This is a genomic window from Micromonospora sp. NPDC049101 (genome assembly GCF_040648675.1).
Taxonomy (GTDB): domain Bacteria; phylum Actinomycetota; class Actinomycetes; order Mycobacteriales; family Micromonosporaceae; genus Micromonospora.
In genome coordinates this window covers 1-52282 of record NZ_JBEZED010000044.1, presented here as the reverse complement: position 1 = coordinate 52282, position 52282 = coordinate 1, and the positions used below count along the sequence as shown (strand labels likewise).

Sequence of the window (52282 nt, the reverse complement as noted above, 5' to 3'; positions counted from 1 at the left end):
AGACCGTGCAGGTCTCCGCCTACCCCGACGCCTACGCCCAGTGGGAGCAGCAGGCCACCGACCTGGTCGGCCAGCACTGGAACAGCTGACCCACCGCACTACCGCAGGACATCGACCGCTGGCCGGCACCCCACAACTCGGGTGCCGGCCAGCGGCGTTTCCGGCTTGTCGGCGGCTGCGCATGGAGCGTTGGGTCCGCGACGCGGACTGCCGGCGTACCGGGGAGGTGACTACCCGGCCTGGTGGACGGACGGTCGCTCGGAGATCTTGGACAGTTTCCGTTCACGCAAGACGGAAAGTGTCCAAGATCTACGCGTGGCGACCAGGAAGAGTGCCGAGTGACTCGGGTGGCCGGCGGGCGCGTACCTGCCGGCCCGGTGACCGCCGTGAAGGGCGGCATGGCGGCGGGTGGCGGCAGCACGGGCACGAACGCGGTCCGGCTCTCGGTGATGCCCTGACCAGGAAGCGCTGCGGCGACGGGTGGGCGTGCGCGTACAGTCGGGCGGTGGAGCGTACTGAATCAATGCTGGCGCAGACCCGGCCACCTGGCGTGGCCGACGTGGATCCCGGCAGTGTGCTGTTGCCCGGCCACGACGTGCCGTTGGGTCGGTACACCACCGTGCGGAGGTTGCTGCCGCAGCGGGCCCGCCGGATGGTCGGCGCCTGGTGTTTCGTGGACCATTTTGGCCCGGACGATGTGGCGCAGCGCCCGGGCATGGAGGTGCCGCCGCACCCACACACCGGCCTGCAGACGGTGACCTGGCTGCTTGACGGTGAGATCCTGCACCGTGACAGCCTCGGCAACGTCCAGCCGATCCGGCCCGGTCAACTGAACGTGATGACCTCGGGGAACGGCATCGCCCACTCCGAGCGGTCACCGGCCGTCCATCCGCCGGTGATGCACGGCGTGCAGCTCTGGGTGGCACTGCCGGACCCGGCGCGGGCCGGGGCCGCCGACTTCGCGCACCACGCCGACCTGCCGCGTTGGCGCCACGGCGATCTGGATCTCACCCTGTTGGTCGGCGAGTTCGCCGGGCAGCGGTCACCGGCGGTGGTGCACACCCCGCTGGTCGGCGTGCAGGTCGAGCTGCGCGGCGAGGCGCCGACGACGCTGGCGCTGCGGCCCGATTTCGAGTACGCCGTGCTGGCGATGTCCGGTTCCGCCGAGGCCGCCGGAGTCGGGTTCGAGCCGGGGGCGCTGCTCTATCTGGGTTCGGGCCGCCGCGAGCTGACCGTGCGGGGCGGGGTCGGTGCGCGGTTGCTGCTGCTGGGCGGTACGCCGTTCGAGGAGCCGCTGGTGATGTGGTGGAACTTCGTCGGCCGCTCGCACGAGGAGGTCGCCGCCGCCCGGGAGGACTGGATGGCGGGCGACGGACGCTTCGGTGTGGTCGCCGACGATTCGGCGCCACCGCTGCCAGCCCCCGCCCTGCCCACCACCCGCCTCAAGGCCCGCGACCGCACCGGCACCCTGCACGGCTAAAACCACCCAAGCCCGGCGTGGGGCGACGGGCGCGGGGGCGGGGTGGGAGGGGCCGTGTGTGGGGGTTGGTGGTGTGGGTAGGCGTCGGGATGGCGACCACTCTGATGACGTCCGTGGCGGACCGGAAGCGCCTGGCGCGCCGGCTTGCCGGCAGCGGGCGGGGCTTCGCTGAGCAGTACGGCTTCCGGGTGACCAACAACCCGGCGAGCCTGTTCCAGGTGCTCTACCTGGCGGTGTTGCTGGGCCGTCGGGGCGACTTCCGCCGGGCGTTGGACGGTGCGCGGGCGGTACGCGACGAGGGATGGGACAGTGCCGCCCGGTTGGCGCGTTCGCTGCACGAGGACCGGGTACGGGTGCTGCGTGCCAGCGGTCAGCGTGGCGACGTGGACGCGCTGGCCGACGTGTTGGGCGACCTGGCGCGCACGGTGGTCGAGCGGTACCGGGGCGACCTGCGCCGCCTGCGGGCGGTGGCGCGGCACGACCCGGTCCGGGAGCGGGCGCTGCTCGCCGAGCTTCCGGGTGTGGACGGGCAGGTGGTGGAGCTGTTTCTCCGCGAGGCGCAGGCGTTGTGGCGGGAGGTGGCCCCGGTGGCCGACCGCCGGGCGTTGGCCGCCGCCCGCCGGCTCGGGCTGGGTCGGTCGGCGGACGACCTGGCGGGCCTGGCCAGTGGCGAGTCGGAGCAGCTGGCCTGGCTGGTGGGGGCGCTGGCCCGGGTCGACCTGGAGCACCGGTACGCGGAGGTGACCGGTCGGCCATGACGTGCCCTGGCCCACACTTCGCAAAATTCTGACCAAACGGAGGATGTTCTGTCGTATGGTTGGACCCGGCAGTGCTGGCCGCTCGGTTCGAGCGGACATCCACCGCCTGGTGACCGCGACCGGTTCGGACGTGGCTCACCGCCTGGGCAGGCTTGCGTGGCGCCCTGGGTCGCGGTTCGTGACCAGGGGCGCCCGCCTGTCCCGGCCCTTCCTCCCCGTGCCGTTCCCGGGGCCGCACCAACGCCCCGTGCCGTCCCCGGGGCCAGCGCAACCCTCGGCCTGACGCGCCCACTCCGCACCCCGCCCGCCCGGACCAGCCCGGGCGCACCCGGCCGGACGGGCAAAGCCCTCAGCGCGCCAGACCGGCCAGCAGGTTCACGGTCACGGCGATGATGAAGGCGCCGAACAGGTACGACACCATCGAGTGCCGCAGCACCGTGCGACGCATCTCGTTGCTTGTCAGGTTGGTGTCGGAGATCTGGAACGTCGTCCCGATGGTGAACGCGACGTACGCGAAGTCGGAGTAGCACGGCGGGTCGGGTTGGTTGAAGTTCACCCCGCCGTCCGGGCCCGTGTAGTAGATCCGGGCGTACCGGGCGGCGAACACGGTGTGCACCACGAACCAGGAGAGCACCACGCTGAGCACGCCCAGCCCGCCGTGTGCTTCCCGGCCGAGGCCGGGTGGCGCGCTCTGGGCGCTGGCCACCACCAGTCCCACGGCGAGCAGGCTGGCCAGGCAGGCGACGAGCAGCACCGCGTCCCGGATCGCCCGGTTCGGGTCCTCGTGTACGGCCAGCCGGGCGGTCCGCTCGGCGTCCATCGGCCAGAGCTTGCGCCAGACCAGCGTGAGCCAGCTCAGCGCGCCGACGTCCCAGCCGGCGAGCGCGGCGAGCGGCAGCGGCAGCAGCAGCGCGAAGAGGCAACCGGCGATGACGCCGACCACCGCCACCACGGCGAGCTGCACGGCGGCCGGGAAGCGCACGTCGGGCGGGCGCGACGGCGGCCGGGTCATCGGTGTACGCCGTGTGTCGCAGCCGTGGCCGCCACCGTCGGGTCAGATGCCGCGTAGGTGCTGCGAGACCCGGTTGTGCGTCTTGTCCCGGGCCTGCTCGGCCCGCTGGGCGGGGCCCACCTCGGGCGCGGCCTCGATGCCGGCCGACCGGGCCACCTCGGTGCCGTTGGCGTAGTCCACCGGTGGCAGGGCCCGCAACGCCTTCAGCACGTCCGGCGGGGCACCCTCTCGTTCGGCCTCGCGGACCACGTCGCTCTTCTCGGCCGGGTAGTCCAGGCTCGACAGGTACTGCAGGACGTCGGCGTAGCTCGCCATGGCGTGGGCTCCCTCGGGGCATCGATGTGGTCACGACCGGCGGCGGTTACCCGTCCGCCGGCCGGTCACGCCCACCCCAGGGAGAAATGCCGGCGCCGTTTCCCCGCGGCCGCCGCGGGTACCCGCAGGCGCCGACGTGAGCCTCAAGGGAGTACGCGATGAACTACGACACCTTCATCGACCAGGTTTCCCAGCGCACCGCGACGTCGTCCGAGCGGGCGGTCGAGCTGACCCGGGCCGTGTTGGAGACGTTCGCCGAGCGGCTGACCGGCGGTGAGGTCCTGGACCTCGCGGCCCAGTTGCCCCAACCGTTGCAACTCGTGCTCAAGCCGAGCCCGAGCACCGAGCAGGCGGACCGGTTCGGGGCGGCCGAGTTCGTCGCCCGGGTGGCGTTGCGCGCACGCGTGCCGGAGCCGGCCGCCGGGGACGCCACGCGGGCGGTTTTCACCACGTTGCGTGAGGCGATCACCGGTGGTGAGTTCGATGACGTGGTCACGCAACTGCCGCGTGACTATCGGGGCCTGGTGGAGCAGGCGATGGCTCCGGGGGCGACGCTGCGCCGCGCCTGACCGGGGCACACAGCGGTTTACCAGGGCAACCATCGATGTCCCGCTTGGCATGCCGATTCGGCAGGGCCTAACCTTGTCATGCGAGGGGAGTACTTCCCACGAACCATTCCGGTCAGTACGGCGCGCCCGGCGCGCCTCGGGTGGTTGCCCATCAGGTGATGGGTGAAGGAGACCTCGAACATGACGGTGTTCGAGGAGACCCCAATGAGTGACGTGTCATATCTGTCCGCCGCCAGCGACCTGGCGTCGGTGGGCACGCCCACGCTGTGGGCGGTGACCATCGTCGGCGTACTCCTGCTGTTGGTGCTTGATTTCCTGGTCACCCGCCGCCCGCACGAGGTGTCCATGCGGGAGGCCATCGGTTGGTCGGCGTTCTACATCGCCCTGCCGCTGGCGTTCGGTGGCTGGCTCTGGGCCCGCTTCGGCTCTCAGCAGGGTGTGGAGTACCTGACCGGTTACCTGGTGGAGAAGTCGCTCTCGGTCGACAACCTCTTCGTCTTCATGCTGCTGCTGGCCGCGTTCGCGGTGCCGGCGGTGCTCGCCCAGCGGGTGCTGCTCTACGGCATCGCCGGCGCGCTGGTGCTGCGGGCCGTGTTCATCGCCCTCGGCGCGGCCGCCCTGCAGACCCTCGACTTCGCCTTCCTGCTCTTCGCGATCATCCTCATCGCCACGGCGGTGAAGCTGCTGCGCGACGCCATGTCCGGGCACCAGCAGGAAGTCGACATCAACAAGATGCGCTCGGTGCGGCTGCTGCGCAAGGTCATGCCGGTGGTCGACGAGTACCACGGCACCAGGATGACCGTCCGGCAGGGCGCGAAGCGGGCTCTCACCCCGTTCGCCCTGGTGGTGGTGGCGGTGCTGGCCACCGACATCGTCTTCGCGGTCGACTCGGTGCCGGCGGTCTACGGCATCACCGAGGACCCGTACCTGGTCTTCGCCACCAACGCGTTCGCCCTGCTCGGCCTGCGGGCGCTCTACTTCGTCCTGCACGCGGCCCTGAGCCGGCTGGTGCACCTCAGCTACGGCCTGGCCGTCATCCTGGCGTTCATCGGCCTCAAGCTGGGTCTGCACTGGGCGCACGGCATCTGGGACAGCGTGCCGCAGATCCCCACCCTGGCCTCACTCGGCGTGATCATCGGTGTGCTGGTGGTGGTCACGCTGACCAGCCTGCGCGCCACCCGGGGCGGCGACGTGCCCGAGGACCGCGAGGTCGTCACCGAGCGGCGCTGACCGCGCCGCGCCGCGCCGACCGGGAGGTACGCCGGAAAGCTCCCGTCCGGGCCGGCGCGGGTGGTACGACTGTGCCATGGGAATCGTGTCACCGGGCTTTCAGGGTCGGCCCCGAACGCAGGAGCCGGCCCTGCCACCCGGTCAGTACCTGACCGAGGACTTCCCGGTGCTCTCGGCCGGCCCGACACCCCGGGTCTCCCTGGACACCTGGGAGTTCGTCATCAGCGCCGAGAACGGCAGCGAGCACCGGTGGTCGTGGCAGGAGCTGATGGCCCTGCCGCAGGAGACGCCGATGGTGGACATCCACTGCGTCACCCGCTGGTCCAAACTCGGCACCACCTGGCAGGGCGTCTCGCTGGACACGCTGCTCGACGGTGTCGACACCGGCGCGCACTTCGCGCTGGCGCACTCCTACGGCGGGTACACCACCAACCTGCCGCTGGACGACCTGCGCGGCGGTCGGGCCTGGGTGGCGCACACCTTCGACGGTGCGCCGCTGCCCGCCGAGCACGGTGGGCCGGCACGGCTGCTGGTGCCGCACCTGTACTTCTGGAAGTCCGCCAAGTGGGTCCGCGGCCTCCGGCTCAAGACGATGGACGAGCCCGGTTTCTGGGAGACCGCCGGCTACCACGACTACGGCGACCCGTGGCGCGAACAGCGGTACCAGGGTGACTGAGCGCGCCGTGGCGACGAGCACGCCGGCCCGGGCGCCCAACAAGTGGCACGTCAGCCGGCTGGTGCAGCGGCGGGTGGAGACACCGACCGCGCAGACCCTGGTGCTGGAGGTGCCGGACTGGCCGGGGCACCTGCCGGGGCAGCACGTCGACGTGCGGCTCACCGCGCCGGACGGCTACCAGGCGGCCCGGTCGTACTCGATCGCCGGGCCGGTGGTGGACGGCCCGGGCGGGCCGCGCATCGAGGTGACCGTGCAGCGGGTGCCCGACGGCGAGGTGTCCCCGTACCTCATCGATGTCTTCGCCGACGGCGACCCGGTGGAGGTCCGCGGACCGCTCGGTGGCTGGTTCATCTGGCGGCCCGAGGAGACCGCGCCGGTGCAGCTGGTCGCCGGTGGTTCCGGCATCGTGCCGCTGATGGCGATGATCCGGGCCCGGCGGGCGACCGGCAGCAGGGCGCCGTTTCGGCTGATCTACTCGGTGCGGACGCCGGGCGACGTGATCTACGCCGACGAGCTGCGCCGCCGGGTCCGCGACGACTTCGGCCTGGACATCGCGTACGTCTACACCCGCGAGGCGCCCGAGGGCTGGCGCGGTGAGCCACACCGGATCGGGCTGGCCGACGTCAACACGCACGGCTGGCCGCCGGACCTGGAACCGCTCACCTACGTCTGCGGCCCGACCGCGTTCGTGGAGACCGTGGCCGACCTGCTGGTGGGGCTGGGTCACCCGTCGCGGCGGGTCAAGACCGAACGCTTCGGCCCCACCGGCTGACCGCCCGCCCGCTCCCGTACCGCCGAGGAGATCCGATGACCGAGATGTCGTACCTGGACGGCAACATGCTCGACGGCCCGATGCGTGAGCTGTTCACCGTCGACCTGAGCACCGCGATGGGCCGCTGCGAAAACTGCGGGACGACCGGCTCGATGGCCAGCCTGCACGTCTACTCGCACGCCCCGGGCCTGGTCGCCCGCTGCCCGTCCTGCGAGGCGGTGATGCTGCGACTGGTCCGCGGCCCGGACCGGGCCTGGCTGGACCTGCGCGGCACCACCTTCCTCCAGGTGCCGATGCCGATGGAACAGCCGTTCCCCAGCCCGCTCTGACGGATCGACCCGGCTCACCCGCGTCCGCGCCCGATCCGCGTCCCGCGCGTCCGTGACCGACCCGCGCCCGGCGCGTGCCGCCGGGCGGTCGTTTCGAGGCCATCCGGCGCTTGCGCGCCCAGACGATACTGCGGTCGTGTGGGCAACCGTATTGGTGCTGCTGGCCGCCTTTGTCGCCCTGAGTCGGGTCGGTATCGCCGAGGAGCGTGCGGCGGATTGGGCGGCCGCGGCGGCGGCGTTGGTCGGCGTGTTGATGCTCTGGCGTGCCGTCCGGGAGAATGTCGTGTCGACAATGGAGCCCGTGCCGCGTTCGAGGCTGGCCCGTCGCGTGCTGGCGCTGGTCGTCCTGACCTGGTTCGGCAACGCCATGGTGAGCGGGCTCGTCGCTGGGTTCGTGCCGTCGATCCCGCCCGGTGGTTCTCCCGACCACGCGGTGGCCCTCGCCGCGCGCCTGCACACGACAGTGGCGCTGCCGATCATCTTGATCATCATCTACCAGATCGGGCGTCTGTCCGCGACGTGGCTGGCCGTCCGGAGGCCGCTCCGCTGGCTGGCGCTCATCTCGGTGGGCCCGGCCCTGGTCGCCATCGCGCTGCACCCCACGGCCGTCGCCTACTCCCAGGACCACGGCACCCTCCCAGTGCGAAGCATCGCGGAGAGGTTTCCCATGATCGTCGCGTTGACAGTCCTGTTCTACTGTGCCCTGGCGCTGGGCAACCTGAGCAGGCGAGAATCGCTGAGCCGCAAACCTTTCCCCGACCCGCTCTGACGAATCGGCCTGGCCGGCTCAGGATCTGGCGACGGTCCTGATCGCGCGGATCGCCTCGGCGACACCACCGGACCACGGCGTGCCGTGACCCGGTAACACCCACGATGCCTGGACGTCCTCCAGGTGGCGCAGCGACGCCAGCGCCTGGTGGGGGTCGTCGGTGAAGGGCGCGGGTTGCGGGCCTCGCTGGCCGGTCAGCACGTGCCGGGTGGTCATGGCGTCGCCGACGAAGACGGCGTCGGCGATCGGCACGTGGATGGCGATGCTGCCGGGGGAGTGCCCGGGGACTCCGATGACGCGCGGCGCGCCCGGCAGGTCGAGCACCTGGCCGTCGTGCACGGCGACGACCTCGGTGAGGTGGGTGGTGCGAAGCCCGCCCCTGCGCATCGCGTACCAGAAGAAGCCGGCCGTCGCGCCGAGCTTCATCGTGCCCCACGAGGTGTCGGCCTTGACCTCGCCGCGCGCGCGGGCGGCGTCCGCCTCGTGCACGTAGATCGGCACACCGTGGTCGCGCCGGAGCCGTTCGGCGAATCCGAGGTGGTCGGTGTCGCCGTGGGTGAGGACGACGCCGCGGATGTCGTCCACCGAGCGGCCCAGGTCCGACAGCTCGGCCAGCAGCTCGCGCCAGTGCCCGGCCAGGCCGGCGTCGATGACTGTCACACCCTCGTCGGTGTCGACGAGGTAGACGGCCACGATGTCGTTGCCGATGCGGCGCAGGTGCGGGCCGAGCCTCATCGCCACACCGGTGCCGGGATTGCTATCGTCTGCATGATGGCTATGCTACGTAGCCATCATGGCTATGGTCAATAGCCATCGCATCGACCTCACGATCCGGAGGGAAGTGGCATGCCGACGCCCGATCGGACCTCCCTCGACGCCATCGTCCACGCGGGACGCGACATCCTGGAGGCGGCGGGCGTCGCCGGCCTGACCATGCAGGCCGTCGCCGACCGGGTCGGCGTGCGCGCACCCTCGCTCTACAAGCGGGTGCGAAACCGCGACGACCTGGTCCGCCTCATCACCGAAGCCACAGTCCGCGACCTCGGCGAACGGCTCGCGGCGATCGGTGCCGGCACTGACCCCCGCCGTGAACTGGCCGAGCTGGCCCGCGCCTTTCGGGCGTTCGCGCACGACCGGCCGAGGGGCTACCAGTTGATCTTCGCCCCACGATCGGACCTCGCCGGGCCCAGCATCGAAACCCTCACCGCCGCCGTCGAACCCGTGCTGCGGGTGACCACGAACCTCGCCGGCGAACACCACGCCCTGGACGCCGCACGCACGCTCACCGCCTGGGCGAACGGATTCGTCAGCATGGAACTGGCCGGAGCCTTCACGTTGGGCGGCGACGTCGACCAGGCGTACGAGTTCGGCATCGCCCGCCTCGCCGACGCCCTCGCCCGATGAGAGTCGGTCGCTGGCGGGGCACGCCGCCCTGACGGATCAACGTGGCCCGCGCAGCGCTTCGGTCAGATCTGGTTCGCGCCGCCGTCGACGAAGATCTCGCCGCCGGTCATGAAGCTGCTCTGGTCGGTGGCCAGGAACAGCGCGGCGTTCGCGATCTCCTCCGGCTGGCCCATCCGGCCCATCGGCACACTGGAGGCGAGCGTCTGCACCAGCGCGGTGGCCTCCTGCGGGCTGGCGGCCAGCCCGGTGATGCCCGGAGTCTCGGTCGGGCCCGGGATGAGGGTGTTGACCCGGATCCGGCGGTCGGTCAGCTCGGCGGCCCAGGTGCGACCGAACGAGCGGATGGCGGCCTTGGAGGCGGCGTAGACCCCGAAGGCGGGGGTGCCCTTCGTCGCCGCGGTCGAGCCGGTCAGGATGATCGACGCGCCGTCGTTGAGCACCGGTAGGGCCTTCTGGACGGTGAACATGGTGCCGCGCACGTTGCGGTCGAAGGCGTCCGCGTAGTGCTCGACGGTGATGGCGCCCAGCGCGGCGAACTCCCCTCCACCGGCGTTGGCGAACAGCACGTCCAGGCCGGCGCCGTGGGCCGTGATCGCCGCGAAGACGCGGTCGAGGTCGTCGAGGTCGCTCACGTCGCTGCGAATTCCCGTGGCGTTCGGGCCGATGGCCCGCACGGCCTCGTCCAGCTGCTGCTGGCGGCGGCCGGTGACGAAGACGTGCGCTCCCTCGGCCGCGAAGCGGCGGGCCGTGGCCAGGCCGATGCCGGTGGTGCCACCGGTGACCAGGGCGGTCTTGCCGTTGAGCTGAGCCATGATTCGTACTCCTCGGGGTTGGTGTCCTAGTCGCTGTTCTGTACCGCTCGGTACGAAATGAAAGCTAGCAGGGTCCGCCGCCATTCCCCAAACTTCTGTACCGATCGGTTTCGCCCGACGGTAGAGTGGGGCGCGACGAGAGGGCGGAGGGCATGACCCAAACCGGACGACCGCGTGGTTTCGACACCGACGACGCCCTGGACCGGGCGATGGAGGTGTTCTGGCGGCACGGCTACGAGGGCGCCTCGCTGACCGAGCTCACCGGGGCCATGGGCATCAACAAGCCCAGCCTCTACGCGGCATTCGGCAACAAGGAGGGCCTGTTCCGCAAGGTGGTGACCCGCTACGCGGACGTCGAGATGGCGTACGCGCGCGACGCGTTGGACCAGCCCACCGCCCGGGACGTGGCGGCCGTGTTGCTCCGGGAGAACGCGGTGGCGCTGACCCGACCCGAGCGTCCCGCCGGTTGTCTCTCCATCCAGGGCGCCACCGCCTGCAGCACCGACAACGCGGCCATCGCCGAATTCCTGGCGGCCAGCCGGCTGACCGGCGAGCATGCGCTGGCCGCCCGTTTCGCCCGCGCCGTCGACGAGGGTGACCTCCCCCCCGAGGCCGACCCCGCCGCCCTGGCCCGCTTCCTCAGCGTCGTCACCGAGGGGCAGGCCGTGCACGCGGCAGCCGGTGCACCACGCGGCCATCTGGAACAGTCGGCCGAGATCGCGCTGCACGCCTTCACCGTCGCGGCGTATCCCGTCCGCTGACCGGAGCGCGACCTCCCGACGCGCGCCCGCCGCCGCGCCGGAAACTCGGGTGCGGGTGACCCGGCTCATCCCTAGGCTTCCGCTCCAACGGCCGGCACGGCGTCCGGTCCGAAGGGGAGACGACGTAGCGATGACGGCACACCTGTTCGCGATCACCTTCGACGCGCGCCAGCCCCTGCGACTCGCGGGGTTCTGGTCCGGGCTCCTCGGTCGGCAGATGGTCGACGACCCACACGACGGCGTCCTGGTCCTGCCCACCACCGACACCGAGTTCCGGATCCGCTTCGCCCCGAACGAGCGGCCCAAGGTCGTCCAGAACCGGATGCACTTCGACCTGACGAGCAGCTCGCTGGAGGACCAGCGACGGTCGGTGGCCCGGGCACTGGAGCTCGGCGGGCAACACATCGACATCGGCCAGGACCCGGCGGACGACCACGTGGTGCTCGCCGACCCCGAGGGCAACGAGTTCGACGTGATCGGGCCGGGCAACAATTTCCTCGCCGGCTGCGGGCCGATCGGCGCACTCGCCTGCGACGGCTCGCCGAAGGTCGGCTACTTCTGGAGTGCGGCGTTGGGGTGGCCGCTGGTCTGGGACCAGGACGAGGAGACCGCGATCCAGTCACCCCAGGGCGGTACGAAGATCTCGTGGGGCGGTCCGCCGTACATGCCGAACGGGGGCCGGGACCGGGTGCGGTTGGACATCGCCCCGGCCGCCGACGTCGACCGGCGGGCGGAGATCGACCGTCTGGTCTCGCTCGGAGCGACGGTCGTCGACGCCGACCAGAGCGCTGCCGGCGGCCGGGTGCTGATGGCCGACCCGGACGGCGGGGAGTTCTGGCTCCGGACGCCCCGCTGACGGGCCGGGAGCGCCCGCCGGGCTGCCACCCGGCGTGGGCCGCGACGGCGTACGTCAGTCGAAGACCGAGACGCGGGTGCGATGGTGCCGGGGGGCTTCGATCTCGTCGATCACCGCAACCGCGAGGTCGGCGTACGACAGGGTCGTGGATCCCGACGGGGGGACCGAGTCCCCGCCGACCTGGTACCGGCCCAGCCGGGGGCCCGCCGCGTCCAACATCGCCGGTGGGGTGAGCATGAGCCAGTCGACGGCGGTGTCCGCCGCGCGGAGGCGGTCCAGGCCGGCGGTGTGCGACAGGGCGAACGGGCGCAGGTGGCTCGGGAACGCCGCGGGGTCGTCCAGGATCAGGCGGCCGTGCTCGTCGCGGAGGTTGGCGAAGAGTCCGATGAGGACGAGGCGCCGCACTCCGGCCTCGGTCAGTCCGTGCAGGAGCGCGTCGACGGCGTCGACGTAGAACTGGTCGTCGAGGCGGCCGAGGGCGGCCAGGGCCTCGGGTCCGGACGCGGGGCTGACCGTGCTGACCACGGCGTCGTGGCCACGGGAGATGGTGAACGTGGAGCGCGGGTCGGTGACGTCGCCCCGCACCACCGTGACGCCGTCCGTACCGATGTCGCTTGTCGTTTCCGGGTTCCGGACGACGGCGGTGACCCGATGTCCACGGGCGCGCGCCTCGGCGGTGATGGCCCGTCCCGCTCTGCCGCCGGCCCCGAAGATGGCAATGCTGCTCATGGATCCGTCCCTCGTGTGGCTGCCGGTGTGGACCACAGGGACGGTATCTACGAGATACTGGTTACTGCAAAGGAACTGGGATAGGTTGGGGCATATGGTGACAGATCTGGATCCCGAGATGTTCGATCCGATGTGCCCGTCCGGTGCCCTGCCATTCCAGATCGGTGACAAGTGGACCGGAATGGTGGTGCTCTGTCTGCAGAACGGGCCGCGTCGCTTCACCGAGATCCGGGTGCCCCTTCGCGCCGTCACGCCGAAGGTGCTGACGCAGACCCTGCGGGCGATGGAACGCGACGGGCTGGTGGTGCGCACCGCGTACCCGGAAAATCCGCCCCGCGTCGAGTACGAGCTCACCGAGCTGGGGCGCACCCTGTTGACGCTGATCGAGGCGGCGCGAGCCTGGAGCAAAGATCATCTCCCCGCCCTGCTCCGGGCGCGGGAGGAGTGGGCAGCAGCGACACCGACCGGTCAGCGTGGTCGGCCGTGAGATACCTGCGTGCCGGTGGTCCGGCCGCGATCCGGCGGCCCCGGCCCACCGACTCCGACGAGTTCGTCGCCGCAGCGCGGCGCAGTCGGGACCTGCACCACCCGTGGCTGGTCGCGCCTTCCAGCCCGGAGGAGTACGACCGTTACCTACGGCGGATCCGTCGTCGGGACAGTGCCGGTTACCTGATCTGTGACCGGGCCAGCGGTGCGATCGCCGGCTACGTGAACATCAGCGGGATCGTGCTGGGCGCGCTGCGCGGCGGTTACCTGGGCTACGCGGCGTTCCAGCCGTACAGCGGGACCGGGCACGCCTCGGCGGGTGTCGCGCTGGTGCTCGACCACGCGTTCCACACGGTCGGGCTGCACCGGCTGGAGGCCAACATCCAACCGGGCAACGAAGCATCCCGCCGGCTCGCGCGCAAGCTCGGTTTCCGGTTGGAGGGCTTCTCGCCGGACTATCTGTTCGTTGACGGCGCCTGGCGCGACCACGAGCGCTGGGCGATCACCGCGCCGAACGTGTCCTGACGGCTGCCGACCGGCCGGCTCGGTGGAGCGAATAACCGCCCGTAATGCCACCAAATCGGGACGGCCGTAATGACGGGGGTCAACGGATATGACCCGACTCCATTACCCTCAGCGAGGTGGTGAACAGTCGTGGCAATGAGCCATGGCTGGTTCGTGTCCGAAGTACGGATGGCGAGGTCCTGGGTGCCGGGCTGGCGTTGGGTGATCGCCGCATCCTGACCTGTGCCCACGTCGTCAGCGCGGGCGGCGACACCGAGTCATCCGGCACCGAGCCGTCCTGGGAGGTCCTTGTCGACCTGCTCGGCCAACCGGGCAGCAAGACGGTGTCGGCCCGGGTCGTGCCCGGCTGCTGGTGGCCACCCACCACCGACCAACGGGACGACATCGCGTTGCTCGAGCTTGCCGAGCCGATGTCGCAGGGCCCATTCGCACCGCTGCGCCGCACGGTGACGGTGGACCGCACCGTCATGATGTATGGCTTCCCGGCGGGAGTCGAACACGGTCTGTACGTCCAGGCCCAGCTCATGGGCCGGTCCGGGGCAGGTTGGGAACGGTTTCAGATGAACTCGGGCCCGACCCAGCCCCGGGTCCGGCCCGGCTTCAGCGGCGCGGCGGTTGTCGATGTGGAGTCCGGGGACGTCGTCGGGATGGTGGTCAGCACATACCTGGACGGCGACCGCAGCCAGCACGCGATCGGCGGGGCCGACCAGGGCGGGGTGTCCTGGATGATCCCGGTCGAGACGATCCTCAACCGCCTCCCGTCCATCAGCGGCCAGGTGCCCGGGAAGCCCGCGGTCGACCCGAGTTTCCGGTCGGCCGGTGACACGTCGGCGAACCGGGAGGCCACCGAGCGGATCACGGACTTCTTCGGTCGCGGCTCGCCCGGCCATGTCCTCGTCCTCGTCATCGGCCATCGTGACTCCGACATCGCCGCGGCGGTGCGTCGGGCGGCCGTGCTCTCCAGCCGGGAGCTTCGGCCTCGGACCGACCCGGATCAGGACCCCACCGCTCCACCCATCGGCAGCATCGACCTCGCGGTGGACGCGACCGGCAGAAGTGCGCGAGAGGTGTCCCAGCGGCTCGCCGACTGGGCCGGCGCCACGAGCACGGCGCCGGACGGCTACCGGTCCGCCGAGACGACACCGCACTCGATGATCATCAACAACATCGACGGGGCCGCCGACCCTGAGGCGCTGCTGTCCGAGGTGATTCTTCCGCTGGTCGACCAGGCACCCAGCCAGGATCTGCGGATAATGCTGACCTTCAGTGGCGAGTCGATCGCGCTGCGCACCACCCTGCTGGCTCGTCGCGTCGCCAGCCTCCAGGCCGCCGAGGAGGCCGTCCGCCGGGCATATCGCGCGGCAGCCGCCCTGGTCGCCGACGTGCCCCGGCTTCAGCCCCTCGCCACCGACCTGCGCATCCAGCTGACAAAGCTGCGTGCCGCTGGCGGCGACACAGTGGCCGCTCGTCTCGCCTCGACCGAGCGGGCCGCCGACCGGGCGCTGGCCAGGGTGGAGTCGGTCCGGCGAAAGATCGCGGCGCGCGAGGGCCTCTGGTCCGAGTTGGACGGCCGGGTGGGTGCCTACCGCGCGAGGGCCGTGCAGCACGGGTTCGCCGAGGATCCCGCGCTCGGCACCTCGTACCGGCGGGCGCACGACCTGCTCCTGGCCGTGCCGTGCGAGCTGGTGGCCGCCGAGGCGGCGGTACGCGAATACGCCGAAATGGTTTCACGCCGAGTTGGCGGCCAACGCGGAGGGGACGCGTCGTGACACCACAGTGCGACCGGCCGGGCTGCACCGGCACCGTCGACGAGACCGGGTTCTGTGACGTCTGCGGCCTGGCGCCCCTTCCCACCGACACCGACACCGACACCGACACGCCGGCTGCCGCCCCGAGCCGGTCGACCGCTCAGGACACCTGGACGGTGGCCGGCCTCGTCTCGCTGCCGGTGCTGACCTTCCCGCCCGACGCGGTGACCACGCACCTGCGCCGGGTGCCCGAGGAGTCCCGCTTCTGCCCCAACGGGCACCAGGTCGGTCGGAGCCGGGGCGCCCGACCCGGCCGAGACAAGGGGTTCTGCCCCTACTGCCCGACCCGGACACCGTTCAACTTCGTGGTCAGCCTGCGACCCGGCGATCTCGTCGCCGGCCGCTACCGGGTGATCCGCTGTGTGACCTATGGCGGTCAGGGTCTGCTCTACCTCGCCCAGGACACCCACAAGGATCAGGTCAACGTCGCGTTGAAGGGTGTGTTGCACGCCGCCGACGAGGCATCCCTCGATGTCGCCGTCGAGGAACGCAAGTTCCTCAACGCGTTGGACCACCCGAACATCGTGCGGAGCACCGACTTCGCCACCGTCGACGACCCGGACGCCGGCCCCACGAGCTACATCGTGATGGAATACCTCGACGGCATGTCGCTGCGCAGGTTGCAGGGTGCCGCGAAGGACCCGCGACAGCCGGATGTCTCGCTGCCGATCGACCACATCCTCGCCTACGGTCACGAGATCCTCGCCGCACTCCACTACCTGCACCGGCGCGGGTTGCTCTACACCGACATGAAGCCCGACAACGTGATGCGCACCGCCGACCGGATCAAGGTGATCGACCTCGGCGGGGTCCGTAAGGCCGACAGCGGGCCCAAGAGGGTCGTGCACTCCGACGACTTCTCGGTCGGCCACACCGAATTCCAGACCCTGGGCCCGACCGAGCGCTCCGACCTGTTCGCCGTCGGTCGTACCCTGGAGGAGCTGTACCGGTACCGCACGCCAGGCCCGGACACCCCCGGCGCGAGCCCGGACGCCCTCGGCATCGAGTCGTTTCGCCGGCTCGTCGCCCGCGCGGTCCGCTCGGACTGGGACCGGCGGTTCGCCTCCGCCACCGAGATGTCGGAGCAGCTCCTCGGAGTGTTGCGGGAGATCCTGGCGGGCCAACCAGATCGGCGTCAACCCGAGCCCATCTCGCTCTTCCAGCCCTCCGCCCGACTGCTCGACGCGGGGCTCGGGCTCGCCCTGCCCCTACGCACCTGGATCGACGCGCGCGACAGCACCGCGCTGGACGACGGCCTACCGCCCTCCGTCGACGTGGCCCTCGGCCTGGCGGTGCCCCGACCCGACCCGGACGACCCGGCTGTCGACGTGATCCGCACTGTCGACCCGGCGGACCCGCAGGCGCTCCTGCGGGAGTTGGCCATGGTCGAGCAGAGGTCGGTGGAGATCGAGCTGAGCAGGTGCCGGGCACACCTCGCGCTGGCCGATCCCGGCTCGGCCGCAGCGGCGTTGACCGCCGCCGAGACGGTGCCCGACACCCAGCCCGACGTCGACTGGCGGATCGCCTGGCACCGCGGGCTGCTCGCGCTCGCCGCCGACCGCGTCGACGAGGCCGAGCAGCGGTTCGACGCGGTCTACAGCGACATCCCGGGAGAGGTCGCCCCGAAACTCGCGCTCGGCTACTGCGCCGAGCGAGCCGGCGACCACGTGCGGGCGGCCCGCTACTACGCGGCCGTCTGGCAGCGCGATCCCTTCCAGGCCAGCGCCGCTTTCGGGCTGGCCCGGCTCCGCCTGGCGGCGACCGACCGGACCGGGGCTGTGGCCGTACTCGACGAGGTGCCGGCGCTGTCCCGGCACCACGACGCCGCCCGGGTCGCCGCGGTACGGGTGCTGTCCTCCCGGTTGCCCGGCGGTCCACCCACCGCGATCGAGCTCAACCAGGCCGTGCACCGGCTGGCCGCGCTGACTCTTGACGGCGAGGCGCGCGACCGGCTGACCACGGCGATCCGGGAGATGGCACTCGACCTGGCCCGTTCCGGCGACGCCGCCACGCTGACCGGCGGCCCGGTGTTGGGTGCGCCGCCGACCCAACGCGCCATCCGTGAGTTGCTGGAGCTGTCCTACCGGACCCTGGGCCAGCAGGCGCAGCACGCCGATCTCCCGGCCCCGGTGATCGCGCGCCTGGGCCGGACCCGGCGGGCTCGTCCCACCCTCGACGCTGCCCGGCGGGCGGCTCACGACCTGCTCGTCGACCGGGCGAACGCCGTCCGACCCCGAACCCGATGGTGACGAAGCCGACCCGGAACGGAGCGTGAACCGGTGGATGCCGTGATCCAGTTCGACCTGGAGGTCAACCAGAACAAGTTCCTGCGTGTGGGTGGTCGGGAGATGCACGCGATCCTCTCGGTGACCGGACGCGGACCGGCGGCCGAGGACGACACGCCAGTCCGTGCGGATCCGTCCCAGCTGGTCGAGGTGCTGGTGATCGACTGCTCCGGGTCGATGGCGGACCCACCGACCAAGATGGCCGCGGCGCAGCAGGCCGCCGCGGCGGCCATCAACGTGTTGCCGGACGGTGTCCGGTTCGCCGTGATCCAGGGGACCCACGAGGCCAAGGTGGTGTACCCGCTGACCCGGACGCTCGCGACCGCCTCGTCGGCCACCCGGAAACAGGCCAGAGCCGCCGTGGCCCGCCTCGACGCCGGCGACGGGACGGCGATGGGCAGCTGGCTCGCGGCGGCACGTGACCTGCTTCCGCCGTCGTCGACGATCAACCACGTGCTGCTGCTCACCGACGGCATCAACGAGCACGAGGAGAAGGAGGATCTGGAGCGCGTCCTGCGCAGCTGCGCCGGTCTGTTCGTCTGCGATCCCCGAGGCATCGGCGAGGGCTGGCACCCCGCGGAGCTGCTGCGGATCGCCGCCGCGCTGCACGGCACCGCCGAGGCGGTACGGCGGCCTGCGGACCTCGCTGCCAGCTTCCGGGAGTCCGTTCTCGCCGCGCTGTCCAAGCTCCTGCCGGACGTTCGGATCCGGGTGCGGACCATGCCATACGCGCAGCTGGTCTTCTTCAAACAGACAAGTCCCACCATCCAGGACCTCACCGAGTACGCGGAGCGGGTCGACGAGCGGACGTGGGAGTTCGCCACGGGCTCGTGGGGTGCGGAGCGCAGGGAATACCACCTGTGCCTGCGGGTCGAGGCACCCGACGACATCCTGGAGCAGGACCGGTCGGCCGCCCGGGTGGACCTGGTGGTCGACGGGGAGGTGCGGGCCAAGCCCGCGGCCGTCCTGGTGAACTGGACTGTCGACATGGCCAAGTCGGCCCGAGTCGATCTCAGCGTCTCCCAGGTGACCGGGCAGGTGGACGTCCGGCAGGCCATCAACGCCGGCTGCGACGCGTACGACAGCCGCGACTGGGACCAGGCACGCGAGCAGTGGGCCCGAGCGGTGGCGCTGGCAACCGCGACGCGCGACGAGACCGCCCTGGAGCAGCTGCGGCACCTGGTGGACATCGAGCCCGACGGCCGCGTCCGGCTCAAGGACAATCTCAGCCAGACCGACCTCAAGGTCAGCATCGTCGACTCGGTGCAGAACCCGCTGCACCCGCCGGTGCCACGCGGGCCCGCCGTCGCGGACATCATCTGCGGTGTCTGTCTGGAGAGTTCGCCGCCCGACTCGGACCGGTGCGAGAAGTGTGGCAACTCGTTCAACGAGGATCCGAAGCCGAGAGTGCGGCGATGACGGCGGACGCACGCACACCACCCGGGGTCAGCACCACCCGGCAGACCCTCGTGCTCCTGCGGCGGTGGCTGCTCGCGCTCACGGTGGTGGCGCTGGCGACCAGCCTGGCGGTCTTCCTCGGTGTCGCCGGCAACGCCGACGTGGCCAAGGAGCGGTCCGTGCCGGCGATCCTCGCCAGCTACGACGCGCAGGACGCGCTGCGCAACGCGCACCTCGCGGCGGTGAACAATCTCGTCGAGGGTGGTGCCGTCCTCGGTGGCCCCGGGGTGGATTACCAGCGCCAGATCGCGGCCGCCGGCCAATACCTCACTCTGGTGGCGGAGAACAACGCGGCCGGCGACGAGGGCACCCAGGACATCCAGACGATCGAGGCGCTGCTGGTCACGTACACCGGGCTTGTCGGCCAGGCCGACGCGCGCTTCCGGGACGCCAGCCTGACGGCGCTCGGGGTGGCCGCTCTCCGGGACGCGGCGAGCCTGTTGAACGACATCCTGGTCCGGCTCGAGGATCTGCGGGGCAAGCAACTGATCGCCCTGGACGGCCAGGTGGACAACGGCTGGACGAACAGGCTGACCGCGGCCGTCTGGTTGCTGCCGCTGCTCGCGCTCGGCGTGTTGTTGGTGCGGACACAGCTGCACCTGACCCGCCGCTTCCGCCGGATGGTGAACGTCCCCCTGTTGCTGGCCACGGTCGCGGTGGTGGGGATGGTGGCCCTCACCGCGCTGAGCCTCTGGTCGGCGGACAGGTTGGACCGGACCCGTGCGGGAGTCCACGCTGTCGACGACAGCAGGAAGCGGCAGCTCTTGGAGGTCGGTGCCCGTGCCGCTTACGGCCTCGCGGACCAGGTGGAGAAACAGTGTGTCGAGGCCTGCGTCGACACCACCGAGGAGCTGCGCAGCCCGTTCCCGCCCCCGCCCCCGCCCCCGACGCCCGGGGCCGACGCGGCCGAAGCTGCCAGCACGGACAACGCCGAAGTCAGGGCCGATCGCGACATCACGAACGATGCCGACGAGGCGGCCAACAGCCGTTTCGGTGAGATCGTGCTGTGCGTACTCGCGCTCGTCATCGCGGGGCTGGTCCTCCTGGGCCTCTACCCCCGCCTGGCGGAATATGAGAAGCGGTGACCATGAAGCGCAGCGGACGGGTGGCTCGGACGGCATTGGCGGTGGTCACGGTGCTGCTCGCCGGTGTCGCGCTGAACGGGCACTCTGCCGAGCCCACCGAGGAGCTGACGGTCCTCGGCCCGTGGACCGATGACGAGGAGGTCGCGTTCCGGGCGGTGCTGGAGAAATTCAGGAAGAGTTCCGGCATTCACGCCCGTTACCAGGGGCACCGGGACGTCAGCCAGGTGCTCCAGGTGGCGATCGAGCGCGATCGCCCGCCCGACGTCGCGGTCCTGCCCCGCGTCAACGACCTGCAACGGTACGTCAACGCCGGCCGGCTGGTGCCGCTGGAGGGCCCGATCACGACCGACCCGGGTGCCGATCCGCAGCTGGTCAAGCTCGCGCCCAAGGTGGGGGAGGTCCGCGACAAGCTCCCCTACGCGGTCTCGGTCACCACCCATCTGAAGAGCGTGGTCTGGTACGCCCCGACCGAGTTGAAGAGGTTCGGCCAGTCTGCACCGAGCACCTGGGACGAGCTGGTCGGCCTGACCCAGCGCAGGATCGGTGCCGAGCAGGTGCGTTGGTGCCTCGGCATGAGTGCCCAGTCGGTCTCCGGTTGGCCGGGCACCGACTGGATCGAGGACATCCTGTTGCACCGGTCCGGTGAGGACTCCTACGAGAAATGGACGCGCGGTGACCTCCACTGGAATTCTCCGGAGGTCAAGGGTGCCTGGGAGACCTGGGGCGCCCTGCTGGGGGTCTCGTCGGAGCAGACGGCCCGAGCCAGCCTCTACACCACTTTCCAGACGGCTGCCAAGGGGCTGTTTCCCCGTGAGGTGGAAAATGGTGATGGGGAGAAGGTGGTGATTCCCCCACGCTGTCACCTGGACCACCAGGGTTCCTTCGTGGTCCGGAAGTACCCGCGCAAGCCGTCCACCCCGACGAATGCCGATCCGCCGTTCACCTTCTTCTCGACACCGCCGATCGGGCTGAAGGCCACCCAGTCGCTGCACGAGGTCTCCGACGACGTCGCGGTCATGTTCCGGCACACCAGGGACAGCAAGGACGTCAAGGACAGCGACAACACCGAGCGGGCCAGGGAGCTGATGAGCTATCTCGCCTCCGCGCAGGCCCAGACGGCCTGGCGTGAGCCCACCGAGGGCGTGGCATTCAGTCGGCGTGGCGACGCACCCGAACCCCAGGACAGGGTCCTCGCGGCGGTCGCCGAGCAACTGCGCACCGGCACCCTGTGCTGGGACGCGTCGGACCTGATGCCAGCGGCGATGGCCACGGCGTTCGAGCGGGCGATCCTGGTCTACCTGGAAGCACCGGAGCGCCTCGACAGCCTGCTTGCCGAACTCGAGAAACTCAGGGACAAGGGGCCGAAGGCCGAGTGGCTGGATCTGACGTGCGTGTCGCCGCGGGAGAGAGGACCTGAACGATGACTGAACTGCGCAGATTCGACCTCGACGGTGGCGGCTCGGTGGTGGTCGAGGTCGACGGTCGGGCCGGCGTGACGCCGGCCGGTAACGCCGGCAAGGTGGTTCGTGAGGCGCGGGCGACGTTCGACCGGGCGCTGTCGGAGGTCCGCGACGCCGCCTCCGCCGCGCTCGGCCAGTTCCAGTCGATGGCCCACAGTCCGGACGAGATCGAGATCAGCTTCGGGGTCCAGTTGACCGCGGAGGCCGGCGCGGTGATCGCCCGGACCGGTGTCCAGGGCCAGCTCACGGTGACGGTGCGCTGGCAGCGGCCCCCGACCCCGTAGGCCGGTCGGGACCTTTCACCCGGACCGGGTGATGACGCCCAGTTCCGCGCTCCCTACGGTGGGTGTCATGGCTGCCGTTCGCGCGACCCCTGCCAATCCCTTCCCCGGCCTGGCTGTCGCGGATGCGGACAGCGCCGATCAGCGGGCCATGCCGCCCGATTTGGGCCCCGGCTCCCTCGCGGTGCTCAGCGGGCCGACGTTCCTGTACTCCAACGCGTGTGGGGATGTGCCGACGGGCAGCATCGGTGGGCTCGTGCACCTGGACACCCGCCTGATCAGCGGATGGAGCCTGACCGTCAACGGCGGCGAGTTGTTGGTGTTGCGCTCCGAGACGATCGACCACTACTCCGCGCAGTACGTGCTCACCAACCCGGAGTTGCCCGGGCTGCCGCCGAACACCCTGGGCCTGCGGCGCCTGCGCTACGTCGGCGACGGGTTTCACGAACGCGTGGAACTGGTCTCCTACCGACTGGAGCCGGTCCGGGTGGAGCTGCGGCTGGCCGTCGCCGCCGACTTCGCCGACCTGTTCGAGGTCAAGTCGAGGGTCCGGGACCGCTCCGCCGAGATCAGCCGGGACCACGCCGCCGACGGGTCCGAGCTGTGCTTCTCCTACCAGCGCGGTGACTTCTCCGCGCAGACCCGGGTGTGCTGCACGAAGCCGGCCGACCGCATCGAGGGTGACGATCTGGTCTGGGAGCTGGAGCTAGGGCCCCGCGAGGAGTGGCACGTCGACCTGAACGTGCCACTGCCGCCCGGGATGGGGGTGGTCGAGCCGGTCCGGGGCGACATCGCCGACGTCATCCACGGCCGGGCCGACGACCCGCTGCGCCGGTGGGTCGAGGACCGGGCGTTGCTGCGCAGTGACAGCGCGGCGTTGGAGCGCACCGCGCGGCAGTCCCGCAACGACCTGGCGGCACTGCGGCTCGACCTGGAGGTCAAGGGCCAGCGGATTATGCTGCCCGGTGCCGGACTGCCCTGGTTCCTCGCCGTCTTCGGCCGGGACACCCTGATCACCGCGTACCAGACCCTCGTCGCCGGGCCCGCGCTGGCGAAGGGCACCCTGCTCGCCCTGGCCCGGCTCCAGGGCGACACGTGTGACGACTTCACCGACGAGGAGCCCGGCAAGATCCTGCACGAGGTGCGCAGCGGCGAGTTGACCCGCAGCGGCGAGAAACCGTTCGGGCCGTACTACGGCAGCGCCGACGCCACCCAACTCTGGCTGATCCTGCTCTCCGAGTACTGGCGCTGGACCGGCGACGACGAGACCGTCCGGCACCTGCGGGGCAACGCGCTGGCCGCGTTGCGCTGGATCGACGATTACGGCGACCGGGACGGCGACGGCTACGTCGAGTACGCGACCCGCTCGCCGGAAGGGCTGGGCAACCAGTGCTGGCGGGACTCCCCGGACGGCGTCTGCTTCGCCGATGGCCGAATCCCGGTGCTGCCGCTGGCCACCTGCGACCTACAGAGCTACACCTACGACGCCAAACTACGACTGGCCGAGTTGTTCGACGGGCCGTTGGACGACCCCTCGTTGGCGCGCCGGCTGCGCGACCAGGCCAACACCCTGTACGAGCGGTTCAACACGGACTTCTGGATCGAGGAACGGGGCGGCTACTACGCGGTCGCGCTGGACGGCGAGAAGAACCGCGTCGATTCCAAGACGTCGAACATGGGTCACCTGCTGTGGAGCGGGATCGTGCCGCCGGAGCGGGCCGACGCGGTGGTGCGGCAACTCATGTCGCCGGACATGTTCTCCGGTTGGGGCATCCGCACGCTGTCGCGGGAGGAGCGGCTCTACAACGCCCTCGGCTACCACCTGGGCACGGTCTGGCCGCACGACAACTCGATCGCCGCGCTCGGCCTGGCCCGGTACGGCTACCGGGCCGAGTCGAACCGGATCAGCCTGGCGATGATCGAGGCGGCCGACCAGTTCGGTTACCGGCTGCCGGAGGCGCTCAGCGGGTTCGACCGGGAGCGGCTGCTGTTCGCCATCCCGTACCCAACCGCGTGCAGTCCGCAGGCGTGGGCGGCCGGCACGCCGCTGGCCCTGATCCGCGCCATGCTCGGCGTCAACCCGGTCAACGGCCGGTTGGTCCTCGATCCGGACGTCCCGCAGGAGCTGGGCCGGATCGCCGCCGAGCGGGTGCGGGCGTTCGGCCAACAGTGGGAGTTGGAGGCGATCGGCCGCAGCGGCCAGGTCCGGCTTCAGCCGAGCTGACCGCGACTGACGTTTGTTCGGGGCTTCGACGGGAAACGGCCCGCAATGACGAAACCTCGTGTGGTGATCGTGGGGGCCGGGTTCGCCGGTTACCACGCGGCGAAGACGTTGAGCCGGATCGCCCGGGACCGGGCCGAGATCGTGGTACTGAACTCCACCGACTACTTCCTCTACCTCCCGCTGCTGCCCGAGGTGGCGGCCGGGGTGGTCGAGCCGAAACGGATCGCGGTGCCACTGACCGGCACGCTCAAGGGCGTACGGGTGGTGATCGGCGAGGCGGACCACGTCGACCTGCAGAACCGCTGGGTCGGCTTCACCCAGGCGGAGGGCGAGAAGAACCGGCTGGCGTACGACCGGCTGATCCTCGCCGTGGGCAGCGTCAACAAGCTGTTGCCCATCCCGGGGGTGACCGAGTACGCGCACGGCTTCCGCGGCCTGCCCGAGGCCGTCTACCTGCATGATCACATCGTCCGGCAGCTCGAACTGGCCGAGCAGGCCGAGGACCCGGCCGAGCAGCGGGCGCGCTCCACGTTCGTGGTGGTCGGGGCGGGTTACACCGGCACCGAGGTCGCGGCGCACGGGCAGTTGTTCACCGACGCGTTGCATGCCCAGCGGCCCCGGCTCCCGGTGCGGCCGCGGTGGATGCTGCTCGACGTGGCCCAGCGGGTGCTGCCCGAGATGGACGAGCGGATGTCGCAGACCTCGCACCGGGTGCTCAACCGCCGTGGTGTGGAGGTGCGGATGGGCACGTCCGTGGCGGAGGCGACCTGCGACGGGGTGAAGCTCACCGACGGCGAGTACGTGCCGACCTGCACCCTGGTGTGGTGTGTGGGGGTGCGCCCCGACCCGTTCGTCAACGAGCTGGGTCTGCGCACCGACCGGGGGCGGCTGGTGGTCGACGAGTTCCTCAACGTCCCCGGCTATCCGGAGGTGTTCGCCTGCGGCGACGCCGCCGCGGTGCCGGACCTGGTGAACCCGGGCAAGATCTGCGGGATGACGGCCCAGCACGCGCAGCGGCAGGGTAAGCGCGCGGCGCACAACATCGCCGCGTCGTACGGCTTCGGCAAGCGCAAGCCGTACAAGCACCACGACCTGGGCTGGGTGGTCGACCTGGGCGGCAAGGACGCGGCGGCGAACCCGTTGCAGGTCAACCTGGCCGGGTTGCCGGCCAAGACGGTCACCCGGGCGTACCACCTGATGGCGATGCCGGGCAACCGCACGCGGGTCAGCGCCGACTGGGTGCTGGACGCCGCGCTGACCCGCTCGGCGGTCCAGTTGGGGCTGGTCCCGGCGAACGCGGTGCCATTGGAGAGCACCACCCCCGAGGTGGCGACCCGGGGCCGCTGAAACGACCGCACCGGTCAGCCCGGTGGCGCCCCGGGCCCGCCGGTCAGCCCTGGGGTGCGGGACCGGCCGACCGCGCACCCGGGCCGGCCGGCGGGGCGGGCCGCAACCGACGCGGACCGTACTCGCGCAGCAGGGTCTGCACCATGCCGGCGGCGGGGATGGCCAGCAGCGCGCCGAGCAGGCCGGCCAGCTCCGCCGCGAGCAGCACGCTGACCAGCACGGTCAGCGGATTGAGTCGGACCGCCCGGGACAGGATGAGCGGCTGGAGCAGGTGGTTCTCCACCTGCTGGTAGACCACGAAGAAGACGAGCACCACCACCCCGGCGGTGGGGGAGTGCAGGAAGCCGGCCCCGGTCGCGATCACCGCGCCGAGGGTGGCGCCGACAAGCGGTATCAGGTCGGCCACCGCCACCAACAGGGCGATCACGGCCGCGAACGGCACCCCGGTGACGACCAGCACCACGAAGGTCAACACCCCGCAGATCACGCTGATCACCAGGTTGCCGGTGAGGTAGCCGGTGACGGTGCGCGACACCTCCCGGCCCACCCGACGCAGCCGCTCACCCTGACCGTCCCCGGCCACCGCGAGCAGGCCGCGGGTGATCCGCGGTGCCTCCAGGACCATGAGGTACGCCAGCACGATGACCGTGACCAGCCCGGCGACCGTCTCGACGACGCCGCGCAGCACGCCCACAGCGGGTTGCCGCAGCCGGGTGCCGAGGTCACGGAGCTGCTCGGAGTGTTCGCTGACGTAGCGGCGCACGCCGGTGCGCTCCAGCAGTTGCCCCAGCGGGCCCCGGCCGGCGCGGGCGTCGTGCAACAACCCCGGTGCCCGGTCGGCGAACCGGCCCACCTCCCCGAACAGCGGCGCCAGGATGAGCGCGGCCAGGATCGCCAGCAGCACGAACACGACGAGGAACACCAGCAGCGTGGCCAGCGACCGCCGCCGCACGAGACGGCGTTGCAGCCGGTCCACGAGGGGCTTGAGCGCGACGGCGAAGAACGCCGCGACCACGGCCCAGACCAGCACCCGGCGGGTCGCGTACACGAAGGCCAGCGCGAACGCGGTGGCCAGCACCAGACCGATCACGATCAGGGTGCGGCGGGCTGTCACCCGGTTGTCGGCGTTGCTCATTCGCCGCGCCTTCCCCGCACTCGTCGTCGAAAACCCGGCATTGCGGACGCGGCGACCGCGTCACCCACCCGGCCGATTCGCTCAGCGACGCCCCGGGTGTGCCGTTCCACGCCGGCCAAGGCGACGAGGGGCCGAAGTCGCTCAGCCGTCCGCGTCGGTGAGCGGGTGGGCACCGGCCACGAACGTGTCGAGCGCAGCGGCGTGCAGCAGCCCGCCCGGCACCGGGTCGCGCAGCGCGGCCACCGCCAGCTTCCCGACCGGCAGCCCGCCGGGCCGGGACGTCGCGGCCAACACCAGGTTGCCGTAGCGGCGACCGCGCAGCATCCGCCGGTCGCCGAGCACGCACACGTCGGCGAAGACGGCCCGCACCGTGGCCACCTGCACCCGGGTGGCGACCAGGGGAGGCAGGTCCGTGACGTTGACCAGGAACATCCCGTCCGGGCGCAGGGCACGGGCCACCTCGGCGGCGAACTCGACGGTACGGACGTGCCGGGGCATCCGGGCCGCCCGGTAGATGTCGGCGATGACCAGGTCGCAGGAACCGGCCGGGGTGGCGGCGAGGGCGTCCCGGGCGTCGGCGATCTCCACCCGCACCTGCGGCGGCAGCGGCGGCAACTCCCGGGCGACCAGCTCGACCACCGCCGGGTCCCGCTCGACGACCCGTTGCGGGGAGCCGGGCCGGGTGGCTGCCAGCCAGCGGGGCAGCGTCAACGCCCCACCACCCAGGTGCAGAACGCTCAGCGGTACGCCCGCCGGTGCGGCCGAATCCACCGCCGAGGCGATCCGCCGGACGTACTCGAAGTGCAGGTGCCGGGGGTCCTCGACATCCACGTACGACTGCTCGACGCCGGCGGACAGCAGCGTCCGCCCGGTCCGCCGGACCGGATCGGCGACCAGCTCCAGCCGGTCGGCGGCGCGGTTCATGCCCGGCACGCTAGCTCAGGCCCACCCGCCAGCCGGCGCGCGGCCGGCACGACCGACGGGCCGGCGGAGCGGAACCACCCGCGTCCACCGGCCCGGCACAGCCGTCGCGGCCGGTCAGCCGCCGGCCATCCCGGCTCCCACCTCGTCGATCGCGTCGTCGATCCGGTGGGCGAGGTCCACGTCGAGCGCGGTCACCCCGTCGGCCTGGCTGGTCCGTACGGTCAGCACGGCGGCGGTGTCCCCCGGACGTCCGATGCTCGGGCCGCGCCCGGTGTCCTGGCGCATCCGGTCGAGCCGGTCGAGCACCCGGTCCAGGTTGTCCGGAGGCAGCGCGACCACCCGGTAGAGGCCCTGACCGTCGCCGGTCCAGTAGGGCAGGTCGTCGAGCGCCGCCTCGATCGCGTCCGGGTCCAGGGTGGGTGTGGTGGTGGAGGCGCCCACCAGGCCACCGCCGGCCTCCGGCGGGTTGAGCAGGTCCCGCAACCCGTCGGGTACGTGCAACGACTCGACCAGGTCGCCGTCCTGTGCGGCGAGCGCGGCGATCGTCGCCTCCGCCTGGTATCGGGCCTGCTCGGGGGTGTTGCCGCTGATCCGGCCCACCTCGGCCAGGAAGCCGGGCAGGTCACGGTGCCGCTCGATGCCGTCGACGGGCAGCACGTCGTGCAGCGAGTTCGGGACCGCGGCGAGCAGTCGTTGCCGCTCGGCGGCCTCCAGGGCGAAGGCGAGGACCAGCACTGTCGCTTCGGTGCCGACCTTGGCCGTCTTGAAGTCGACCCCGGCCCGACGCCCTACCTCGTCGACCAGCTCGTGGTAGCCCATGGGGCGTACCCCGGCCGTGCCGCTCGGCGGGGACGGTTGCGGCCTCGGATTGTCGGCGCTGCCGACCTGCGGTGGTGCCGGCCCGCCGCGCGTACTGTCCGGCTTGTGCGGCCCGGCCGGCGGTGGGCCGGCCCGCTTGCCCTGGTCGAGGCTCGTGAGCTGCTTGGAGGCGCTCAGGCTGGCACCGAACTCGCTGGGCTGGCGATTCTGTTCGCGGGCCTGCCGGGCCAGCGCCCGACGCCGCTGGTTGTCGCCCTCCATCTGCTTGCGCATGGTGGCACCCCTTCCGCTGGGGATCGTGGCTGTGCCAGTCGCCTTCCCGCCGCCGCGGGAGCCGAAACGGCCGCCACCGGGCCGGGTCGGTTCGGTGTCCGCGACGCTTCATCCGGCGGGGGTGAGGGGTGCTCACCCACCCGGCCCGCATGCTCAGGTCAGGACCGAAGTTCTTCCGAGGTACGCGGAAGGAAGGTCGTCATGAAGCAGATCGTCGAGATCGTCCCCGCCCGACGCGGCTGGTACGCGCGCTGGCAGCTCACGCCGGAACTCACCAGGTGTTACCCGGTGAGCCTGTGGGCGCTGCTGGAGGAGGCCGACGGGACCGGCCGTGAGGTCATCGGGATGGACTGCATCGGCCAGTGGCCCGGCGCGGACGACAACGAGGCGGGTGGGCAGTTCGTCCGTTACCTGTATCAGACGCCCGATTCGGGGGAGCCCGAGGACGTCGATCCGGCCCCGACCGGCGAGCTGCGCGAGGACGGGCCCCGACTCCAGCCGATGACGACACCCTAGACATTCCTCCGGCCCCCGACCCCAGGTCCCAGGGTCGGGGGCCACCCCGCCTGGGCGAGACCCGAAGGGTTGTCGCCACAGCCGGCCGCTCTTTGCCGGGAAGGCCCTTGCGCCGGCGCACGCTGGTGCCCGGCGATGTGCTCCTCAAGCCCGAGACGTGATCGCACCAGCAGACCCGCGTCCCGCAGGCGACGGACGAACTGCTCGACATTTTCGTACGTCGGCGCTTCCCATGCCTCGGCGCCGATGACGATTCGGCCCGAGTCCGTCACGGGGAAGGGCACGTACCCGTCGACGAGCGAGGATGCGGGATGCGGCCGAAGCACGGTGCCGAGCGTGAGCCGGATCCCGAGGAACTCGGCGTTCGCGGGGACCGGCGCCGTGGTGGCCCTGGTCTCCGGCCCGCGCAGGCTGGCGAGGAGTTGCCCCCGCATCCGCGTGAGGATCAGTTGGCTGCACGTGCGCGCCGCGGATGTCATCGTCGACTCGGCGTCGCTGCCGGTGCGCCACACCCGATCGACGATGCTCGCGTCCGTCTCGGTGGCACGGTGCTCGAAGCGCAAGCGTGGGCCCCCCTCAGACGACGCGCGACAAGTGTCCCCTGCCGAATCGTCGGGCGACGGCGCGGGCAGCGGGTCAGCCGATGGCGCGCAGGTCGTCGGTGGCGTGCTCCACGGTCAGCAACTCGGTCAGGCCGGTGCGGTCCAGCATCCGTTGCAGGTGCGGGGCGGCCCCGGTCAGCCGGATCGCCCCGGCGGCGCGGTGCACCACCAACAGCGCGCTGAGCCCGGACGAGTCGCAGAGGCTGACGCCGGTCAGGTCGATCAGCACCTGCTGGTCGTCGCGCAGGTCGGCGGCCACGGCGATCAGCTCGGGCGCGGAGGCGTAGTCGAGCTCGCCGGTCAGCCGCAGTCGGACGTGCCCGGCATCGAGCCGGATTGTCTCGATGGTCAACAGCTGGTCGGACATCCCACCATGGTCCCAGCCGGACGGAGGAACGCAAATCGGGGGCCGACGCCGCCTCCGCCGGCCCCGCTCAGGCGCTGGTGACGGTGCCTCGTCTGCTGCGCTGGGATGCCGCTTGCCGGGTACCGGCGTAGGCTGGCCGCAGAGTTTTGACCATAGACGCCGGTTCCGGTACGGGTTCGGGTGGATGACAAGGAGTGAGGCTCAGCTGGTGACTGCTTCCGACGTCAGGGACTGCGACCCGGGCGACGGACGGCTCTCCACGCCGAGCACACCCCGGTCTGCGGCGTGGCCCGCCGACCGGTCGCCCCACCCCGGTGCGGCCCCGTTGCCTCGTTCCGGCGCGGTGCAGCCGCCTCGTTCCGGCGCGGCAGAGCCGCCGATGGACCTCGCGCGCGATGCGGCCGCGCCCGACTGGTTCGAGGTCGTCGAGCACCTCCGTGAGGGCCTGGTGGTCTGCGACGCCGACGGCGTCGTGCGGCACGTCAGTCCGGTGGCCGAGCGGCTGCTGCCCGGCGTGCGACCCGGCGAGCTGCTCAGCGCCGCCGGTGTGCCCGGCCTGAGCGCGGGCAACCCCGGCGGCTTCACCTATCGTGGGCGTCGACTGACCGGCCGCCCGGTGGCGCTCTCCGACGGCCGCTGCTGCTGGTACGTCCAGGACGTCACCGACAGCGTCCGCCGCGCCGACGCGCTGCTCGCCGAGCGGGCCCGCTCGACCTTCCTGGCCGTGGTCGGTGACAAGCTGGGCAACCCGCTGCACCCCGACCGGGCCGCCGCGGCGATCGTCCGACTCGCCGTACCGACCCTGGCCGAGGTGGCCGTGCTGGTCCTCGCACCGCGTGCCGGTCGGGCCCGCTGGTGGCGGGCCACGCGCACCGACGACGAGCCACCGTCGGTGGACCACGGGGTGCTGCCCGGCGGCGAGCTGCCCGGCGCCGTCGCCGACGGGCTGACCGGGGTCGAGCCGCACGCGGTGGACTGGCTGGTCGAGCAGGCGGTCGACGCCGGCTGGCTGCCCGAGTCCGCCGAGATCGGCACCGCCGCACGGGTCGTCCCGCTGCCGGGCCGGGACGCACCGGTCGGTGTGCTGCTTGTCGCCCGTCGCGCCCCCGGCTCGTACGACGGAGACGACGTGGAGCTGGTCCGCGCGTTCGCGGCCCGCGCCGGCGCGGCGCTGACGACAGCTCTGCTCTACCGCGACCAGACCGAGGTGGCCGACACCCTCCAGGCCAGCCTGTTGCCGGTCGAGCCGGCCGAAGCCGCGGGCGTGCAGTGGGGCACCGCGTACCGGCCCGCGCAGGCGGGACTGCGCATCGGGGGTGACTTCTACGGCTCGCACCGGCTCGCCGACGGTGGCTCGGTGTTCTTCCTCGGCGACGTCTCGGGCAAGGGGGTCGAGGCGGCCGTCTTCACCGGCCAGTTGCGCCAGTGCCTTCAGGCGCTGCACCGGCTGGAGTCGCACCCCGGGCGGTTGCTGCGGCTGCTCAACGACGCGTTGCTGGAGACGACCCAGGCGCACGGCCAGGGCCGCTTCGCCACCATCGTGCTCGGCGTGGCCCGTCCACAGCGCGACGGCGGCCTCACCCTCACCATGGCCGGCGGTGGGCATCTGCCACCGCTGGTGCTGCGCGCCTCCGGCGCGGTGGAGTCGGTGCCGCTGCGCGGCATGCTGATCGGCGTCGTGTCGGACCCGCGCGTCGGCGAGGTGACCGTACGGCTGGCACCGGGGGAGACCTGCCTGCTCTACAGCGACGGGGTGACCGAGGCCCGCGGTGGCCGGCGCGGCGACGAGCAGTTCGGCACCGAACGGCTGGTCGCCGCCGTGACCGACTGTCAACGGATGCCGGCCCCAGCCCTGGCCGAGCGGGTCGAGCAGGTCACCTGCGACTGGTTGGCGCAGGGCGACCACGACGACATCGCGGTGCTGGCGCTGCGGGCGACCGGCCCGGGTGGCCGCGCGTCGCGGCACCTGCACTCGGTGCCCGCCCCGGCCGGCGCCGACCAGCGCGGCGAGGTCGACTCGCCCGCCACCCCGACCGCCATCGACCCGGGCGACGCGTGACCGCCGCCCCGGCCCGCGGCCACCAGCGCGGCGAGGTCGCCCCGACCGCCATCGAGCCGAGCGACGCGTACCTCGGCTACCTGGACCACCTCGCCGACGCCGACGAGGACGCCGCGATCGACCTGGCGATCGGCCTGCTCGACGCGGGCGTACCGGCGGAGCGGGTGCTGCTCGACCTGGTCGCGCCCGCCCAGGCCGAGGTGGGCGAGCGGTGGGCGCGCAACGAGTGGAGCGTCGCGCAGGAGCACGCGGCCACCCACATCAGCGAACGGGTGGTGGCGGCGGTGGCCGCGCACGTCAACCCGCGCCCGACCGGCGGCCGGGTCGTGGTCGCGTGCATGGACGGCGAGTGGCACGCGCTGCCGCCCCGGCTGGTGGCCGAGGTGCTGCGGTTGCGCGGCTGGCAGGTGACGTTCCTGGGTGCCAGCGTGCCCGCGGCGCACCTCGTGTCGTACCTGCACCGTTACGACGCGCACGCCGTCGCGTTGGCGTGCGCGCTGCCGATGCGCCTGCCGTACGCCCACCGCATGATCGAGGCCTGCCGCCGCTCGGACGTGCCGGTGGTGGTCGGTGGGCGCGGGTTCGGCACGGACGGCCGGTGGGCGCGTCGGCTCGGCGTGGCCTGGGCGCCGGACGCGCCCTCGGCGGCCGAGCTGATCGCCGACGAGCGGGCGTTGCGGGGGGTGCCGCCGGCGCGGTTGTCCCACCTGGCCGACGACGAGTACGCCAGCCTGGTGCGGCGTCGTGCCGAGCTGATCGACAGCGCGTTGGCCGACCTGCGGGAGCGGGTGCCGGTGGCGCGCACGTACACCGCCAGCCAGCTCGACTCCACGGTCAGCGACCTGGGTCACGTCGTGGATTTCCTGGCCGCGGCGGTCTACGTCGACGACGCCTCGTTGTTCACCGAGTTCGTCGAGTGGCTGTCGGAGATCCTGCGCAGTCGGGGTGTGCCCGCGGGGGCCGTGGCCCGCCCCCTGGAGCACTACGCCGTCGCGCTGCGCGACTTTCCCCGGGCGGGGCGCGTGTTGTCCGTGGGGCTCGCCGCGCTGTCCGACGCCGGCCGCTGAGCGTCCATCCGTCGATGCCGGTGTCGATCACCGCGCCCTGCGGTTCGCGGGGCGACCCTGCGTATACTTGCCGCACCGCAAATGTCCCACCCGCGGGTGGAGCGAGGGGGAGAACGGTGACGTTCAGCGTCAGCTACGTCGAAAGCGACGGCGGTGGCGCCTGCCTGCGTCTGGCGGGCGAGCTGGACATGAGCACGGCCCCCCAGCTGACCGCCGCGATCGACAGCCTCACGGCCGACGGCGAGTCCCGGGTGCTGCTCGACCTCACCGACCTCACGTTCTGCGATTCCACCGGGATGGCAGTGTTCGTCCGGGGGGACAATCGGGCGGCGGCCGACGGCGGCTGGCTTCGGCTCGTCGGTGCCAACGGCCGCGTCGACCGGGTGTTGCGGATGACCGGCCTGGCCGACGTGTTGCGCTACGAACCGGAATCGGTCGACCCCGCGTCCCGCAGCGCCTCCTGATGGGCTAGATTTCCCCGCCAACGCGGTGACCGTCAGGTCCCGTCCCCGCCGACCCGAAGCAGGTAGTGATGGGCGTAGACAGCCCGCAGCCGGTACGCATCCTGGTGGTCGACGACGACCCGGGCGACGTCCTGATGATCGAGGAGGCGTTGGCGGATTCCGACGTCGAGAAGGTCATCGACGTGGTCAGCGACGGCGAGGAGGCGATGGAGTTCCTGCGCGCCGAGGGCCGCCACGAGCACGCCCGCCGGCCGGACGTGATCCTGCTGGACCTGAACATGCCGAGGATGGACGGCCGGCAGGTGCTCGGCGCGGTCAAGCAGGACGAGGACCTGCGGACCATCCCGATCGTGGTGCTGACCACCTCCAACGCCGACACCGACATCGTCGGCAGCTACACGCTGCAGGCCAACGCGTACGTCACCAAGCCGATCGACCTGGACGACTTCAACGACGTGGTCCGTCGCATCGACGAGTTCTTCGGCCGGGTGGTCGTGCTGCCCAAGCGCGCCTGACGCGAGCCCTCGCACGCGCATGCTGAACATTTTCCCCGAACCTCCTCGGCCGTCGCGGTCGCGGCCGAGGATCCAGGTGGGGAAGTAACAGCAGCTGCCTGGGGGGCGACAGTATGAAATTCTCCGTCGTTGAGTCCGGTTACGACACGCGGCAGGTGGATTCGTGCCTGGACGAGTTGGGGATCCGGCTGTCCCGGCTCGCGGCGCGTGCCGAGGGTGCCGCCGAAGCCTCCCGTGAGTGGGACGAGATCCGGCAGGAGGCGGCCTGGCTCAGCGGGCTCCTGCAACGGCTCGACCTCGGCGACACCGCCGGCACCCGGCACCTCGGCGACACCGCCGGCACCCGGCACCCCGACGACGACGTGCGGCGCGAGGCCGCCGAGATCCTGGCCCAGGCCCGTGCCGAGCTGGACGAGGCCCGCGCGGAGGCAAGACTGGTGCGGGAGCGGGCGTACGAGGGGGCCGTGCAAGCCCGGCGCGACTTCGAGGCGGCGCTGTACCTCCGGCGGCGGCGCGAGGCCCGGGTGGACGAGATCCTCGCTCAGGTGACGCCGGATCAGGTGCCCGCCGACACCCCGACCGCCGCTGCCGGCGTACCGGGGAGTCGGGTGTCGGCCGGCGGGCTGGATCCGGGCGCGGAGCCGCCATCCGGCCGGCGCTGAGAAAATGAGCCTCAGGTGAGCGCCGCGGCGACGGTGGCCGCCCGATCCTCGTGCTGGGCGTACGCGTCGGGGTAGGCGGAGATCTGTACGGCCTGGGCGGCGGCGGTGACGCTCATGTCCTGCCAGCCCGGGATCTCGTTCAGGGCGCTGTAGAAGGCCCGCGCGGCGTACGACGGGCGCATCAGTTCGGCCACCGTGCCCCAGCCGCTGCTGGGCCGCTGCTGGAACAACCCGAGCGAGTCGTGGTCGGAGCCGCTGCCCTGGTTCGGGTAGTCGGCCGACTCGGGGAGGACGTCGCTGGCCAGGTTGTAGAGGTTGCTCTCCTGCATGGCGGTGGCCAGCGCCACCACCAGGGCGCGGCGCGGCATCTTCATGCCCAGCCCGACGTCCACGATGATCTTCGCGTTGTCCATCTGTGCCTGGTCGAGGCCGGCGACCGGTCGGGGTCGGCGGGGCTTGACCGGCTTCTTGGGCGCCTTGCGGGCGACGGTCGGCGCGGGGGTGGGCGTCGCCGTCGGGCTGGGGAGGATCCGCGTGGGGGCGAGGTCACGGTCCAGCGAGCGGGAGGCGCGTTCGTCGGCGATGGCGGCCCGGTCGGCCACCGCCTCGGCGAGGGGCTCCACCGTGCGGGGCGTGTCGTCGTCGTTGCCCCGGGCGGTGGCGACCGCGACGAGGCTGAGGCAGCAGGTGACACCGGTGGCCAGGGCCACCCGGACCGGGGTCGAGCCCAGCAGGGAACGCCGGGGCGGTTCGGGGACGCGGTGACGGCCAATCGTCCGTTCGGTTGATGCGGCGTCGCCGGAAGGGGTGGTCGGGCGCGCGTCGGTCAGCTTCTGGTCGGTGGGGTCGTCGGGATGCACCTGACGAGGCTAGAGAAGCGACCGCCCGATGCCATCGGCCCTTACGGTGGCATGCGCCACAATTTGCCCCGATCGTGGCGACTTCAAGCACCAAAAGTGGAGCAGAGCCACAACCCTCGCGGATCGGGCCAGACGGTTATTCCCGATTTGCCGGTCGGTTGTGGTCGGGTACTCACGCCTGCCGTCGATAATCCAGCCGCGCCCGCCGGATCCACCGATTGCCCGATGTCGAGTCCACCGAAAGGTCAGCACCGCCTCACGCAGTCGCATGATCGTGCTCGATCCTGGAAAGAGGGGCCTCAGCGACGAACGATGCCACTACAACCAGGACAACGCGGTTACGTTAGGTGGAACGGCTGTTCGTCAACCAGCACTGCCTCGCCGATCATGGAGTTGGGGTGGGTAACAGAACGCCCGTAAACCCCCAAAGTCGGCACCACAACTCCATGATCGCCAAGCCGGGCCCAACCCGCTCCCTAACGCAACGGCGTTGACAACCAGGATCGAGCACGATCATGCGACAGGGCGGCCGAGTGAGGCCGGGGCGTCGGCGAGCGGCGGATCTCAGTGTCGGCCGTTCTCCGCCGGTGTGACAGTCAGTCGATGCCGGCTGGCGTCGCCGCTGGAGAACGGCCAGAGCCGGTCGGCGTACTCGACCAGGTCGGCCAGTTGATCTCGGCTCAGGCCGGCCGAGGAGATCGAGGCGTGCACGTCGGCCCGGTACAGGCCGTCGTCGTCGCGCCCCAGCTTCGCCTCCGCCCGTACCTGCACGGTGTGCGCCTCGTCGGTGATCTCCCCGGCCGCCTCCACCGCCGCGTGGTGCAGGCAGGACGCGAAGGCGGCGGCCAGCAACTGCTCTGGTCTCAACCCCGTGCAGTGCGCCGCCAGCGGCGAGGCCAGCGGGGTGGAGAGCCCTCCGTCGTCGGTGCGTACGTGACCGCCCTCGGCGGTCGCTGTGGCCTCACGCAGCCAGGAACTCTGATCCGGCATCGCGTTCTCCCGTCGCTCACCGGCTCGGCTACCCGGCCGCCGCCCGCCGAAACGCCGTTGAGCCCACGTCAGCGCCCGGAGGCCCCGTTCGGCTCGTCGAGCATGGCCACCGCCTCGGTCACCTCGGCCGCCGCCCGTTCGGTCCACGGCGACGTCGAGGTCGGCCGGCGGGGCGCCGGGATCGTCATCGGGACGTACACCCGGGCGTCCACGGCCTCGGCCAGCAGCAGTGCCGCGACCATGCTGGTCGGGCGCTGGTCGGGATCGTCGGCCAGGCAGGAGTGGCACAACTCGGCCACCTCCGGCGGGAGCCCGTCGATCTCGGGCAGCGGGCTCGGCGGCTGCTCACGGCGTACGCCGAGCAGTTCGGTGGTGGTGGCCGCGTGGTACGGCAGGCGGGCGGTGAGGCAGTAGTAGAGCAGCACGCCGAGGGCGTACATGTCGGCGGCGGGGGTGGCCGGCGCCCGCTGCAGCTGCTCGGGCGCCAGGTAGGCCGGGGTGCCCAGCACCATGCCGGTCGGGGTCGAATCGGGTGCGCCGGCGGGGACGGCGATGCCGAAGTCGAGCACCTTCACGCCCGACGGGGTGAGCATGACGTTCGCGGGCTTGACGTCGCGGTGCACGATGCCCTCGGCGTGTGCGGCGGCCAGCGCCGCGGCGACCTCCGCGCAGACCCGCACCGAGATCCGCCAGTCCAGTGGCCCGGCCCGCAGGTGCGCGGCGAGCGTCTCGCCCTCGGCCAGCTCCATCACGATGTAGGGCACCGCCCGCCCCGGCCAGGTCGAGGCGGTGCCGAAGTCGTGCACGCTCGCCACGTTCGGGTGCACCAGGCGGGCGGCCGACCGGGCCTCCGCGCGGATCCGGTCCACCGGGCCGCCCTGGCGGTGCCGGCCGTCCTGGTCGTCCGGGCCGGGCAGGATGAGCTTCACCGCGACCGGCCGGTCCAGCACCTGGTCGTGCGCCCGCCACACCTCGGACATGCCACCCACGCCGATACGCTGCTCGAGCTGATACCGCCCGTCCAGTGTGCGCATCGACCACTCCTCGCCCTCACTCCGCCGACGGCGGGTGCTCCGATCGCGGTACCCGGCCGCCAAGCTGGGCAAACCGACAGCGCACCGGCCCGGCGCACCTCGCTGCGGCGCGACGACGGGTGCGGTAACTTGCGAGCCAGAGCCGGCGTCACCGACTGTGCCGGCCCGGTCACCCGAGGGGGCGCCGCGATGAGCGAGGTCACCGTACGCTTCGTCGGCGGTCCCGCGGACGGTCTGGTCCGGCTGCTGCCGGCCGGGTCGGACGGCGCTCCACCCCAGCGGTGGATCATGCGGCACCCGGACGGCACCGGTCCGGTGCAGCCCGGCCCCGACCACCTCTACGAACGCGACAGGCCCGACGACGCGGGCGGTTGGAGCATGCGGTTCGTGCGCACCGACGCGTCCGGGGTGTCCGAGTGACCACGAGGCGGGGCTGACCGGTGGTGTCGTCGGCGTCGCGTCGGGCCGGCCACCCAGCTGGCACACAGCTCCCGCAGGGCCGTGGCACAGACGTCGCGGCCACGATGGGGGCCATGGTCACCAACGGGCAGGTCGCGCCGAGCCGGATCGAGTTGCGTCGCCCCGACGGCGAACCCGTCCGGGTGCTGGTCGTCGACGACGAGGCGACGCTCGCCGACCTGCTGTCGATGGCGCTGCGCTACGAGGGCTGGCAGGTGCGCAGCGCCGGCGACGGCATGGCGGCGTTGAGCGCCGCCCGACAGTTCCAGCCGGACGCCGTGGTCCTCGACGTGATGCTGCCCGACCTGGACGGCTTCCAGGTGCTGCGCCGACTGCGCGAGCACGCCCCGACCGTGCCGGTGCTCTTCCTGACCGCCCGCGACGCGGTGGAGGACCGCATCGCCGGCCTGACCGTCGGCGGCGACGACTACGTGACCAAGCCGTTCAGCCTGGAGGAGGTGATCGCCCGGCTGCGCGCGCTGTTGCGCCGCTCCGGCTTCGCCGTCGCCGCCCGGGAGGACGCCGTCCTCACCGTCGGTGACCTCAGCCTCGACGAGGACAGCCACGAGGTACGCCGCGACGGCCACCTGGTCACCCTCACCGCCACCGAGTTCGAGCTGCTGCGCTACCTGATGCGCAACCCGCGCCGGGTGCTCAGCAAGGCGCAGATCCTGGACCGGGTGTGGCACTACGACTTCGGCGGCCAGGCCAACGTGGTGGAGCTGTACATCTCGTACCTGCGCAAGAAGATCGACGCCGGTCGGGCGCCGATGATCCACACGCTGCGCGGTGCGGGTTATGTCCTCAAACCCGCCGAGTAGCCGCCGCCCACTGCGCGCCGCCCGCCGGTGGCTGGCCGGCCGCTCGCTGCGTACCCGACTGGTGTTCGCCCTGGTCGCGCTGCTGGCGGTGGTCAGCGTCGCCATCGGTGGCCTCAGCACCGTGGCGCTGCGGCACGTCCTGATCGACCGGCTCGACGCGGAGTTGGCGCCCGCCACGGTCATGCGGGGGGACCGTCCGGGACGGCCGGCCTTTCCGGGCAGCGGGCCGGCCATCCCACCCGGATCGCCGTCCGGCACGGTGGTCGCCGAGATCGTCGACGGTCGGGTGACCAGCGCACGGACCCTGACCAAGAGCCCGTCCAGCGACGATCCGTTCCCCGACGAGCAGACCGTTTCCGTCGCCGAGGTCGCCACCCTGGCGGACCTGCCGGTCGGCGTCGAACCGCGCACCGTCGACCTGGGTGCCCGTGGCGACTACCGGGCCGTGGCCCGGCAGTACTGGGACGGCAGGGTACGCGTCGTCGCCGTCCCCCTCGCTGGCGTGCGGGAGACCGTCCGGCGACAACTCGCCGCCCAGGCCGGGGTGGCCGCCGTCGGGCTGCTGATCGCGGGTGCCGCCGGTGCGCTGATCGTGCGGGCCACGCTGCGCCCGCTCAACCGGGTGGCCGCCACCGCCACCCGGGTCACCGAGCTGCCCCTGGACCGCGGCGAGGTGGCGCTCGCCGTCCGGGTCCCGGCCGTGGACACCGATCCGCGCACCGAGGTCGGCCAGGTCGGCGCGGCGCTGAACCGGATGCTGGGCCACGTCGCCGACGCGCTGTCCGCGCGGCAGGCCAGCGAGACTCGGGTACGCCAGTTCGTCGCCGACGCCAGCCACGAGCTGCGCACGCCCCTCGCGGCGATCCGCGGCTACGCGGAGCTGGCCCGCCGTGGCCGCGACGAGGTGCCCGCCGACGTGGCGCACGCGCTGCGACGGGTCGAGTCGGAAAGCACCCGGATGACAAGCCTCGTCGACGATTTGCTGCTGCTGGCGCGGCTGGACTCCGGTCGGCCGCTAGCGGCGGACCCGGTCGACCTGACCGCCCTGGTGGTGGACGCGGTCAGCGACGCGCACGTCGCCGGCCCGGACCACCGCTGGCAGCTCGAACTGCCCGACGTGGCGATCTGGGTGCCCGGCGACGCCGCCCGGTTGCATCAGGTGGTGGCGAACCTGCTGACCAATGCCCGGGTGCACACCCCGCCCGGCAGCACTGTCGTCACCACGCTGGCCGTCGACCAGGACAGCGCCGTGCTCTCCGTGGCCGACGACGGCCCGGGGGTGCCGGTGGAGCTGCAACCGGAGATGTTCGAGCGGTTCGCCCGGGGTGACAGCTCTCGGTCCCGTGCCCATGGCAGCACCGGCCTCGGCCTCGCGATCGTCGCGGCGGTCGTCGAGGCCCACCACGGCACTGTCGGCGTCGACAGCCGTCCGGGTCGGACACTGTTCAGCGTCCGGTTGCCGAATCCCACAGCTGAGGCATAGGCAGCGCACGGCGTCGCGCCAGCCCGGCCATCGAGGCTGGCCGCATGGACACGACAGAGACCCTGCAGACACCCGCCGCACCCGAGCCACCGACTGCCACACGCCCCGACGAGCACTCGCCGCCGCCGCGCTCCGCGCCGGCCTGGGCCCGGCCCGCGTTGGTGGTCCTGCTGCTCGCCACCGCCCTGCTCTACCTCTGGGGCCTGGGTGCCTCCGGGTGGGCGAACTCCTTCTACGCGGCGGCCGTGCAGGCCGGCTCGGTGAGCTGGAAGGCGTTCCTCTACGGCTCGTCGGACGCCGCCAACTCCATCACCGTCGACAAGACACCCGCGTCGCTGTGGCTGATGGCCCTGTCCGTCCGCGTCTTCGGGCTGAACAGCTGGGCGATGCTCATCCCGCAGGCGCTCTGCGGCGTCGCCTCGGTGGGCGTGCTCCACGCGACAGTCAAACGCTGGTACGGGCCGGCCGCCGGGTTGATCGCCGGAGCAGTCCTCGCCGTCACCCCGGTGGCGACGCTGATGTTCCGGTTCAACAACCCCGACGCGCTGCTCGTGCTGCTGTTGGTCGCCGCCGCGTACGCCACCGTGCGCGCTCTGGAGTCGGCCAGCACCCGGTGGATCGTGCTGGCCGGCGCGCTTGTCGGGTTCGGCTTCCTCACCAAGATGCTCCAGGCGTTCCTGGTGGTGCCGGTCTTCGCCGGGGTCTACCTGCTGGCCGCGCCGACCGGGCTGTGGCGGCGGGTCCGGCAACTGCTGCTGGCCGGTCTGGCAGTGGTGGTCGCCGCCGGCTGGTGGGTCGCGCTCGTCGAACTGGTTCCGGCCAGCGCCCGCCCGTACATCGGCGGATCGCAGGGCAACAGCATCCTGGAACTCACCCTCGGCTACAACGGCCTCGGCCGGATCACCGGCGAGGAGGTGGGCAGCGTCGGCGGCGGCGCGCGGCCGGGCGGCGGTGGTGGCGGCCCGTTCTCGGGTCAGACCGGCCTGCTGCGGATGTTCGGCGGCGAGGTCGGTGGCCAGATCTCCTGGCTGCTGCCGGCCGCGCTGATCCTGCTGGTCGCCGGCCTCGTGCTGGCCGGTCGCGCCCCCCGCACCGACCGCACCCGGGCCGGTCTGCTGCTCTGGGGCGGTTGGCTGCTGGTCACCGGTCTGATCTTCAGCTTCATGTCCGGGATCTTCCACGCCTACTACACGGTGGCGCTCGCCCCGGCGGTCGGCGCGCTGGTCGGCAGCGGTGTGACAGTGCTCTGGCCGCAGCGCCACCCGCTGCCGACAACCGCTGACTCCCTGGCGGGCGACTCGCGCTGGCAGCGGTGGCGTCCGCTGGTGGCCACCGTGACGCTCGCCGGCACCCTCGCGGTCACCGTGTGGTGGGCGTGGGTGCTGCTGGGGCGCAGCCCCGACTGGTACCCGTGGCTGCGGACCACCGTGCTCGTCGCCGGCCTCATCGGCGCGGTGCTGCTCCTGCTGGCCACCCGGCTGCCTCGCCGGTTGGTGCCGGTGGTGCTCGGGCTTGGCGCGGCGGTGGCGCTGGCCGGCCCGGTGGCGTACGCGGCGCAGACCGCCGCGACTCCGCACACCGGGGCGATCCCGAGCGCCGGCCCGTTCGTGGCGGCCGGGCGCGGCGGCTTCCCCGCTGGGCGACCGCCCGCCGGCATGGAGTTCCCCGGTGGCGGCCAGTTCCCGGGCGGCGGCCGGTTCCCCGGCGGCGGTCAGAACGGTGGCGGCCAGTTCCCGGGCGGTGGCCAGTTCCCCGGCTTCCCCGGCGGTGGCCGTGACGGTGGCCAGGCGCCCGGTGGCCAGGCGCCCGGTGGGCAGGGTCGCTCGGCCGGCGGCGGGATGGGCGGGCTGCTCGACGCCCGCGAACCCAGCGCCGCGTTGCGCGAGTTGCTGGAGCGCGACAGCGCCGACTACGCGTGGGTGGCAGCCACCGTCGGCTCCAACAACGCCTCCGGCTACCAGCTCGCCACCGGGGATCCGGTGATGCCGATCGGCGGGTTCAACGGCAGTGACCCGTCGCCGACCCTCGCGCAGTTCCAGCGTTACGTCGCCGATCACCAGATCCACTACTTCATCGGTGGCGGTGGCTTCCGGGCCAACGGCGGCAGCTCCGCCTCCGGCGAGATCGCCGCCTGGGTCGCGGAGACGTTCACGGCGCAGACCGTCGACGGTGTCACCGTCTACGACCTGAGCAGCGGCACGGAGGCGTCGTGACCGCGCTGAGCGGCCCCCGGGCCGCAGTACACGCCGGTGCCGCCGCCCAGGCCGGACCCGCCGCCGGTGCGGTGTTGGACGTGGTGATCCCGGTCTACAACGAGGAGACCGACCTCGGGCCGTGCGTACGGCGGCTGCACGCCCACCTGCGCGAGCACTTCCCGTACCCGTTCCGGATCACGATCGCCGACAACGCCAGCATCGACGACACCCTGAAGGTGGCCGACGGCCTCGCCGGTGAGCTGCCCGGCGTCGAGGTGCTGCACCTGGACGCCAAGGGGCGGGGGAGGGCGCTGTCCGCCGCCTGGTCCGCGTCGTCCGCGCCGGTGCTGGCGTACATGGACGTGGATCTGTCCACCGACCTGGCGGCGCTGTTGCCGCTTGTCGCGCCGCTCATCTCCGGCCACTCCGACCTGGCCATCGGCACGCGGCTGGCGCGTACCTCCCGGGTGGTGCGTGGCGCCAAGCGGGAGGTGATCTCCCGGGCCTACAACCTGCTGCTGCGGGGAGCGTTGGCGGCCCGGTTCTCCGACGCGCAGTGCGGGTTCAAGGCGATCCGCGCGGACGTGGCCGCGGAGCTGCTTCCCCTGGTGCGCGACACCGGCTGGTTCTTCGACACCGAGTTGCTGGTGCTCGCCCAGCGGGCCGGGTTGCGGATCCACGAGGTGCCGGTGGACTGGGTCGACGACCCGGACAGCCGCGTGGACATCGTCGCCACCGCCCTCACCGACCTGCGCGGCGTGGGTCGGCTGGGCCGGGCACTGGTGACCGGCGCGCTGCCGCTGACCGACCTACGCGCGCAGCTTGGCCGGGCGCCGCTGACCGGGCCGCGGGCCCGATCCGGCCCGGCCACGCCGCCGGGACAGGTGCCGGTCGGGTTGCCCCGGCAACTGGTCCGGTTCGCGGCGGTCGGGGTCGCCAGCACGCTGGCGTACCTGGTGTTGTTCGTGGCCACCCGGGGCGCGCTCGGCGCGCAACCGGCGAACCTGCTGGCGCTGCTGCTGACGGCGGTGGCGAACACGGCCGCGAACCGGCGGTTGACGTTCGGCATCAGCGGACGCCGGCACGCCGGCCGGCATCACCTGCAGGGGTTGCTGGCCTTCGCGCTCGGCCTGGCGTTGACCAGCGGCTCGCTGGCCGTGCTGCACGCCGCCGACGCCGTACCCGCCCGGCCGGTGGAGCTGGCCGTGCTGGTGGCCGCGAACCTGGCCGCCACAGTGCTGCGCTTCGTGCTGCTGCGCCTCGGCATGCACCACCGAAGAAGTTGAGCCACCGAAGGGGCTGAGGCACCGGCGGTCAGCGGCCCAGCACCTCGGCGAGGACCTCGACGACGCGTCGCGTGTGGCGTCCGTCGGGGTCCTCGTCGGTGTTCAGGTCGGTCACGCTCATCCCGAGCAGCCGGTCGGCGCGGGCCAGTGGGGTGACGAGCGCGATCAGGTCCGCCCAGCGGGGCCCGTCCGGCTCCGGGTAGGTCACCGCCGGCAGATCGCGCGGGTCCACCACGTCCAGGTCGAGGTGCAGCCACGCCGGGCCGTCCCCGTCGGCCGCCAGGCCCGCCCCGACCGTCCCCGCTCCCCGGCGCAGCAGCTCCTCGGCGGGCACCTGGTGGATCGCCGGGTCGATCCGGGCCGCTTCGACAGTGCTGCTCTCGTCGGTGGGCGGGCGGTGCCCGAGCAGGTGTACGCGCCTCGGGTCGAGCAACGCGCCGCCGGAGGAGAGGGCGGCGGGGCCGTGCCCGGTGACCACCGCGAGGTCCATGTCGGCGGCCTCGCCGGTCGGTGAGGTCGCGCCGTCGAGGAAGTCCGGATGGGCGTCGACGAACCACAGCACGGTCGCCGCGGGCAGGGCCGGGCAGATGCCGGGCAGGATCGCGCAGTCCCCGCCGAGCACCAGCGGTCGGCGGCCGTCGGCGAGCACCGCGGCGACCCGTGCGGTGATGGCCGCGCCCGCTCGGCGCAGGCCGGCGGCACCGATCACCCCGCTCGCCGGATCGCGGACCGGGTCGCGCAACCACGCCTCGTCGACCCGCCCGCCGTCGTCGGCGGCGAGCGCGTCCAGCAGGCCCGCCCGGCGCAGCGCGTCGGGCGCCCGTTGCTCGCCGCGCCCGGCTCCGGAGGAGTCCAACGGCGCGTCCACCACCACCCAGCGCACGTCCGCAGCGTACCGGCGGGGTCGGTCTCCGGGTCGCATTCTGTGGCGAGGCTGGGAGTCCACGAATGTGCCCGCGACGCGGATGGCGATCAGCGTACGGTGAGGGACAAGTCCGGCTATCTAGGTCAAAAGCCTCATTGGTGTACGCCTGGGACCGGGGTCAGGACGGGCGAGGGCAAGGAGCGATCGGTGAGACATCTGGCCTACCTGGACGCGGGATCCGGCAGCCTGATCGTGCAGGCGGTCGTCGGCGGGGTGGCCGGCGCCGCGGTCGCCGCGAAGCTCTACTGGCGACGCCTGGTCGACCGGTTCCGCCGGCAACCGACCGACCAGCGGTGAGCGGGCCGGTCCCGACGATGGCGATTTCACCCACCGAGGTACGACCCGAGCCGGCCTCCTTCCGCGACCCGGCCAACCGCGTCTTCCACGTCGGCGACGAGGTGCTGCGCGGGCTGGACCCCCGGGCCGCCGAGCACTGGCGTGCCCTGGCCGGCAGCACGTTCTTCCCGGCCCTGGTCGCCGCGCGCAAGGTCTGCGCCACCGAGGACGCCCCGTCGACGCTGGTGCCCGCCACGACCGGAGCCGGGTGGGCGGCCGTGCTGCGCCACGAGCGCATCCCGTTCGTCTCCCACCCGTACGAGTGGTCGTTCAGTATGCTGCGCGACGCCGCCCTGCTGCACCTGGAGATCCTGCGCGCCGCGCTCACCGACGGCTTCACCACCAAGGACGGCTCGGCGTACAACCTGCAGTGGCGTGGCGCCGAGCCGGTCTTCATCGACATCGGCTCCTTCGAGCCGGCCCGCGACGGCGAGCCGTGGGCCGGCTACCGGCAGTTCTGCCAGACCGTGCTCTATCCGCTGATGCTCACCGCCCACCTGGGCGTCGACTTCCAACCGTGGCTGCGCGCCCGGGTCGACGGCATCGAGGCCGACGAACTCCGACCGCTGTTCGGCGGGGTCCGCCGGCTGCGCCCCGGCGTGCTGACCCACCTGCACCTGCACGGCGCCATGCAGCAACGCAACGCCGCCGCCAGCACCAGAGACGTCCGCGACCAACTGCGGGCCGCCGGCTTCTCCCCGCAGCTGCTGCTGGCCACCGTACGCGGCATGCAGAAACTGGTCCGCAAGCTGGACCACCGCCCGGCCGAGAGCCACTGGTCGGACTACCAGCGCACCTGCGGCTACTCGGCCCGGGACCGGGTGGCGAAGGAGCAGTTCGTCGCCACCGCGGTGGCCGCCGGCACCCGCCCCCGCCTGGTGCTCGACCTCGGCGCCAACGACGGCCGATACTCCCGCCTGGCCGTCGGGCACGCCGACTACGTGGTCGCCGTCGAGCAGGACCCGGCCGTGGTCGACGAGCTGTACCGCACACTGCGCGCCGAGGGCCAGCGCCGGATCCTGCCGCTGGTGCTGGACCTGGCCGACCCGTCGCCCGGCGGAGGCTGGCGGGGCGTCGAGCGGGCCGGCTTCGCCGAACGGGCCTGCGCCGACGTGGTGCTCGCCCTGGCTGTGGTGCACCACCTGGCGATCGGGCGCAACGTGCCGCTGCCGGAGGTCGTCGACTGGCTGGCCGGGCTGACCGTGCCCGGCGGGGCGCTGGTGGCGGAGTTCGTCGGGCCGGAGGACCCGATGGCGGACCGGCTGCTGGCCAACAAGCCCGCCGGCCTCTTCCCGGACTACCGGCGCGACACCTTCGAGGCGTTGCTCGCCGCCCGGGGCCGGATCACCGACCGACTGGAACTGCCCTCGGGCACCCGCACGCTCTACCGGACGGTGATGGGTGGCTGAACCGCAGCGGGACCGGGGCTGGCGGGGCGAGCTGGGCCGGCTGCTGGAAATTGTCGCGCTGGTCGGGCTGGTCGTCACCCAGCCACTGCTGGACGTGCTCGGACGCAGCCCCGACTTCTTCCTCTTCCACCGCGCCGACCCGGCCCAGATCCTGCTGCTGGCCGCCCTGGTGGCGGTGCTGCCCACGACCGCGGTGGCCCTGCTCGGCGCGCTCAGTCGACTGGCCGGCCGGACCGCCCGCGCCCACACCCACACCGGGCTGGTCGGGCTGCTGCTCGCCGCCCTCGCCGTACAGGTGGGCCGACACGTGACGCCGCTTCGGGGCGTACCCCTGCTGTTGGTGGCTCTGGTGCTCGGTGCCGGCGGCGCGGTCGCACACCGGCGGTGGCGGGCGCCGCGCCGGGCGCTGCGACTGGCCGCCGCCGGGCCGGTGGCGTTCGTGGCGCTGTTCCTGCTCGTCTCACCCACCTCGGCGGTGGTGCTGCCGCGCGGCGACGGCGGCGCGGCCGGCACCGCGCAGGGCGCCGGCGTGCACCCGCCGGTGGTCATGCTGATCCTCGACGAGCTGCCGCTGGTCAGCCTGCTCGGTGCCGACGGGCGGATCGACGCGACGAGGTACCCGCACTTCGCCGAGTTGGCCGGCGCCTCGACCTGGTACCGCAACGCCACCGGGGTCAGCGGCTGGACACCCAACGCGCTGCCCGCGATGCTCACCGGCCGCTATCCGGCGCGGCAGGTCGCCCCGCACTACTCGCAGTACCCGGACAACATCTTCACCGCCTTCGGCGGCCTCTACGACATCCGCGCCGAGGAGACCATCACCCGGCTGTGCCCGCCCAGCCGCTGCGAACAACCTGTCGCCCCCGAACAGGGGCTCGGCGTGTTGGTCCGGGAGACCGGCAAGCTGCTCGGTCGGGTCGCCGGGCCGACGGAGAGCGCTGTCGACCCGGAGGACTCCTACCGTGAGCAGACCCGGGCCGAGGCCGGTCTGGACGCCGCCGAGCCGGTGCCGGCCGACCCGAAGTTCCGCTGGGACAGCCTGGACGACAACCAACCGGCCCGGTTCACCCGCTTCCTCGCCGGGCTGAAGCCGACGACCCGGCCCACCCTGCACTTCCTGCACCTGCTGATGCCGCACTCACCGTGGACGTACCTGCCGTCCGGGGCACGCTACGACGCCCCCGGGGACCTGCCCAACGACGGCGCCGGGTGGATCGACCTGGCCCGGCAACGCCACCTCGCCCAACTCGGCTACACCGACCGGCTGATCGGCGAGACCCTGCGCACGCTGCGCGCCAGCGGCCTCTACGACCAGGCGCTCGTCGTGGTGACCGCCGACCACGGGGTGAGCTTCCGTCCCGGGGCGCAGGGCCGGGGCCTGGACGCGATCAAGGCCGCTGCCGGTGAGGTCGCCTGGGTGCCGATGTTCGTCAAGGAGCCCCGGCAGCAGACCGGCCGGGTGGACGACCGCAACTGGGAACACGTCGACCTGCTGCCGACCGTGGCCGACGAGGCCAACATCCGGCTGCCCGGGCGGGTCGACGGGCGTTCCGCCCGGCAGGCCCCCCGCACCGACGGTACGAAACACTTCTACGACCGCCCCGGCGAACCTGTCACCTTCCCCGGTGGGGTGCCCGCCGCACCGCCACCGCCGACGCCACACCCCCTGGTCGGCACCGAGGTGCGCGCCGGCCCGGCCGCAGGCGTCGCCCGGGTGGCCGACCTGGCCGCGTTCACGGCCACCGACCCGGACACCGGCACCCTCCCGGCGCTGGTCTGGGGGGACGTCCCGGACCGGATCCCGGACGGCACACTGCTGGCGGTGGCCGTCAACGGCCGGATCGGCGCCGTCGTACCGGCGGTGCCCGCCGACCCCGGCGGACGCCGGTTCGCCGCGCTGCTCACCGACGACAGGCTGTTCCGCGCCGGCAACAACCAGCTCGACGTCTTCCAGGTCACGACGGACGGTACGCTGCGGCGCCTCGCACTGTCCTGAGTCGGTCTCGGGTACTGGGAAGCGGGGTTTCCCGCTGGCCCGGTCGGGAATCGGGTGACGCATACCTCACCGCCGAACCACGGCGGGCGTTGTCCCCGGAGCCGCAATTACGGTAGAAGCGAAGGCAATTCAACGTAGATCTGCCGGCGAAGCGAGGAACCACATGACGGAAGTCAAGCTCGATCACCCCGGTGGGCAGCTGTCGATGCCGGTGCACCCAGCGGTCGAGGGCCCCGCCGGTATCGGGGTGAGCAAGCTGCTCAAGGAAACCGGGATGACGACGTACGACCCCGGTTTCGTCAACACCGCGGCGGCCTCATCGGCGATCACCTACATCGACGGCGACGCGGGGATCCTGCGTTACCGGGGATACCCGATCGAGCAGCTGGCCGAGAAGTCCTCCTTCCTGGAGGTCTCCTACCTGCTCATCTACGGTGAGCTGCCGACCGAGCAGCAGCTGGCCGAGTTCACCGAGTGGATTCGGCGGCACTCGCTGCTGCACGAGGAGATGCGTCGCTTCTTCGACGGCTTCCCCCGGGACGCCCACCCGATGGCGGTGCTGTCGTCCGCGGTGAGCGCCCTGTCCACCTTCTACCAGGACAGCCTGGACCCGTTCGACTCCGAGCACGTGGAGATCTCCACGGTCCGGCTGATGGCGAAGGTGCCGACCATCGCCTCGTACGCCTACAAGAAGTCCATCGGGCAGCCGCTGCTCTACCCGGACAACTCCCTGGGGTACGTGGACAACCTGCTGCGGATGACGTTCGGCGTGCCGGCGGAGCCGTACGAGGTCGACCCGGTGATGTCGAAGGTGCTGGACATGCTGTTCGTCCTGCACGCCGACCACGAGCAGAACTGCTCCACGTCGACAGTCCGCCTGGTCGGCTCCAGCAACGCCAACCTGTTCGCCTCGGTCTCCGCCGGCGTGAACGCCCTGTTCGGCCCGCTGCACGGCGGCGCCAACCAGGCGGTGCTGGAGATGCTCCAGCAGATCCACGCCGGCGACGGCGACGTCCGCTCCTTCGTCCGCAAGGTCAAGAACAAGGAGGACGGCGTCAAGCTGATGGGCTTCGGCCACCGGGTCTACAAGAACTACGACCCGCGCGCGGCGATCGTCAAGAAGGCCGCGCAGGACGTGCTGGGCCGGATGGCCAAGCCGGACCCGCTGCTGGACATCGCCATGGAGTTGGAGGAGATCGCCCTCGCCGACGACTTCTTCGTCTCCCGTCGCCTCTACCCGAACGTGGACTTCTACACCGGCCTGATCTACAAGGCCATGGGCTTCCCGACGAAGATGTTCACGGTGCTCTTCGCGCTCGGCCGGCTCCCCGGCTGGATCGCCCAGTGGCGCGAGATGATCAGCGACCCGGAGACCAAGATCGGCCGTCCGCGGCAGGTCTACGTCGGTGCCCCCGAGCGGGACTACGTCCCCTTCGCCGAGCGCTGACCGTTCGTCCCCAGCACTACCGCAGGCCGTCGACCCCTCCGGGTCGGCGGCCTGCGGCCTTCCCCACGACCCCGGTCGACTTGATCGTCGTCCCGTCGGCGGGCCTGCGCTTGATCGACTCGGTTTTCCTGATGTCGCGGTGTCCGGGTGCGGTGGATGGCCCGACTTTCAGGAAGGCGAGTCGATCACGCCGGCACACACCCCGACTTGCGGGAATCCGAGTCGATCACGGGCCGCGGAGGCCAGGCGGGTGCCGCCGACTCGCTGCGGCTGCACCCGATGGCGGGGCGTCAGAAGGCGGAGATGTCCTGGGCTCGCTCGCCGCGGCTCAGGGCGCTGATCAGCGCGGACTGACCACGACGGCGTACGGCCAGCCGCACCAGCAGGTCACGCACCGGGTCGAAGACCTCCGCGGGGAACTCCGGCGTGGGCACGCCGACGCTCACCGCCAGGTCGTCGGAGTGGACCACGATCTCCAACTGGCGGGTGAGCAGGAAGTCACCGCGGCGCAGGGCCCAGCCCTGCCACGGGATCGGCACGACGTCCCGGGCGGCACCGCGCGAGAGCAGGTCGCCGACATCCTCCAGCGACTGAGCGCAACGGGCGTGCAGCTCCGCCGGCCCCCGTACGGCTTCGGCCTCGTCGGGACCCGACGCGACCGACGCCTCGTCCGGAGGACCCTCGGTGACCCAGGTCGCCCGCTCGTAGTGGTCGTCGGCCGACTCCAGGGTGGTCAGGTCCGTCGGCAGCGGCAGCAGCTCCGCCGCCCGTACCGCCTGACGCCCCAGGTGACACGCCAGGCCCCCCACGGACAGGTGGGGCAGCGCGCTCGGGTCCGACCAGCGCGCGGTCACCTCCGGGCGTCGGATCAGCTCCAGAGCGATCGAGGCGGCGATCGGAAAGGCGGCATCCAGGGCGTCGACAGAACGAGACATCCGCACATTCTGCCAGGCGCCGACCGGTCGGGCTGACGGCCGCAACGGGCGGGGCTGGCGGGCGCGACCCTCCGGCCCAACGGCCGCGCCCGTCCGGGTCAAGGAGCGCCGGCCGGGCCAAGGAGCGCCGGCCGGCCGCCGCCGAGCGGCCCGCCGACCGCGCACGGCGTGATCGACTCGGGTTTCAGGAAGTCGGGGGGTCCTCAGCACCGGGACACCCCGACTTCAAGAAAACCGAGTCGATCAAGGAAAAAGCAGCGTGCGGGTTAGCGCAGGCCGGCGGCGGCGAGCAGGTTGCCCTCGGGCAGCGCCGGGAGGCTACGGCCCTGGGACATGCGCTGCTCGGCACGGTGGGCGGTGAACTCGGCGTCGGTGGCGATGGCGGCGGCGTAGCTGGCGGCGGTGCGCTGCGCGATCGCCGTCCAGCCGTACTGGTCGTGGACCATCCGGCGGGCGCGGCGGGCCAGCACGCGGGAGCGGTCGGGGTCGGACAGCAGCGCGTCCACGGCGTCGGCGAGCCCGTCGGGGTCGTGCGGGCGGAAGGTCATCCCGGTCACGCCCGGCTCGACGATCTCGCCGAGGCCACCGGTGGCGGCGACGGCCAGGGGTGCGCCGGCCGCCGCGCCCTCCAGGGCGACCATGCCGAACGGTTCGTAGATGCTCGGCACGGCGAAGCAGTCGGACGCGGCCATCAGCGCCGGCAGGTCGGTGCCGCCGAGGAAGCCCGGCATGGTGACCATGCCGCCGAGGCCGCGGCGGTGCACCTCGGCCTCCAGTTCGGCGCGGTACGGGCCGTCGCCGGCGATCACGGCACGCAGCCCCGGGTGCCGCTCGCGCAGTCCGGGCAGCGCGGCGATCAGGTGCTGGACGCCCTTCTCGTACACGAGGCGGCCGGCGAAGGTGACCAGCGGGCCGTTGCCGGCGAACCGGGCGCGGGCGGCGGCCACCGCGCGGGCGGGCACCCGCCAGCGGTGCGGCTCGACGCCGTTGGCGACCACGTCGACCCGTCCGGCCGGTACGCCGAAGAGCGCGTTGACCTCGTCGCGCATGTAACCGGAGCAGACGATCACCCGGTTGGACTCGCTGGTGAGCCACTGCTCGACGCCGTGGATGGTGCGGTTCATCTCGTCCGGCAGCCAGCCCTGGTGCCGCCCCGCCTCGGTGGCGTGGATCGTGCTGACCAGGGGCAGGTCCAGGTGGTCGCGCAACGTCATCGCGGTGTGGGCGACGAGCCAGTCGTGGGCGTGGATGACGTCGTAGGCGCCGGCCTGG

At 72.2% G+C, this 52282-nt stretch carries 52 protein-coding genes; 36 read left to right on the top strand and 16 right to left on the bottom strand.

The features are described from left to right. The first annotated feature begins 505 nt into the window (after positions 1-505). Entirely contained in the window at positions 506-1480 is a 975-nt protein-coding gene (locus AB0B57_RS35650) for a pirin family protein (RefSeq protein ID WP_357080508.1), read from the top strand. Between the two features lie 104 nt (positions 1481-1584). Then, complete coding sequence (locus AB0B57_RS35645) at positions 1585-2238, top strand: hypothetical protein (protein WP_357080518.1); 654 nt, start codon at positions 1585-1587, stop codon at positions 2236-2238. A 349-nt stretch (positions 2239-2587) separates the two neighbouring features. On the opposite strand, the gene AB0B57_RS35640 is transcribed toward AB0B57_RS35645, so the two are convergent. Continuing rightward, positions 2588-3250 carry a DUF1345 domain-containing protein gene (locus AB0B57_RS35640; RefSeq protein ID WP_357080505.1) on the bottom strand — a complete coding sequence of 221 codons (663 nt, stop codon included), beginning with the start codon at positions 3248-3250 and terminating at the stop codon, positions 2588-2590. Between the two features lie 42 nt (positions 3251-3292). Then, positions 3293-3565, bottom strand: a complete 273-nt coding sequence (locus AB0B57_RS35635) for a DUF2795 domain-containing protein (protein ID WP_357080502.1) — start codon at positions 3563-3565, stop codon at positions 3293-3295. A gap of 158 nt (positions 3566-3723) precedes the next feature. Between AB0B57_RS35635 and AB0B57_RS35630 the strand changes: the two genes are divergently transcribed. From AB0B57_RS35630 to AB0B57_RS35605, 6 genes are all read left to right on the top strand, one after another. After that, a complete protein-coding gene (locus tag AB0B57_RS35630) occupies positions 3724-4134 on the top strand; it encodes a DUF2267 domain-containing protein (protein ID WP_357080499.1) in 411 nt (136 codons plus the stop codon). A gap of 204 nt (positions 4135-4338) precedes the next feature. Further along, positions 4339-5364 carry a TerC/Alx family metal homeostasis membrane protein gene (locus AB0B57_RS35625; RefSeq protein WP_357080496.1) on the top strand — a complete coding sequence of 342 codons (1026 nt, stop codon included), beginning with the start codon at positions 4339-4341 and terminating at the stop codon, positions 5362-5364. A gap of 76 nt (positions 5365-5440) precedes the next feature. Further along, positions 5441-6040 carry a sulfite oxidase-like oxidoreductase gene (locus AB0B57_RS35620; RefSeq protein WP_357080493.1) on the top strand — a complete coding sequence of 200 codons (600 nt, stop codon included), beginning with the start codon at positions 5441-5443 and terminating at the stop codon, positions 6038-6040. A gap of 7 nt (positions 6041-6047) precedes the next feature. Then, complete coding sequence (locus AB0B57_RS35615; protein ID WP_357080514.1) at positions 6048-6812, top strand: ferredoxin reductase; 765 nt, start codon at positions 6048-6050, stop codon at positions 6810-6812. A gap of 35 nt (positions 6813-6847) precedes the next feature. Then, the gene (locus AB0B57_RS35610; RefSeq protein ID WP_357080490.1) at positions 6848-7141 is read left to right on the top strand and encodes a DUF6510 family protein; all 294 of its coding nucleotides are present in this window, start codon (positions 6848-6850) and stop codon (positions 7139-7141) included. Between the two features lie 136 nt (positions 7142-7277). After that, positions 7278-7910 (top strand): hypothetical protein, encoded by a 633-nt coding sequence (locus AB0B57_RS35605; protein ID WP_357080487.1) that lies wholly within the window; start codon positions 7278-7280, stop codon positions 7908-7910. Positions 7911-7928: 18 nt separating this feature from the next. On the opposite strand, the gene AB0B57_RS35600 is transcribed toward AB0B57_RS35605, so the two are convergent. Beyond that, positions 7929-8645: an MBL fold metallo-hydrolase gene (locus tag AB0B57_RS35600; protein WP_357080483.1), complete on the bottom strand. Its 717-nt coding sequence runs from the start codon at positions 8643-8645 to the stop codon at positions 7929-7931. A 111-nt stretch (positions 8646-8756) separates the two neighbouring features. On the opposite strand from AB0B57_RS35600, the gene AB0B57_RS35595 reads away from it, so the two are divergent. After that, positions 8757-9314: a TetR-like C-terminal domain-containing protein gene (locus tag AB0B57_RS35595; protein WP_357080480.1), complete on the top strand. Its 558-nt coding sequence runs from the start codon at positions 8757-8759 to the stop codon at positions 9312-9314. A 62-nt stretch (positions 9315-9376) separates the two neighbouring features. Here AB0B57_RS35595 and AB0B57_RS35590 read toward each other — a convergent pair whose 3' ends face one another. Then, positions 9377-10126, bottom strand: a complete 750-nt coding sequence (locus AB0B57_RS35590) for an SDR family oxidoreductase (protein ID WP_357080477.1) — start codon at positions 10124-10126, stop codon at positions 9377-9379. A gap of 152 nt (positions 10127-10278) precedes the next feature. Here AB0B57_RS35590 and AB0B57_RS35585 point away from each other — a divergent pair, with 152 nt between their 5' ends. Both AB0B57_RS35585 and AB0B57_RS35580 read left to right on the top strand, forming a co-directional pair. Continuing rightward, a complete protein-coding gene (locus AB0B57_RS35585) occupies positions 10279-10887 on the top strand; it encodes a TetR/AcrR family transcriptional regulator (protein WP_357080474.1) in 609 nt (202 codons plus the stop codon). A 130-nt stretch (positions 10888-11017) separates the two neighbouring features. Next, positions 11018-11743, top strand: a complete 726-nt coding sequence (locus tag AB0B57_RS35580) for a VOC family protein (protein WP_357080470.1) — start codon at positions 11018-11020, stop codon at positions 11741-11743. Between the two features lie 54 nt (positions 11744-11797). Here AB0B57_RS35580 and AB0B57_RS35575 read toward each other — a convergent pair whose 3' ends face one another. After that, a complete protein-coding gene (locus tag AB0B57_RS35575; protein ID WP_357080467.1) occupies positions 11798-12472 on the bottom strand; it encodes an NAD(P)H-binding protein in 675 nt (224 codons plus the stop codon). Positions 12473-12566: 94 nt separating this feature from the next. Between AB0B57_RS35575 and AB0B57_RS35570 the strand changes: the two genes are divergently transcribed. The 10 genes from AB0B57_RS35570 to AB0B57_RS35525 all read left to right on the top strand — a co-directional run bounded on the left by AB0B57_RS35570 (position 12567) and on the right by AB0B57_RS35525 (position 25431). Further along, complete coding sequence (locus AB0B57_RS35570) at positions 12567-12959, top strand: helix-turn-helix domain-containing protein (protein WP_357080464.1); 393 nt, start codon at positions 12567-12569, stop codon at positions 12957-12959. Further along, positions 12956-13483, top strand: a complete 528-nt coding sequence (locus AB0B57_RS35565) for a GNAT family protein (RefSeq protein WP_357080461.1) — start codon at positions 12956-12958, stop codon at positions 13481-13483. Before AB0B57_RS35570 ends, AB0B57_RS35565 begins: the two co-directional genes overlap by 4 nt. A 116-nt stretch (positions 13484-13599) precedes the next feature. Beyond that, positions 13600-15252, top strand: a complete 1653-nt coding sequence (locus AB0B57_RS35560) for a serine protease (RefSeq protein ID WP_357080458.1) — start codon at positions 13600-13602, stop codon at positions 15250-15252. Further along, positions 15249-17540, top strand: coding sequence for a tetratricopeptide repeat protein (locus AB0B57_RS35555; RefSeq protein ID WP_357080455.1), 2292 nt, complete (start codon positions 15249-15251; stop codon positions 17538-17540). Before AB0B57_RS35560 ends, AB0B57_RS35555 begins: the two co-directional genes overlap by 4 nt. 30 nt (positions 17541-17570) lie before the next feature. Then, entirely contained in the window at positions 17571-18995 is a 1425-nt protein-coding gene (locus AB0B57_RS35550) for a VWA domain-containing protein (protein WP_357080452.1), read from the top strand. After that, the gene (locus AB0B57_RS35545) at positions 18992-20119 is read left to right on the top strand and encodes a hypothetical protein (RefSeq protein WP_357080449.1); all 1128 of its coding nucleotides are present in this window, start codon (positions 18992-18994) and stop codon (positions 20117-20119) included. Before AB0B57_RS35550 ends, AB0B57_RS35545 begins: the two co-directional genes overlap by 4 nt. Positions 20120-20121: 2 nt before the next feature. Next, positions 20122-21543, top strand: coding sequence for an extracellular solute-binding protein (locus AB0B57_RS35540; RefSeq protein WP_357080446.1), 1422 nt, complete (start codon positions 20122-20124; stop codon positions 21541-21543). Further along, positions 21540-21863, top strand: coding sequence for a CU044_2847 family protein (locus AB0B57_RS35535; protein WP_357080443.1), 324 nt, complete (start codon positions 21540-21542; stop codon positions 21861-21863). The genes AB0B57_RS35540 and AB0B57_RS35535 overlap by 4 nt, the downstream gene beginning before the upstream one ends. A 67-nt stretch (positions 21864-21930) precedes the next feature. Beyond that, positions 21931-24084 carry a glycogen debranching N-terminal domain-containing protein gene (locus AB0B57_RS35530; RefSeq protein ID WP_357080439.1) on the top strand — a complete coding sequence of 718 codons (2154 nt, stop codon included), beginning with the start codon at positions 21931-21933 and terminating at the stop codon, positions 24082-24084. 45 nt (positions 24085-24129) lie between these two features. Further along, positions 24130-25431, top strand: a complete 1302-nt coding sequence (locus AB0B57_RS35525; RefSeq protein WP_357080436.1) for an NAD(P)/FAD-dependent oxidoreductase — start codon at positions 24130-24132, stop codon at positions 25429-25431. Between the two features lie 43 nt (positions 25432-25474). Here AB0B57_RS35525 and AB0B57_RS35520 read toward each other — a convergent pair whose 3' ends face one another. The 3 genes from AB0B57_RS35520 to AB0B57_RS35510 form a co-directional block, all read right to left on the bottom strand. Further along, entirely contained in the window at positions 25475-26566 is a 1092-nt protein-coding gene (locus AB0B57_RS35520; RefSeq protein WP_357080433.1) for an AI-2E family transporter, read from the bottom strand. A gap of 141 nt (positions 26567-26707) precedes the next feature. Beyond that, a complete protein-coding gene (locus tag AB0B57_RS35515; RefSeq protein ID WP_357080430.1) occupies positions 26708-27490 on the bottom strand; it encodes a fused MFS/spermidine synthase in 783 nt (260 codons plus the stop codon). A 114-nt stretch (positions 27491-27604) separates the two neighbouring features. After that, positions 27605-28582 (bottom strand): DUF2267 domain-containing protein, encoded by a 978-nt coding sequence (locus AB0B57_RS35510; RefSeq protein ID WP_357080427.1) that lies wholly within the window; start codon positions 28580-28582, stop codon positions 27605-27607. 201 nt (positions 28583-28783) lie between these two features. Here AB0B57_RS35510 and AB0B57_RS35505 point away from each other — a divergent pair, with 201 nt between their 5' ends. Continuing rightward, a complete protein-coding gene (locus tag AB0B57_RS35505; protein WP_357080424.1) occupies positions 28784-29098 on the top strand; it encodes a hypothetical protein in 315 nt (104 codons plus the stop codon). Here the strand turns inward: AB0B57_RS35505 and AB0B57_RS35500 are convergent. Then, positions 29095-29661: a hypothetical protein gene (locus tag AB0B57_RS35500; protein ID WP_357080421.1), complete on the bottom strand. Its 567-nt coding sequence runs from the start codon at positions 29659-29661 to the stop codon at positions 29095-29097. The genes AB0B57_RS35505 and AB0B57_RS35500 overlap by 4 nt on opposite strands. Before the next feature lie 73 nt (positions 29662-29734). Further along, positions 29735-30067, bottom strand: coding sequence for an STAS domain-containing protein (locus tag AB0B57_RS35495; RefSeq protein ID WP_357080418.1), 333 nt, complete (start codon positions 30065-30067; stop codon positions 29735-29737). Between the two features lie 208 nt (positions 30068-30275). Here AB0B57_RS35495 and AB0B57_RS35490 point away from each other — a divergent pair, with 208 nt between their 5' ends. From AB0B57_RS35490 to AB0B57_RS35470, 5 genes are all read left to right on the top strand, one after another. Continuing rightward, complete coding sequence (locus AB0B57_RS35490; protein ID WP_357080415.1) at positions 30276-32126, top strand: SpoIIE family protein phosphatase; 1851 nt, start codon at positions 30276-30278, stop codon at positions 32124-32126. Beyond that, on the top strand, positions 32123-33193 hold the full coding sequence (locus AB0B57_RS35485) for a cobalamin B12-binding domain-containing protein (protein WP_357080412.1): 1071 nt from the start codon (positions 32123-32125) through the stop codon (positions 33191-33193). The genes AB0B57_RS35490 and AB0B57_RS35485 overlap by 4 nt, the downstream gene beginning before the upstream one ends. 116 nt (positions 33194-33309) lie before the next feature. After that, the gene (locus AB0B57_RS35480) at positions 33310-33657 is read left to right on the top strand and encodes an STAS domain-containing protein (RefSeq protein ID WP_357080409.1); all 348 of its coding nucleotides are present in this window, start codon (positions 33310-33312) and stop codon (positions 33655-33657) included. A gap of 68 nt (positions 33658-33725) precedes the next feature. Further along, positions 33726-34172 carry a response regulator gene (locus AB0B57_RS35475; RefSeq protein ID WP_357080406.1) on the top strand — a complete coding sequence of 149 codons (447 nt, stop codon included), beginning with the start codon at positions 33726-33728 and terminating at the stop codon, positions 34170-34172. 113 nt (positions 34173-34285) lie between these two features. Then, positions 34286-34834 carry an ATPase gene (locus AB0B57_RS35470; RefSeq protein WP_357080403.1) on the top strand — a complete coding sequence of 183 codons (549 nt, stop codon included), beginning with the start codon at positions 34286-34288 and terminating at the stop codon, positions 34832-34834. Positions 34835-34845: 11 nt separating this feature from the next. Here AB0B57_RS35470 and AB0B57_RS35465 read toward each other — a convergent pair whose 3' ends face one another. The 3 genes from AB0B57_RS35465 to AB0B57_RS35455 all read right to left on the bottom strand — a co-directional run bounded on the left by AB0B57_RS35465 (position 34846) and on the right by AB0B57_RS35455 (position 37718). Beyond that, positions 34846-35694 (bottom strand): hypothetical protein, encoded by an 849-nt coding sequence (locus AB0B57_RS35465; RefSeq protein ID WP_357080400.1) that lies wholly within the window; start codon positions 35692-35694, stop codon positions 34846-34848. Between the two features lie 564 nt (positions 35695-36258). After that, positions 36259-36684, bottom strand: a complete 426-nt coding sequence (locus tag AB0B57_RS35460) for an OsmC family protein (RefSeq protein ID WP_355033508.1) — start codon at positions 36682-36684, stop codon at positions 36259-36261. 68 nt (positions 36685-36752) lie between these two features. Then, on the bottom strand, positions 36753-37718 hold the full coding sequence (locus AB0B57_RS35455) for a serine/threonine-protein kinase (protein ID WP_357080396.1): 966 nt from the start codon (positions 37716-37718) through the stop codon (positions 36753-36755). 189 nt (positions 37719-37907) lie between these two features. Here AB0B57_RS35455 and AB0B57_RS35450 point away from each other — a divergent pair, with 189 nt between their 5' ends. From AB0B57_RS35450 to AB0B57_RS35430, 5 genes are all read left to right on the top strand, one after another. Further along, positions 37908-38138, top strand: coding sequence for a hypothetical protein (locus tag AB0B57_RS35450; RefSeq protein WP_357080393.1), 231 nt, complete (start codon positions 37908-37910; stop codon positions 38136-38138). 113 nt (positions 38139-38251) lie between these two features. Continuing rightward, a complete protein-coding gene (locus tag AB0B57_RS35445) occupies positions 38252-38998 on the top strand; it encodes a response regulator transcription factor (RefSeq protein WP_357080390.1) in 747 nt (248 codons plus the stop codon). Beyond that, complete coding sequence (locus tag AB0B57_RS35440) at positions 38976-40481, top strand: HAMP domain-containing sensor histidine kinase (protein WP_357080387.1); 1506 nt, start codon at positions 38976-38978, stop codon at positions 40479-40481. Before AB0B57_RS35445 ends, AB0B57_RS35440 begins: the two co-directional genes overlap by 23 nt. Before the next feature lie 44 nt (positions 40482-40525). Beyond that, positions 40526-42694 (top strand): glycosyltransferase family 39 protein, encoded by a 2169-nt coding sequence (locus tag AB0B57_RS35435; RefSeq protein WP_357080386.1) that lies wholly within the window; start codon positions 40526-40528, stop codon positions 42692-42694. A 71-nt stretch (positions 42695-42765) separates the two neighbouring features. After that, positions 42766-43962 (top strand): dolichyl-phosphate beta-glucosyltransferase, encoded by a 1197-nt coding sequence (locus AB0B57_RS35430; RefSeq protein WP_357080511.1) that lies wholly within the window; start codon positions 42766-42768, stop codon positions 43960-43962. Positions 43963-43990: 28 nt separating this feature from the next. On the opposite strand, the gene AB0B57_RS35425 is transcribed toward AB0B57_RS35430, so the two are convergent. Beyond that, on the bottom strand, positions 43991-44845 hold the full coding sequence (locus tag AB0B57_RS35425; protein ID WP_357080383.1) for an arginase family protein: 855 nt from the start codon (positions 44843-44845) through the stop codon (positions 43991-43993). 189 nt (positions 44846-45034) lie between these two features. Here AB0B57_RS35425 and AB0B57_RS35420 point away from each other — a divergent pair, with 189 nt between their 5' ends. From AB0B57_RS35420 to AB0B57_RS35405, 4 genes are all read left to right on the top strand, one after another. Beyond that, positions 45035-45184: a hypothetical protein gene (locus AB0B57_RS35420; protein ID WP_179778832.1), complete on the top strand. Its 150-nt coding sequence runs from the start codon at positions 45035-45037 to the stop codon at positions 45182-45184. A 17-nt stretch (positions 45185-45201) separates the two neighbouring features. Further along, a complete protein-coding gene (locus tag AB0B57_RS35415; RefSeq protein ID WP_357080379.1) occupies positions 45202-46632 on the top strand; it encodes a class I SAM-dependent methyltransferase in 1431 nt (476 codons plus the stop codon). Further along, a complete protein-coding gene (locus AB0B57_RS35410; RefSeq protein WP_357080376.1) occupies positions 46625-48628 on the top strand; it encodes a sulfatase-like hydrolase/transferase in 2004 nt (667 codons plus the stop codon). The genes AB0B57_RS35415 and AB0B57_RS35410 overlap by 8 nt, the downstream gene beginning before the upstream one ends. A 163-nt stretch (positions 48629-48791) precedes the next feature. Beyond that, a complete protein-coding gene (locus tag AB0B57_RS35405) occupies positions 48792-50075 on the top strand; it encodes a citrate synthase (protein ID WP_357080373.1) in 1284 nt (427 codons plus the stop codon). 290 nt (positions 50076-50365) lie between these two features. Here AB0B57_RS35405 and AB0B57_RS35400 read toward each other — a convergent pair whose 3' ends face one another. Both AB0B57_RS35400 and AB0B57_RS35395 read right to left on the bottom strand, forming a co-directional pair. Beyond that, positions 50366-51010 carry a maleylpyruvate isomerase N-terminal domain-containing protein gene (locus tag AB0B57_RS35400; protein ID WP_357080370.1) on the bottom strand — a complete coding sequence of 215 codons (645 nt, stop codon included), beginning with the start codon at positions 51008-51010 and terminating at the stop codon, positions 50366-50368. Between the two features lie 266 nt (positions 51011-51276). Beyond that, on the bottom strand, positions 51277-52282 hold a 1006-nt coding region (locus tag AB0B57_RS35395; RefSeq protein WP_357080367.1), incomplete at its 5' end, for a glycosyltransferase family 4 protein.

What these genes read in the sequence shown, in the direction of transcription:
- AB0B57_RS35445 (WP_357080390.1), top strand. Translation starts at nt 38,252, where the DNA reads ATGGTCACCAACGGGCAGGTCGCGCCGAGCCGGATCGAGTTGCGTCGC.
- AB0B57_RS35520 (WP_357080433.1), bottom strand. Translation starts at nt 26,566, where the DNA reads ATGAGCAACGCCGACAACCGGGTGACAGCCCGCCGCACCCTGATCGTG.
- AB0B57_RS35475 (WP_357080406.1), top strand. Translation starts at nt 33,726, where the DNA reads ATGGGCGTAGACAGCCCGCAGCCGGTACGCATCCTGGTGGTCGACGAC.
- AB0B57_RS35635 (WP_357080502.1), bottom strand. Translation starts at nt 3,565, where the DNA reads ATGGCGAGCTACGCCGACGTCCTGCAGTACCTGTCGAGCCTGGACTAC.
- AB0B57_RS35610 (WP_357080490.1), top strand. Translation starts at nt 6,848, where the DNA reads ATGACCGAGATGTCGTACCTGGACGGCAACATGCTCGACGGCCCGATG.
- AB0B57_RS35620 (WP_357080493.1), top strand. Translation starts at nt 5,441, where the DNA reads ATGGGAATCGTGTCACCGGGCTTTCAGGGTCGGCCCCGAACGCAGGAG.
- AB0B57_RS35435 (WP_357080386.1), top strand. Translation starts at nt 40,526, where the DNA reads ATGGACACGACAGAGACCCTGCAGACACCCGCCGCACCCGAGCCACCG.
- AB0B57_RS35625 (WP_357080496.1), top strand. Translation starts at nt 4,339, where the DNA reads ATGAGTGACGTGTCATATCTGTCCGCCGCCAGCGACCTGGCGTCGGTG.
- AB0B57_RS35415 (WP_357080379.1), top strand. Translation starts at nt 45,202, where the DNA reads ATGGCGATTTCACCCACCGAGGTACGACCCGAGCCGGCCTCCTTCCGC.
- AB0B57_RS35595 (WP_357080480.1), top strand. Translation starts at nt 8,757, where the DNA reads ATGCCGACGCCCGATCGGACCTCCCTCGACGCCATCGTCCACGCGGGA.
- AB0B57_RS35590 (WP_357080477.1), bottom strand. Translation starts at nt 10,126, where the DNA reads ATGGCTCAGCTCAACGGCAAGACCGCCCTGGTCACCGGTGGCACCACC.
- AB0B57_RS35570 (WP_357080464.1), top strand. Translation starts at nt 12,567, where the DNA reads ATGGTGACAGATCTGGATCCCGAGATGTTCGATCCGATGTGCCCGTCC.
- AB0B57_RS35440 (WP_357080387.1), top strand. Translation starts at nt 38,976, where the DNA reads ATGTCCTCAAACCCGCCGAGTAGCCGCCGCCCACTGCGCGCCGCCCGC.
- AB0B57_RS35405 (WP_357080373.1), top strand. Translation starts at nt 48,792, where the DNA reads ATGACGGAAGTCAAGCTCGATCACCCCGGTGGGCAGCTGTCGATGCCG.
- AB0B57_RS35525 (WP_357080436.1), top strand. Translation starts at nt 24,130, where the DNA reads ATGACGAAACCTCGTGTGGTGATCGTGGGGGCCGGGTTCGCCGGTTAC.
- AB0B57_RS35400 (WP_357080370.1), bottom strand. Translation starts at nt 51,010, where the DNA reads ATGTCTCGTTCTGTCGACGCCCTGGATGCCGCCTTTCCGATCGCCGCC.
- AB0B57_RS35460 (WP_355033508.1), bottom strand. Translation starts at nt 36,684, where the DNA reads ATGCCGGATCAGAGTTCCTGGCTGCGTGAGGCCACAGCGACCGCCGAG.
- AB0B57_RS35545 (WP_357080449.1), top strand. Translation starts at nt 18,992, where the DNA reads ATGACGGCGGACGCACGCACACCACCCGGGGTCAGCACCACCCGGCAG.
- AB0B57_RS35450 (WP_357080393.1), top strand. Translation starts at nt 37,908, where the DNA reads ATGAGCGAGGTCACCGTACGCTTCGTCGGCGGTCCCGCGGACGGTCTG.
- AB0B57_RS35640 (WP_357080505.1), bottom strand. Translation starts at nt 3,250, where the DNA reads ATGACCCGGCCGCCGTCGCGCCCGCCCGACGTGCGCTTCCCGGCCGCC.
- AB0B57_RS35575 (WP_357080467.1), bottom strand. Translation starts at nt 12,472, where the DNA reads ATGAGCAGCATTGCCATCTTCGGGGCCGGCGGCAGAGCGGGACGGGCC.
- AB0B57_RS35495 (WP_357080418.1), bottom strand. Translation starts at nt 30,067, where the DNA reads ATGTCCGACCAGCTGTTGACCATCGAGACAATCCGGCTCGATGCCGGG.
- AB0B57_RS35630 (WP_357080499.1), top strand. Translation starts at nt 3,724, where the DNA reads ATGAACTACGACACCTTCATCGACCAGGTTTCCCAGCGCACCGCGACG.
- AB0B57_RS35600 (WP_357080483.1), bottom strand. Translation starts at nt 8,645, where the DNA reads ATGAGGCTCGGCCCGCACCTGCGCCGCATCGGCAACGACATCGTGGCC.
- AB0B57_RS35455 (WP_357080396.1), bottom strand. Translation starts at nt 37,718, where the DNA reads ATGCGCACACTGGACGGGCGGTATCAGCTCGAGCAGCGTATCGGCGTG.
- AB0B57_RS35645 (WP_357080518.1), top strand. Translation starts at nt 1,585, where the DNA reads ATGACGTCCGTGGCGGACCGGAAGCGCCTGGCGCGCCGGCTTGCCGGC.
- AB0B57_RS35585 (WP_357080474.1), top strand. Translation starts at nt 10,279, where the DNA reads ATGACCCAAACCGGACGACCGCGTGGTTTCGACACCGACGACGCCCTG.
- AB0B57_RS35515 (WP_357080430.1), bottom strand. Translation starts at nt 27,490, where the DNA reads ATGAACCGCGCCGCCGACCGGCTGGAGCTGGTCGCCGATCCGGTCCGG.
- AB0B57_RS35530 (WP_357080439.1), top strand. Translation starts at nt 21,931, where the DNA reads ATGGCTGCCGTTCGCGCGACCCCTGCCAATCCCTTCCCCGGCCTGGCT.
- AB0B57_RS35510 (WP_357080427.1), bottom strand. Translation starts at nt 28,582, where the DNA reads ATGCGCAAGCAGATGGAGGGCGACAACCAGCGGCGTCGGGCGCTGGCC.
- AB0B57_RS35540 (WP_357080446.1), top strand. Translation starts at nt 20,122, where the DNA reads ATGAAGCGCAGCGGACGGGTGGCTCGGACGGCATTGGCGGTGGTCACG.
- AB0B57_RS35505 (WP_357080424.1), top strand. Translation starts at nt 28,784, where the DNA reads ATGAAGCAGATCGTCGAGATCGTCCCCGCCCGACGCGGCTGGTACGCG.
- AB0B57_RS35470 (WP_357080403.1), top strand. Translation starts at nt 34,286, where the DNA reads ATGAAATTCTCCGTCGTTGAGTCCGGTTACGACACGCGGCAGGTGGAT.
- AB0B57_RS35580 (WP_357080470.1), top strand. Translation starts at nt 11,018, where the DNA reads ATGACGGCACACCTGTTCGCGATCACCTTCGACGCGCGCCAGCCCCTG.
- AB0B57_RS35535 (WP_357080443.1), top strand. Translation starts at nt 21,540, where the DNA reads ATGACTGAACTGCGCAGATTCGACCTCGACGGTGGCGGCTCGGTGGTG.